The organism is Kistimonas scapharcae (assembly GCF_039540975.1).
Taxonomy (GTDB): Bacteria; Pseudomonadota; Gammaproteobacteria; order Pseudomonadales; family Endozoicomonadaceae; genus Kistimonas; species Kistimonas scapharcae.
Genome location: NZ_BAABFL010000470.1, coordinates 1 through 52,166 on the forward strand (window position 1 = coordinate 1; position 52,166 = coordinate 52,166).

Consider the following 52,166-nt stretch of genomic DNA (forward strand, 5'->3'; position numbering starts at 1 on the left):
CAGAATCAGGGGATTTTATACGAAAAGACTTGGGCTCTGGGGTTTTCAGGCCGATTTCTTAGCTGTGAACTCGCGGATTCAGGGATATGTTTGCCTTCTCGGTCTGTTGGCTTGGGATCCAGGTAGACATTTTCAATCTTTCCTGCCTTCCAAAGTTTGAGCAGGCTGCCTGCTTGCTCTGACAAGCGCTCATCGAAAGCCTTGCGGTTAGCAACGGATTTAGGATCCCAGGTGACCAGATAGTAGTGATTGATTCGCGATGCATTGGTATCTGGTGTCGTGCCTGAATGTTCAGCAGTTGCTGCATGGGAAATCATTGAAGCCAACATCAGCAGCAGTAAAGGGGGCATTATTGCCATGCACAGATGTTGGTGTAGGACGTGTGTCGTTCTTTGGAAGGTACAACGCATAAGCCGGGTTCCTCTATTGAATAATGCGAGAAGCGGGAGCTCGGGGCATTACATAAAACGGCTTAAATTATGGTTGCTCTTCCGTTAGAGTGCAGACGGATGATAACGACAGAGAATGATAATAATGAAAAAAAGCGTTACAGGTTTGGCTGTCCTGTTTTCATTGCTGATCACTGTCATAGTGGTCAGAACCTTTCTATATACCGATTCCGAAACGTCACAAGACGGCATTCCAGGTGTAGATGTCTCACTGGATGAGACATCCGTTGTCAGTCGGTTGTCGCAGGCAATTCAGTTTCCGACGATTTCCCATGGTGGTAAGGCTTTTGATGCCGAGGCGTTTGCTGCATTCAATCACTTCCTGCGCGAGAGCTTTCCCCGGGTTTATAGTCAGCTGAAGGTTCAACAGATCAATGACTACAGCCTGCTTATGGAGTGGCAGGGGAAGGACGAAAAACTTCAACCTATTCTGCTGATGTCGCATATGGATGTGGTGCCAGTGATTCCCGGAACGGAAGACTCATGGACATGGCCGCCCTTTGAAGGAAAAGTGGCGGATGGCTACATCTGGGGGCGCGGTACGGTGGATGACAAATCCGGTGTGCTGGGCATTCTGGAAGCGACGGAAAAGTTGCTGGCAGAAGGTTATCAACCGGAGCGCAGTGTATTCCTCGCCTTTGGCCATGATGAGGAGATTGGTGGGCAGAAAGGCGCTGTGACCATTGCCTCGTTGCTGCAAAAGCGGGGTTTGTTTTTTGAATATGTTCTGGATGAGGGTGGTGTTGTCACCAAAGGCGTTGTGCCCGGTATTGAAGGGCTGGTGGCAGTTATCGGACCAGGTGAAAAAGGCTACCTGTCACTCAAGCTGACAGCAAAAGGCGGCGGTGGTCACTCGTCACAGCCGCCTTCTGAAACGGCGATTGGCCGGTTGGCAAAAGCTCTCTCCCGGCTGGAAGAAGATCCTTTCCCCATTAATTTGCAATATACGGCAGATTTTATTCAACAGCTTGGGCCGGACGTCCCGTTTGTGCAGCGTATGCTGTTTGCCAATCGCTGGCTATTTGAACCGTTTGCTGATGGCCTGGTACCCGATGTCCCGGCGCTGATGGCCGGTATGCGTACGACAACCGCACCGACCATGCTCAGTGGCAGCGTTAAGGATAATGTATTGCCGCTCAATCCCAGTGCCGTGGTGAATTTCCGGATTCTGCCCGGCGAAACCGTGGAGACTGTCACGGAACGGGTCAGGGAGGTCATTGACGACGACAGCATTACGCTGGAGAACTATGGCTTTGGCAGTAATCCATCCCGGGTATCGCCGACGGACAGCTTTGGCTACCAGCAGCTTGAGCGGAGTATCCACGAGGTGATTGCCGATCCGTCACTGCGTATTGCACCCAGGATTGTGATTGCGGCAACCGATGCACGACACTTTGATGCGTTGACGGACAGTAGTTACCGTTTCATGGGTGTCACACTGGGGCCGAAGGAATTGAAAGGTATTCATGGCACGGATGAGCGGGTATCGGTTGAGAGCTACCTGCAGGCCGTGAAGATTTATTACCAGTTAATCCGGAATTCGACAGGGCAATCCTGAGTTAAAACGACGCCGGCAGTGTTTTAAACTGCCGGCGTTCACACCGATCAGAGTCCTTCCCGCAACAGGCGCAGTGGAGAAGTGCGCACAACTCGTAAGGTGCCCAGGTAACCGGCTGCACCTATCAGGATTGCACCCGACAGTGGGAGCAACAGCCAGAGTAATGGCGTTGGCGTCCATGACAGTTCCAGTACCCGGGTAAACACCAGCCAGGTGCAGAGTTCTGCGCCGATGGCTGCCAGTAGTCCGGACAAACTGCCAAGTAACAGGAATTCTCCCATTTGAAGACGCTGCAGCTGTAGGCCCTGGGTGCCCAGGGCGCGAAGCAGGGCACTTTCCTTGATGCGTTCATCCAGTGTCGTTTCTATGCTGGCCCATAGCACCAGTAATCCGGCCAGGAACAGCACAACCAGCATGGCTTCCAGCGCCAGTATGCCCTGCTGGATCATCTGCCTTGCCTGGTTGATCACCGTATCCATATCAATAAGCGTGAGAGCGGGGAATGACCGAATCATGTCGTTCAACTGGCGACGTTGCTCCTGCGGCAGGTGGAAGCTGTTCAGCCAGGTGGCGGGGTAGTCTTCCAGGGTCGCTTTGGGCATGACCATGTAGAAGTTGGGGCGGAAATTTTCCCACTCCACTTTACGCAGGCTGGTGACATCGACGGTTAATGGGCGGCCTGCGAAATTGAAGCTCAGTGTGTCCCCAACGGAAAGATCCAGGTGTTCTGCCAGGTGGGATTCGACGGAGACTTCTCCTTCCTCGCCGGGTGACCACCAATCGCCGCTGATCAGGGTGTTGGTTTCCGGCAACGTATCTGACCAGGTGATATTCAGTTCACGATTGACCGCATTATGGCGTTGCTGTTCTTCGTCCAGTATCTCATTCAGGGGCTGACCGTTAATCGCTGTCAGACGCCCCCGGATAATGGGGTACATCTGGCTGGTGCTGATAGCCCGCTCTTTCATGAAAGCAGCCAAAGGACCAACATCGGTTGTCTGGATATTCAGGCTGAAATAGTTGGGTGCATCAGTCGGCAGCTGATCCTGCCACTGGTTCAGTAGATCCGTCCTCACCTGCATAGCGACAGCCATGACCATCAGGGTAAGGGAAAACGCCAGCAGTTGGGCAAGCGCCAGGGATTGCTGCCGGGTCAGGCGCCGCATGGCCATGCGCCAGACCAGCGTGACCTGACGTTGGTTAAAGCCACGGCTGAACAGGCGGAGAATGAACGACAGAAGCAAACCTGTCAGCGGCAATATTGCGGCGGCGCCTAATGTCAGGGACAGGGTCAGCGAGAGGTTCCCCGTCATGTACCAGGACAGGCTGACCAGGCTGATCAGCGCCAGACTGTAGACAATCCACGCAGAAGCGGGCGCAGGCGCCGGTTCACGCTTCAGCACCCGCAACGGTGTAATGCCACCGAGTCGCAGCAGGGGGGCAAGGGCAAAGCCGAGCAGTACAATCATGCCAGTGGCAGCACCCATCAGTATCGGCGTAATGCCGGCGGCTGGCAGCCAGGCGGGCAGCAGGTCTTGCAATAGCAGTACGGTGCCTTCTGATAGGAACCAGCCCAGCAGCAATGCCGGTGGGATGGCAACCGGGAGGATAAGAAACAGTTGCAGAATCACCATGGTCAGGATGTCGGAACGACGGGCGCCAAGGCAGCGCAGCACGGCAACCGTATCATAACGTCGTCGGGCAAAACGGCGCGCCGCCATGGCGATGGCAATTCCTGCCAGTAATACTGCCAGCTGACTGGCCAGTGCCAGAAAGCCGGTTACCCGGGTCAGGCTTCGGTTAAGTCCACGGCTATTGTCTTCTAAGTCCAGTAGTCGGTAGTCCTTGGGCAGGTTATCAGCCAGCCAGACCCGGAAAGGTTCAAGCGCATTTTCGGGGCCGGCATACAGGTTGCGCCAGGCGACACGGCTGCCGGGTTGTATCAGGTTGGTGTCGTCCAGATCGGCGAGATTGAACAGTAAGCGGGGTGAAAAACTGTAGAAGCCTTTGCCACGGTCACTTTCCAGGGTGATGGCGCGGGTGATGCGGAGTTCTTTTTCGCCAAGGGTGACGGTATCTCCGATAGTGATATTCAGCAGGGGGAATAGCCGTGGTTCCAGCCAGGCTTCACCCGGTACGGGAATCGTATTGGTAGTCTGGTCCGGACCGAAAGGTTGGTCAGCGATACGCACCTGTCCGCGCAGAGGGTAGCCGTTTTCCACACCTTTGGCGGAGATCATCTGCAGTTCATCACCGGCCAGGATGACACTCGGAAACTCAATGGTTCGGCTGTGCCTGAGTCCTGATTCAGAAGCTTTCTGGTCAATCACCGCATCGACAGGGCGGGAGCCCTGCACAAGCAGGTCGGCACCGATAACAGCTGCCACCTGTCGTCCAAGTCCCTTTTGCAGGCGGTCGCCGAATAAACCGATCGCCGTACTGACGGTCACCGCCAGCACCAGAGCAACCAGCAACAGGTTCAGCTCGCCACTGCGCAGATCCCGGTGTGTCTGTCGCCAGGCGGTGCTGAGCAATGAGGAAAGCGTCATGCGACGTCCTCCATCCTGCCGCCACTGAGCGTCAGCATCCGCTGGCAACGTTGCGCCAGGGTTAGGTCGTGGGTCACCAGAACCAGCGTGGTGCCCTGTTCCTCATTCATGCTGAAGAGCAGGTCTGAAATACGTGCGCCCGTCTTTTGGTCCAGGTTACCTGTGGGTTCATCCGCAAACAGGAGTTGCGGGCTGGCGACAAAGGCCCTGGCAATGGCGACGCGCTGCTGTTCTCCGCCGGACAGCTTGGCCGGGTAATGCGTCATCCGGCCTGCCAGACCGACCCGCTCCAGCCAGTGTTCAGCGGCTGCCCGCGCATCGGCATGACCGGTCAGCTCCAACGGCAGCATGACATTCTCAAGTGCTGTCAGTGAAGGTAACAGGTGGAAACTTTGAAACACGAAGCCTGTCGTTTTTGCCCGGAGGACTGCGCGCTGATCTTCATCCAGGTTACTGAGTGATTGCCCCGCCAGTGTGACGCTACCAGTACTGGGTTGATCAAGGCCGGCCAGTAATCCCAGCAATGTTGATTTACCGGAACCGGATGTCCCGACAATGGCAACAGTTTCGCCTGTCTTGATTTCGAGGGTCACGTCGGAGAGGATAGCCAGATGTCCGCCACCCGGATTATCAACCTGCTTGCACAGGGACTGGGCCCCAACCATGATGTCACTGACCTGTTTGTTATCACGCATGCGCCGTTCCGGATTGTTATTGATCTGTTGTCTGGTAATGGCTGTCCAGGCTCACGCATCTTCCCTGCCGGACCAGAAAACGCTGTTGGTCTTTGGCGACAGCCTGAGTGCTGCTTATGGCATTGATTCTCGCAAGGGATGGGTCGCATTGCTACAGGAAAAACTGGCAGGGACGCATCCTGAGTGGCAGGTGGTGAATGCCAGTATCAGTGGCGAAACCACGTCGGGAGGATTAAGCCGGTTACCTGAGGCATTGGAAACGTATACCCCTGACCTGGTACTGCTTCAACTCGGTGCCAATGATGGATTACGTGGCTTGCCGCTTAAGGGTATGAAGAACAATCTTTCCCAAATGATTGTATTGTCGCAGCAACAGAATGCAGACGTTCTCTTGTTCGAGATGCGTATTCCGCCTAATTACGGGCCGGTATACAGTCGACGTTTTCAGGGTGTATTCAGTGAACTCGCTGATCAGCATGATATCGGATTAGTGCCATTTTTCCTTGATGGTGTAGCAGGCGATGCAGCATTGAATCAGCCAGACGGTATTCATCCTGTTGCCTCTGCTCAGCCAAAATTATTAGAGAATATCTGGTCATTCATTGTGACATCCTTGTAATGAGTTTTCGTGATTTAAGTTTTTATTGGTAACTTGTTAGTTAATTTCGCGCTGTTACTGAGAAATACGTCTGTTTGTATTGTCAAATTTTTTCATCAAGGATGAAGTTACTGTGAGGCTTCTTGTTTTTCTTTCTGTTGGATGTATATAGGTAGGCAGTTATGAATGTTGCGGGTGAAGGCAGTAGGGTTATGGGAGGAGGAAATGGTCAAGAAAGGTCTCCTTTGTCTGATAATAAGGAATCGATAGGCAGGGTGCTTGGAAGTGCAAAATGGCATATGAATCGTTTGGGTAAAGTAGTTTCAGGTGAGTCGCATACTTATATAAGGCGGAAGAGAGGTCAGTATATTTTCAAGTTGCTTAATTCGTTACCAATAAAGGCACTGTATGAATTTGGCGTTGAAGAGAAAGTTGTTCATTCTTTTTTTCAACATGACAGTAAGTCAAAGGCATTGAAAGAGGATTATTTGTACGTTGGGAAGGGGGTGAGTGGTGTAGTAAAATTTGCACTTGCATTGAATATTCATACTGGAGAGTCATGCCTTTGTGTCGCGAAAAAAGTAAAAGGAATCGCAAATGTCGCATGGCGGGAGACAGTAACAGGCGTTGAAAGAGAATGTCGATTGCAATCAGAAGCCGCAGAAAAGGACTTGGCAATACCTGTTTATGAGTGGGTTGATACGTACAATAAAAAATACCAAAGACAATGTATTATCTTTATGAGGTTGAGTCATGGCGTTACACTCAGAAATTTTCTTAGGGTTTCAGATATTGCATGCAATCAGCTCGCCCAAGTGACAAGAATTAAGATTGTTTTGCAGATGATAGAAAAGGTGCAAGCATTGCATCAGTGCGGGATATATCATAGGGATCTGAAGCCAAATAATATAGTCGTTGAAGTAAAGCGTCGTGACGGTGTAGATCAGCTTGATATAAAATTCCTGGATTTTGGTATGTCGACCAAGGACAAATATCATAGATGTGGTTATGAACGGGTTTTGATTTGTTGTGCGAGTGAAATGTTACATGAGTACGCTTACAGTGCGCCGCTGGATATCTATTCATTGGGTTGTGCTATCGTGTCGGTGATTAATAATGGCGCTGATTTTGTTGTTAACGATGAAAAGGCGGAAAAAGGTGTTACTAGGTATCATGATTTTTCGAAAGTGGAGGAATTCAGACCTGTAATAATAGACAAAATAAAGAGGTGTCATTTAAAAATAAAAAACATGGAATACTTTCTTTCTAAGGTGCTTCTTTCAGAGCCGAATCAGCGCCCAACAATTGACCAGATGAAGGTTGGGTTCGAACAGTGGAGTAAAGAATCGGCAGAGTGGACATAAGTCCTGGTGCATCAGCATTTTCGCGTTAAAGCGCCTTATTTTTTACAGATTCTATGCTGTTGTTCAGTGAGTTACGTTTTTTAGGTAACCCCGTATTATTCGGCGCAGGTTGCTCTCCGATAACGCCCTTCATAATCAAACAACTTGTCACGGATGCGCCAAAAGGCTTTTTCTTTGGATGCGATAACAAAATCCGGTTTTCGGAACTTTTTCTGTTGATCTATCACGGCCTGAACCGATGATGCACGAAACGCTTCTCCCCGATTGATTAATGCGTGTTTACCAAAGTGGTGGTAGAACGCACCTTGCTGGGCCGGGGTATCCAGTCGAAAGTATTCCTGCAGTTCTGCACCGTCTTCGTCGTAGTAGGTAATGGTAATCCGTTCATTACCCTGACGGTCAACAGAGGGGAGCATCGTCATGCCGGCGCAACGGATGACCATGCAGTGATGCAGATTCAGTGCTTCCCGCAGCTTTTTATCCGGATCAACCAGTGCTTTGCCGCAATCATGGCATTTACGGGCGGCGATATCGTTTTCTGCCTGACACTGGTCGCACTCCTTGAAACGGTAACGGAAGTCACAGCGTACCCGTTTGCCGTCGTATTCTTCAAAACTCTGGCAGCGGCGTCCATAGTGCTCAACCAGGTCACCGTCGTTGTCGACGAGTCCCCAGAACTGATTATCGAAACCGCAGGCCGGGCAGGGAATAGTGACTGGCACTGCACGGGAATCGGGTCTGGCGGAGCCTATTTCCGGGCTGAACAGATCAAAATGATTGCCGGCAAAATCCATGACCAGGCAGTCTTCCTTGCCGGGCGACAGGCGCAACCCTCGGCCGACGATCTGCTGGTAGAGACTGACAGACTCCGTAGGTCGAAGGATGGCAATAAGGTCAACATGGGGGGCATCAAAACCGGTGGTCAGCACGGCGACGTTGACCAGGTATTTCAGCTGTTGGTCTTTGAACGCACTGATCAGCTTTTCCCGTTCTGCACCCGGTGTGTCTCCCAGTATCAGCGCCGCTTCATCCTGTGGCAGGTAACGGATAATTTCCCTGGCATGATCCGTGGTGGCGGCAAAAATCATTACGCCCTGTCGCGTTTCCGCTTCCGTGATGACTTGCCTGATGATTTGGGCGGTAGCACGGCCTTTTCCCTGCAAGAGTTTATTGAGATCGTTTTCTTTGTATCGTCCGAAAGGATCTCTTGGAAGACGGCTAAAGTCATAAAATGCGACGGGGGCATCCAGCAATGTTGCTGGCGTAAGAAAACCCTCCCGAATCATATGGGATAAAGGCAGCTCAAAAATGCAGTCCTGAAACAGCCGCGCTTCTTCTGTTCTGACAGCACCCTTGCAGTGGTACTGATACAGCCATCCCAGTTCCAGGCGATAGGGGGTTGCCGTCAGTCCGAGAATACGGAGATTCGGGTTGTGGGACTGCAGGTGACGGATCACCTTGTGGTAACTGCTGTTTTTTTCCAGTGAAACCCGATGGCACTCATCGATGATCAGCAGGGTGAAGTTGCTGTCGGAAAAGGCTTCCAGATTCCTGACAACAGATTGCACACTGCCAAACACGACCTGTTCAATAGCCTCTTTCTGCCCAAGTCCTGCACTGAATATGGAGGCTTTCAGCCCATAGCTTTCGTACTTGGCGTGGTTCTGTTCAACCAGTTCGCGAACGTGAGCCAGTACCAGGACGCGCCCCTTGGCGATACGTCCCAGTTCACTGATGACAAGGCTTTTACCGGCACCAGTTGGCAGCACGATGACGGCCGGTGCGCAGGACTTGCGGAAATATTGGATGGTATTGGTGACAGCGTCTTGCTGGTAAGGGCGAAGTTGGTAGGCCATGGCCGGATTATACCTGAGCTGAAAAGGCTCACGCAGTGCAATAATGAAATATTCCGTTTTTTAGGCAGAAAAAACAGGAAATTATGCTGTCATCATCCATACTCTCCGCCTTCGAACTGAAATGAAGACGATAAACAGATGATTCCAATGGATAGCGATTGCTGAAGACTACGGGGTACAAGGGAACTGTTATCGCTGGATAGTAATCGGCCAATACAGCTGAAAGAGGCTGCCGTGATGACTCGCCAACTGGGTGCGTTTCAGATTTGCTTCTGGGTTGTTGCAACCATTCAGGGGCTGACGGTGTTTGTGCCAGCGGCCTCCCTGGGCGTATCGGTGTTCTTCTGGTGGCCTGTGATTGCCTTACTGTTTCTGCTGCCATATCTGGCTATTTTGTGTGAACTGGGGACGACCTGGCCCAGTGCCCATGGTATTCATTATTGGGTGACACTGGCCTTTGGTTCTCGTTGGGGTGCCCGGTTTAGCTGGTATTACTGGCTGAATCTCCCAGCGTGGTACCCGTCAACCTTTCTCGTCAGTTCAGGGGTATTGGCAGAACTGTTTTATCCGGAACTGCCGTTGTGGGGGCATGTCATTATTGCCGTTGTATTCAGTTGGGTCTCGGTCTGGCTGGTGATTTGTGGCCGTGACCTGACCCGGGCGCTGAATACCGTTGGCATGGTGACCCGGCTAATGATTGTTGCGACATTGATTGTCGGTGGTATCCAACACGCTGTCACCAAAGGGATGGCGAATCCGGTGAATGTGGAGACACTGTCCCCCCAGTTAGATAACGCCATTATGTATCTGCCCACATTAGTGTTCTCTGTGATTGGTGCAGAGTTGATTGCCAACCTTATTTTCCGTGTGGGCAATCCCAGGCATGACCTCCCGATAGGACTGTTTGGCGGTATGCTGTTTTTACTGTTACTGCATGCGGGCGGCACCTTTGCGGTGTTGTCGACAGTTCCCCGTGATCAACTTGGACTGGTATCCGGCCTGGTTCAGACGTTTCGGATTATCTTTGGATGTAGTTTTGTTGGGCAACTTCTGACCTGCCTGCTCGGTCTGGCGACCGTTGTGACGTTTGTCTGTTATATGAGTCTTTGGGCGTTGGGGGGCTCGGAAGCCGCGGCGGCCGGTGCAGAACATGGTGAAATGCCCAGTTTTTTTGCACGACGTAACCTGCATACCTGGCAGCCAGCCGGTGCGGTATTTCAGACAGGCTTGTGGTCGACGCTGTTGCTGATTATTTATGGTTTCATGGCGGATACCGCCGATGACCTGTTCTGGTCTATCTTTGCATTTTCCATGGTGCTCTACTTCTCAACGTATTATTTTATTTTTGCCGTGTTTCTACGGTTGCGTCGCACGCAGGCTGATACGTTTCGTCCCTTCCGTGTACCCGGTGTATTCGTCGCCTGGCTGTCAGTCCTTTCCGCCAGTACTGTACTTGGCTTGAGTATTGTGCTGTTTATTTTTCCCGATATTTTTACGTTGGAAATTGACTGGTGGCACAGTCTCCCGATTCTTCTGGGTATTGTTCTGGCTGTGGGGCTGCTTGAGTTTTATGTGCGCAGCCAAAAGATCGAGATTCAGGACAGCAGTAATAGGAAATAACACATTTTTGCAGGCGGGCATCACGCGGATGCCCGGGATTTTCGGTACTGACTGGGTGTCATGCCGGTCCAGCGTTTGAAAGCGCGGCTGAAACTGCTCTGGTCCACAAAGCCCAAGGTAAACGTCAGTTCCCCAATACTTATGTTGGAGACTTCCAGGTAGCCCAGTGCCAGCTCGTGGCGAATCGTATCCAGCAGCTCCTTGAAGGAATTGCCTTCATCCGCCAGTTTACGATGCAGGTTTCGTGCGCTCATGTTCAGTGAGGAGGCAATGCATTCCTGGTTCAGGTGCTCCGTGCCGAGCAAACGCATGATTTCCTTGCGTACCCGAAGGCTGGTGTTTTCATTATTCATGCGCTGCAGGTATTCATTCAGGATCTGGTCATTGACCCGAGCCAGCTCCGAGTTGGCGCTGGGCAGGGGGGCTTCAATGACCGCCGCATCCAGAATGATTTCATTGTTTTCTGCGGAGAACAGAATCGGGCAGGCAAAGAACTGATCAAATAGACGTCGATTGTCTGGTTCTGGACGGCACAGGTGAATGCTCCGGATACAGTTGTGATCGCCTGGCTCCAGAATGTCGCGAATGACTTTGACGACAACGGCCATTAAAGCGTCAACCGGTTGAAACGGGCGCCCGGGTTGTTCGCTGGAACGCATGCGTATAGCAACCTGCTGTTCTCCGTATTCAATGGAAATCATGCCGATGGTGGACACCACGCGGGCATAACGCACCATGCGTTCTATGCAGTCATGCAGGGTATTACTGGCCTGAAGGGCAAACATCAGTGCATTGAGATGGGTCGGAAAGATGGTTTCCGCCACCCGGATGCCGATGGCTTCATTACCGGTTGCCGCTACTGCTTGACGCCACAGGCGCCACATGGTGGTGACAGGGATACGGGCTTCCGGTTGACGCAGGCGCTCCTTGTCAATACCAGCAGCTGTAAAGATACCTGCGGAATCCACGCCTTCTGTCTGCAAGGCTCGTTCTATCGCCAGTGCCCAGCTTGCGAGAGTCGTTTGGGTCTCTGCGTTGTTATTCATGTACGACCGGGTTGTGTCTGAAAAGATCAAAAACTTGGCCTGTGCGGGCCAGCAGGACAAATCGGGAACCGTTATCGTCGTTATTCTAAGGGAAGCGTGTCGTTTGGCCACAACGTTTTGTAACACCTTCCCGCCATAACAATAAAGAAAACAGCGAGAGCCTTTCCATGAAGTACCCTTGCCGTCCGCGAACGGGGCAGACGACGCTGCTTGCCCTTGCGATCAGTCTGAGCGCCGCGCAATCCTCCCCGGTTAACGCACTGACTTTTGAACTGGCCGATGGTGATATCCAGGGCCGTCTGAACACCACGCTTTCCATTGGCACCAGCTACAGTACGGCAGCACCGGACAAGGACCTGCTGCCAACGGCCTATGGCGGTCGGGCTGGTGGTATTAATAGTAATGATGGTCGCCAGAACTTTGATCGTGGTGATGCGATCTCCCGTATATTCAAGGGTTCCACTGAACTGTCACTGAATTACGAAAATTATGGTGCCTTCGTCAGTGCCAAGTACTGGTACGACGATGTACTGGAAAACGGTAAAGGGCGTTTTAAAGATTTTGACGACAGCGGTTTTGATTCGCTGGCGAAGTTCTCCGGTGTAGCGCTGATGGATGCCTACGTCTGGGGAGAATTCGAGGTGGCAGACCGGCCGCTGGATATCCGTTTCGGACGTCAGGTACTGAGCTGGGGAGAGAGTACCTTCATCCAGGGCGGCATTAATGTCATTAACCCGATTGATGCCAATGCTATTACGCGCCCAGGAGTGGAACTCAAGGAAGCACTGTTACCCGTCAATATGATCAGTGCGTCGTTTGGTTTGACGGAAAATCTGTCCGCAGAAGCCTTCTATCAGCTGGAATGGCAAAGCACGGTGTTGCCTGGTTGTGGCACGTTTTTCTCTCAGTCTGATGCGATCCCGCCGGGGTGTGGGCCTCTCTATGCAGTATCAGGTCTGACGGAAGAACAGCAGGAAGACATGTCGCTCGTTAATCCAGCTCTGCCAGATACTGCCAACATGGTGTTGCAGCGCCGAGCGGATGATACGCCTAGTGACAGCGGTCAATGGGGAATTGCGCTGCGTTACTTTGCCGAATGGTTGAATGACACCGAGTTTGGACTCTACGTCATTAACTATCACAGTCGTTTGCCCTATGTTGGAGCCATCACCGCAGATTATGATGACCGCCCAGGTAATGGATTTTTCCTGAATGGCGTTACCAATAATCCTGCCTATTGCCCTCCACCCGGTGCTCCCTGTAGTCCTTTTGCACAGGGACCGGAATACCTGGTAGCTTTCCCCGAAGATATTCGTTTGTATGGTCTGAGTTTCAATACCAGCGGACCTTTCGGAATGTCACTCTCCGGTGAAATCAGTCACCGCCCGGATATGCCCATCGCTATTAACGGTCAAGACTTCCTCTATGCCACTGGTTTCCTGGATACCGAATCGCCCATCGTGGATGAGATTTTCGATATTACATTGCCATCCGCCGGTTCAGGACCAAACGTTGCCCGTAACGAAGGACTTTATGGTATGCGGGTAGACAGCTACCGCAAAAAGCCGGTCACCCAGATGCAGGTCACCATGATCCAGACATTCAGCGATATTCTGGGCAGTGATCGTCTGAGTGTGGTCGCGGAAGTCGGCGCTATCCATGTGGGGGACCTGGAAGATGAAAGTGAGATCAAATACGGTCGTTCCGCCCTGTATGGTTCCGGTGAGGAAGGGGTAGCGATCGCCTGTCAGAACGACGACATGAATGCCGAATACTGCACGCTGGATGGTTTTACCACCGACTGGTCCTGGGGTTACCGGGTTAAGTCGCAGCTGATGTACAGCAATGTTTTTAAAGGCATCAATATCACGCCGGGTGTCGCCTTTAAACACGATCTTAACGGTTACTCCTATGCGCCAGGCAGTCAGTTTGTTGAAGGGCGCAAGGCCGTCACTTTATCGGTCAACCTGGATTACCTCGGTACTTACAATGCGGGTCTGAGTTACACGGATTTCTTTGGTGGCGAGTTCAATACCCAAACTGACCGCGATTTTCTTTCCATGACCGTTGGCATGAAGTTTTAACAGGTGGCTTGCATGATGTTAGATAAAACCCGAAAGACCGTGTTTAAACTCAGCGCCCTCAGCCTGATGCTCTTGGCGGTTAACGGCCATGCCAAGGTATCAGAACAGGAAGCACAGAAACTGGGGACTGAATTGACCTGGATGGGCGCTGAAAAAAGCGCCAATGCGGATGGCTCAATACCGGCGTGGAATGGCGGTTTTGTGCCAGCCGATAAAGCGGATTCGCTGGATAATCCTTTTGCAGAGGATGTGATTCTATTCACCATTGACCAGAGCAATGTTGAGCAATACAGGGATAAATTATCACCGGGACAGCAGGCACTGATTGCGAAATACCCAAGTTTCAAAATCAATGTATACCCGACCCGCCGTAGCGCCGCTTATCCGCAGTCGATTTATGAGGCTACTCGCGAGAATGCCACGCAGATTGAATTAAACGACAAAAACAGTGGGTTGAGGGGAGGCTATGTTGAAGGTGTGCCATTCCCGGTGCCGCAAAGTGCTGAGGAAATTCTCTGGAATCACATCACTCGTTATCGCGGCGGGATGATTGATCGTGTTGTGCACCGGATGGCGCCCCAGGCAAATGGCGAATATATCGCTTCCAAGATCTGGCAGACCATGGTCTTTAACAGCCATATCAAGAATTCGTCGGCTGACGATAACATGCTGTTTTATTTCCTGGGTGAAACGCTTTCTCCAGCGCGTAATGCCGGTACCATGACGCTGGTGCATGAAACACTGGACCAGTTGGTCGAACCCCGTAAGTCATGGATTTATAACGTCGGTCAGCGTCGTGTACGCCGTGCACCACAGGTTGCCTATGATTCGCCCCAGAACAATGCCGACGGTCAGGCGACGTCTGACAACATGGATATGTATAACGGTTCACCGGACCGTTATGAATGGAAAATCGTGGGTAAGAAAGAGCTTTATATCCCCTATAACAACTACCAGTTACACGATAAAAGCCTTGGATACGATGAGATTGTTCAGCCCGGTCATCTGAACAGCGATCTGGTGCGTTATGAACTGCATCGCGTCTGGGAAGTGGAAGGCGTTCTCAAAGACGGTGTTCGCCATAGTTATAAAAAACGAACGTTCTTTATTGATGAGGATACCTGGCAAATCGCTGTCGCCGATCATTACGACAACCGGGACGAGCTGTGGCGTGTTGCTCAGGCCTACCACATTAATTTCCACAATGACTCCGTGCCCTGGTATACAGCAGAAGCTGTGTATGACCTGGTATCCAATCGCTATCTGGTCAGTGGTTTGAGCAATGAAGTGAACAGTGAATTTACATTCGGTGGTGAAATGAACAAGCGTGAATTCAAGCCGTCTTCACTCCGCCGTAAGGCAGGTAAAAACTAATGTGCCCGTATTAGATGGGTGTTTAGGCAAAAGATAAAAAGCGGTTGTCCTTGTTGCCCTGCTGAATAGTCATTGGCGTCTATGCAATGGTTCAGGCAGGGCAAAAGTCATCATGGCATACACACCAGCACTTCTGTTTAGCACAAGGGAACATCACATTTATAAGTAATCTCAACGGCATAGCTGAAAATAGCCAGGCAGGTTCATACCTGTCGGGCAGTTTTCAATAATATGAAATCAAGAGGTTAGATTGATTAGCGATATATAAGTGCCGATGCTCTGGTCAACGATAAACTGATGGCTGCGATCACTTTCCAATCTGGTTTGTTGGAGAATTATAATGCCGTCGTTCATATCGCAATATCGTGTAATTTTCTCGATTACCCTCGTTTTTTCTGCAATATGTTCCAATGTATTTGCGGCTGACAATAGTCATGCGTTGGTGAAGGGGAAAGAGTTAACCCCTGAAGCAAGGGTTGAGGCGATTAATCAAATAAAACTTGTTAAACCTCAGGTGATGGAAACTGACGCATTGTTTTCAGCAGAGGAACCTGATTACAGTAAAAAACTGTTTGTGGATAGCGGCAGTTTTGTTGTGTTGTCTCAGAACGTTGAGCAACAGGCGACAAAGGATGTCATTAACTCAACGCTGTTTGCTCAGTTAGCGGCTAGTCATGACTATGATAAAAACACCCAGTTGGTCCAATGGTATAAACGATACACTGAAGTGATGAGCATTCAGGGCTGGGATATCAGTGATTTCGATGATAGTGCTCTTGTCTCGGTTTCAACAGATTTGAGTGTCAGCGAAGCCATTTTTGATGTTCTGAAAACAGCGCTTACCGACCCCTCTGATAAGGCAATGGTGAATGCAGCGATATCGGCCTTAAAGAAGCTGGAAAAAGAAGGGCCTTTTATTTCTCTGTTTAACCATTCTGCCATTGGCGCAAATCAGGCAAACTTTCAGTCATCTTTTGTGACCACTGATCCACACGGTTTGGTGAGTATGAACCTGGGGTATCTCGTTGTTGGATTTACTGATCTGAGCACAACTATTCTGTTTTTGCGTGTTAAAGAAGGTGAGTCGTGGATCAAAAGTCACAGCGAAACGATTAAGTTGGATTATGACGTCTTTAACCAAGTACGTGATCAGATCATCGAGAAGTTGGGAGATAACGCCCGGTCTCAAGTGGCTGGGATTGATCTGTAAGTCGTCACTCTAACTTTCACACTGTGAGTCAGGAAGAGGTTTCTGGATTGTTTAATGATTGTTAGTAATGCCGTCAGTGGCTTTTGGCTCGATACTGTACATTTGCCTTCTTTGTAAGCTGTTCGACTGGCTATGAATGTCGGGCTTAGTAACAAACATTGATCTTAGCGTTTCTTTCCATGATGTCTTCGGACTGCAGTGTTAGAGAAAAAGAGCGGCTTATAGCCGCTCTTTTTTCAGGTCTTATCAACCTTGCTGAACTTTCTGGATACCCGGCAGGAACTTGTGCAGGGTTTGCGGATTGCGGGTTTCTTCACCCGGCAGGTAGATGCGGTAGTTGATCCGGAACAGGCCTTCATCAGGAGAGGGCAGCCAGTTGCTTTCAAGACCTTCCGGCTTTTCATGTTGGATGTAAATGGTCAGAGAGCCATCGTCGTTATATTGAAGGTCAGTGTTGCGATCACCAATGGAGTAGCGGTCGATTTCATTGTCGATCAGCTGGAAGTTGGTGCCGTACATGGTCAGAGACCAGAAGCCCTTGTCCTGCAACTGGGGAATCTCATCCTTTTCAAAATGCAGTACATATTTCTGGGAGCCATCCAGCAGGTTGGCCTCGACATCTTCATAGGTACTGAAATAAACACCTTCTTCACGGCTGTGAACCAGCAGTCCTTCCAGTGCGCCTTCTGCCCGGTTGATGAAGTGGTAGCCGTACTCACCTTCATGCAGGTTATTCCAGCGGGTCGCGTAAGGTGTGCCGCGGTACTTCACTTTCCAGACCATGATGTTGTCGACATCATCCAAAGCCCGCTTCAAGCCACGTTGGATGGCGGAGTCTAATGCATCACCGGCAAAGGGTTTGCCCAGTTCGATGCCGATGCTCTGGAACATACCGACAGCATCACGCTGATGTTCACGGGGTGGGTTCTCATTCAGCAAGTCAGCCATTTGTTCGAATAATGCCAGGTCTCCGTCGTATTCTTTGCGTTCCATCTGTACGGGATTCACCTTGCCGAAGCCGTCTTCTTTACCCCAGTTGCTCAGGCTGGTGGTGAAGACCTGTTTCTGGATCTCCATGACCTTGGCGATTTCTTCCGGGCTGTCTTTGGCAATGCCATAACGCAGGGCGATGACGGCGCTATTCGTGGGCATACGACGCAGGCTTAGACCCTCCGGTACTTCTCCTTGCCAGTCCGGGCCAACAAACAGGAAGTTACCGCCTTTACCACCGGTTGAACGGATACCAATGTATGGCAGGTTTTCCAGGTAAGCATCGGCAATCTGGGCGCTCCAGTATCGGTCGAGCACATCCGGAATGGTGACAACCACGGGTTCGTCTTTCAGCTCCAGTAGAACACCGCTATAGATGGTGTCGTTGTTGGGAGTATAGGGGAGGGTGTCGTCTGCTGTAGCGAGCTTGGTCATGTGGCCGAATTCATTGATGGGCGCGCAGGGGCAGATTTTGCGGGACATGACGAAGTCCAGCTTGCGCTCGTTTAGTCGCAGGCGACGCTCCCGCTCAAAGATTTTCAGCGGCAGACCGTAGACGTATGCCTGCACCCCGAGGGAATAGGCCCAGTTCTCCTTGCTCTGGTCATCACGCGCCTTGATTTCCTGCATGGTCATACCGGCATCCGGATTTTTCTTCTGCAGGTTGGGGCCCTTGAGGATTGCGTAACCGGCGGTCCCGAGAATGGCGGCGACAGCCACCACGAGGAGTTTGCGCTTCATAGGAATCTTGTGTCCTTTTATTCGAATTATTCATGACGTTCAGCGCACTCAGGGTATCGTCGGGAAAAATTTATGGCCTGCCAGTGGCGGCCGAGTTTTGGCCTTTGGCGGACAGGTTTGTGAACGAGGCGTTGAGGGGGGGCGCGGGGTTGTCAAGCAGTGGGAGTATCAGGAATAGAACGAAAAAAGCCCCGATGCTGATTAGCAACGGGGCTTTCCTGATATGGTGCCTAGGGGCGGAATCGAACCACCGACACGCGGATTTTCAATCCGCTGCTCTACCAACTGAGCTACCCAGGCACGACATTCGTGCACGTGATGGTGTGCTTACCGCCAGCGTATTTCATGAGAAGTGAAACATGGTGCCTAGGGGCGGAATCGAACCACCGACACGCGGATTTTCAATCCGCTGCTCTACCAACTGAGCTACCCAGGCATTGGCGTGAATGCGGCGGTATTAAACTGTTTTACGTTCTGGGAGTCAACACCCCCGGCGGGATTTTTTAGTAGGGATAAAATGCACTGCTGTGCACTTTATCCGTCCGAAGCGTTCAGTCGTTCTTTTCCGGCACGTAGCCTTCGGCCATGTCGTAGTCGCTGCCGGCGAAGAACTTGTCCATCTGTTCGCCCAGATACTTACGGGTCTGTGGGTCGAGCAGATTCAGGTGCTTCTCGTTGATCAGGCGGGTCTGATGCTGGGTCCACTGCGTCCAGGCTTCACGGGAGACATTCTCATAGATCCATTTACCTTTTTCACCGGGGTAAGGGGGGATATCCAGTCCGGGGGCGTCTTTCTTGAGTTTCACGCAGTGTACGGTACGGCTCATGGTTGGGCTCCTGAGTTAACGCTGAGCGCAATCATAACGGTATTTTGTACGGAGTAGGAGTTTTAAAGGGATAGGAATGACTTAATTGAGCCAATATGTATGTTGTTTTTTATTGAAACGAAGAAGTTTTTAGCTCTTATCAGTAACTATCAATATTAACTGCTTTCATTAGTTGGAATTCAATGCTGCTTGGGGACTCTTAAGACTTGATAGAAATTTAAAATAGAGTGGCTGATACATTACGATCAGCCACTTTTTTTAAATTTTTTATTACACTATAAGCTCACGTTGAGCTCTACGATTTTCAAAGTTTTCATTCGTTCTTTCTAACCACTGATCAAACATTTTCATGAGTGAAGGGCATTCCTTAAAATTGATTGATGTTCCCATAGCTTTTGCTACGAGTTTGCAACCACCAGTACTAATGCCATAAGCCAGACAACAGACTATTTCAATTGGAAGTATCAATAGTGCGGGTACCGCTATGATCAATGTACAAAGAATACAGAGGGGACATTTGAAAGAGGTTGCGATAACCCCCGCCAGGTTTTTAAATGCAGTAAGAATACCCAGAACCGCGCCGCCAGCTGTACCAATAATAAAGAACGGTATCACTAATGGACAGCAACATATTCTGCGGCAAGTGAGGGATCTCCCCTCGTGGTGTTCAGGTATGTGTTCAGGTATCGGTTCTCTCCCGTAATTGGGATTGCTTAGATAGAATTGACGCTCAGCGGGGGATTTTTTCCACTCTGGTACTCTGGAAGTTCTTTTAGCATCCTCCATTTCACCTTCCATTAAATGATATTGGTTAAGTCCTGTGTCTGAAGCAGAAAGTGCTCGATACCTTTCCATAAATAGACCTCCGATCTGGAAATAAGCAAGGGAATAGCGACAAGATAACATTTGCGAGGTGTCAACCTGCCTCGTGCATACGTTAAGACAATTTTTTTCATGAATAATTTAGTTTTTTTCGATTTTAATTAGAATTGTTTATCTAGATGTTTGATTTACTGTTTCTTTTTAATCTATTCGTTGTGTTTTTAGTGATGGCTAAGAATCAATTAACAAGATGGGCTGGTGAGGAAATGGATTTTTATCCATTGAATACGCTGCCAGGTTACCCTGCAGCGTATTGATTTTATTGCTTAAAAGAAGATTGAGGCTGTTGTAAAGCGAGAAATTATTTCCTTTTTTGTTTGTCACCTAAAGACTTTTTGCAAGTAGCCCTAACAATTTCATGACGGGGGCAGGCATACCTAAGTGGGCAGTGGAGGTGACAGATATCCAGCACCATTGGGTATTGCCGTGGAAGGCATAGCTTTCATCGGCGGTGAATGCTTTGATCGGTGTAATGTCCAGATGGTAATGGCTGAATGTATGTCTGAACGGTGTCCAGGTTTCCATGCCATATAATCCGGTACCAACCATTGCTTCCGCTTTTTCATCCAATGATTCATCGATGCTCACCTCCGGGAAGTTCCAGAGTCCACCCCAGATGCCTTGTGATGGCCTTTTCTGCATCAGGACTTCACCTACATGATTCACCACCATGAGCATGCGAACCTGGCGTTCAGGCAGGGTTTTCTTGGTTTTTTTGCCCGGATAGGCGGCGGTGTCGCCCATGGCATGGGCCATACAGCTTTCCTGCAGGGGGCAGAGGTGGCAGGTGGGGCGCGTGCGGGTACAGATCATCGCACCCAGATCCATCATGGCCTGGGTGTACTGGGGAAGCCGTTCACTGGGGGTATGGTTTTCGGCGATATCCCAGAGTTTATTGGCAACAGTGCTTTGCCCCGGCCAACCGTCTATCGCGTGGTGCCGGGCCAGCACCCGTTTGACATTGCCGTCCAGAATCGGGGCGCGAATACCCATGCTGATACTGGCGATAGCACCAGCCGTAGAGCGGCCAATCCCCGGCAATTCTGTCAGTTGGTCGACAGACTGGGGAAATTCACCGTGAAATCGCTCTACCACCTGGCAGGCCGCTTTGTGCAGGTTCCTGGCGCGGCTGTAGTAACCCAGTCCACTCCAGAGGTGCAGGACATCATCCACAGGTGCCGAAGCGAGAGCGTGGACATCCGGAAACCGTTCCATAAAGGTTTCAAAATAGGGAATGACCGTTTTAACCTGGGTCTGTTGCAGCATGATTTCGCTGATCCAGACCCGGTACGGGGTGATGTTCTGCTGCCAGGGCAGGTGTTTGCGGCCGTGCTGGTCGTACCAGTCAAGGACGCGTTGGCTGAAGTTTCCGGCGGTTTGGCTCATTCAATTGGCATTCAAGTAAAGGTTGATTATCTCGTTTTTGTTATCAGTGGGCACTATGCGCTTATGGCTGTCATGTGAACAGTCGGGGTATTACCTGTGCTGACAGTATCCATCCACGGCAAAATCTGTGGATGGGTGTGGATAACTTTTTTTGTGGTTAACTCTTTCTATTGAAAGAAATTTTTTAATTTATCCCCAAGTTCTTCACCCAGTTGGTCACCGAATTTCTTGCGGAGCTTGTCATCCAGTTTCTGCTGTAATTTCCCTTTCAACTCCCGCTCGGCCACCGTGGCAGCCAGCTCTCCAAGACGTTGTTCATCAATGCCACACAGGTCGCTGTCGCCGATTTTGCCGCTGCAGCGAATCGGCCAGGAGAGGTCGGCATACTTTTCATTGATGCGGCAGGCGGGTTCATCTTCTTCTGCAGTGCTGCCGGTTACTGTGACGCCCATGGAGTAATCCAGACTTTGATTCACCAGGTTGATTTTGCCACCACCACAGAGGTTGAGTTGGTCCATTGCTGCGCAGAGATTGTTGTTGGTCGCTACCCCATCGCTGATATTGAAGGTGCCTTTTAGGGACGTGAACTCGGTTTCGTCGGGCCAGTCATCCTTGCTGATGGTTTTTTTCCGTATTTTGGCGATACCGCTGCAGACTGTTTTGTTGAGGTTCATGCCGTGTAGGGCGCCGTCATCCACATGGAACTCAATCACGCCATTGAGGTGTTCGATCAGTTCCGGTTTGGTGAGACCGCTGGTCAGCAGTCGAATACTGGCATTGGCCTTGCCTGTGACTGCCTGCAGGTCTGGAATGGCCTTGGAAAGGGCGTGAAGGTTGATGCCCTGAACCGTGCTTCTTGTGGATAGTTGTGGTGTTCCATTGGCATCAATGCTGGCCTTGCTATCAATGACACCATCATAAAAACCGGCATTCAGTTTACTGATCGACAGTACACCATTGCTGGCTTTTATCGTCAGCGTGGGGTGGTCAAAAAGGAAGCCTTTCGCGGTCAGGGCTGATAGTGACAGCTTGCCCTCAAGGTTGAGTGGTTTTATCAGATCAACCGGAATAATGGTGGGATGAACTACGGAGTTATTCGCCGGTTGCTGACTGGGTGCCGTTTCGGAGACATCAGTTGCCGGTGCAGTAGACGCTACGGGGAGATAATCATCCAGCAGAAGGTCTGACCCCTTCAGGGTGAAGCGCAGGGCGTTGCTGCTGATATCTGTTACTGCCAGCTTTCCACCCAGATCGAAACCGTCCAGTACAAGCCTAAGGTCTTGCAGGCTGGCGTGGTTATTGGTGGCGTTTACGGTGGTTGTCAGGCTGACCCTGGTCAGTGCCTTCGGGTTGCCCATTTCGGGCAGAGGCATGCCAAGTTGTTTCAGAAATTGTTGGATATTGACCGGTTCCAGAGCGACGTTGCCATCCAGTTGACCCTCAGCCCCTGCCAGTGTGGCAGTAATGGTCAGTGCTACCGGGTTCTTTTGTTGTTCTGGGGTGACGGTCAGACTCAGTTGATCGGCTTTGAATGTGTTGCTTTTCAGGTTCAGCATTAATGCTGTTTCCAGGGAAAACGTAGCATTCAGTGGTGGTTCACTGCTTTTCAGTGAAAATCCTGCCTTCAGGTTAAACGGCTGGCCTGCCTGAATGGCATCCGTCTGCAGGTGGGCGTTGTGGATCGCCAGTGATTGACCGGTCTGTTGATCCTGGTAATTCAGGTTGATCTGGCTGATATTGACGCTGGCTATGTTCAGGGTCAGCGTCTCTTTTGATGTTGAGGATTGAGTCTGAGCCGGTTCGCTGGCAGTTTCTGCGTTGGGACTTTCTTTGGGTTCAGTCCAGTTAGGTCTTCCCTGGGCGTCGCGCGAAAGGTTCAGGGTCAGCCCGTCAAGAACCAGCGCCTGCATATCAACACGCTGGTCAAGGATGAGCGGCAATACCGCGACATGAATATCCGCCTGTTTCAGGGTGGCCAGAGGCTGTTTATGGATATCATCAACCTGGATATCCGCCACACTCAACCCCAGTCGTGGGAAAATAGACCAGCTGATCGGGCCGTTGAGATGTAAATCGTAACCGGTGTTTTCAGAGACGATAGATCGAATCTGCTCCCGGTAATCATTCGGGTTAATGACGACAGGCAGTAGTACCGCCGCCAGAATGACCAGTACGATCAGGCTGACAACAATGCCGGCCAGCCACTTGAAGAGAGTCTTCATTGCAAGTGTTCCCTGGGATCCTGTCCCTCTAACAGTGATTCAACATACCCGGCCAGTGCCAGGGAGGCGGTGAGTCCTGGAGACTCAATGCCGAAAAGATGGATCAGCCCCGGCAGCCCGTGAGTTTCATGGCCCTGGATCACAAAATCCTGGGACGCTTCGCCTGCCTGTTGCAGTTTGGGGCGTATGCCGCTGTAGTCCGGTTGCAGTGCGCCGTCCGGCAGCGCAGGCCAGTAGCGGCGTATGGCAGCATACCAGCTTTCAGGGGCCTCGGCAGACATACGGTAATCGACCGTATCGATATACGCTGTGTCGGGTCCGAAACGGGTATTGCCGGCCAGATCCAGCGTGGCATGAATGCCAAGCCCCGTGGTGTTCTGTTCTGGCACCGGGTAAACGAGGTGGCGAAAGGGCTGGCAGCTGCCTTGCAGGGAATAGTAGTGTCCCTTGCAGTAATAGAGCGGAGGAATTGGAGTTTTGCCGGGCAAATCGGTTGCAATTTGTTGGGCGCCGAGCCCGGCAGCATTGATCAGAGTGCGACTGTGGAACTGGTAAGTTTCACCATTAGTAACGGCGGTCACAAGAAACCCATCCTGCACATTGTTGCATGACATTGAAAGAACGCGAGTGCCCGTAACCAGCTCGGCATCATTCTGTGTGGCTTCCATTAGCAGGGTTTGCATATAGGTATGGCTGTCGATGATTCCTGTTGAGGGGGAGAACAGCGCGGCTATACCAGTGACTGCCGGTTCCTTTTCTTTCAGTTTTTCCTGAGATAACCACTGGAGATCCCTGACACCATTGGCTGCTGCATGAGAATAAATGTGTTTCAGCTGGCCGGTCTCTGCTGCAGTGGTGGCGACAATCAGTTTACCGGTACGGCGACAGGGAATGCGGTGTTGTTCACAATAGTTGTAGAGCAATGCTTTGCCACGGACACAGAGGAAAGCCTTGAGCGATCCTGAAGGATAGTAGATACCGGCGTGGATCACCTCACTGTTACGGCTGCTGGTTTCCTCACCGAACCGGTCATGCTGTTCCAGCACAAACACGGACTTGCCCGGGCGAGCCAATTGCCTGGCAATGGCAAGACCGATTACGCCCGCGCCGATAATGACGGTGTCAACTTTCTCCATGATGTTGTTTTAGCTGGTTATTCCTGTTTTTCCGGTTGTGATCCTAACACCTGATTCCCTTTGTTGCAGGGTATTTACCGGCTGTTTTGACGGTTCCTGTCTACACTCAGGGACGCTCCTGAAGTGTTTATTACTGCTGTCTTTATCTCTACATCCTCTCGCCCTGTTTCTTGCCGGAGAAGTCCCGTGTGTAAAGTTGATGGTTTGCGAGCTTTCCGCCGACTGGCTGGATTCTGTTTGTTAATTGGAATGGCCTGTTCGGTTCAGGCAGAAGATTATTCAGAAGATACCCGGAAATATGATCACCTGTGGATGAACTGGCACCTGTACCGGGGCATTGATCAGCGTGGTGGTCCCTACAAGTTTGATGATACTTACTTTGAGATTGAGTTTGGCGGCCGTTCCGGGATTGTCGCGATTTACGGGTATGTGGATATCCTCGATATCCTGGGCAGCTCCCACAGCGACAAGAATAAACAGGACAACTTCTTTGCCAAGGTATCGCCGCGGATCTCGCTGGATGGTCTGTTCGGCAAAGACCTGGCCATTGGGCCAATTGTTGAGTGGTACCTTTCATTCACGCTCAATGCCATGGATGGGGATAAGTATGAGCTGGATGAAAACGACAAGGTTATCGACAAGAACGGTGGTGGGCAGAACCTCTGGGTAGGTTTTGGCGCTGACGTGATGGTGCCATGGCTGGGTAAGACCGGTGTGGATTTCTACAAACGCTATGTATACGACAACTATGGCGCTTCCAATGAACGGTCATGGGATGGCTACGTTTTGCATGCCAACTGGTTCAAGCCGCTCAAGATGCTGGATGGTGACCGGATGATCGCGTTTCAGGGGTATTTTGACTGGGAGTTCGACAGCAAAATTCCGAAGAATGAGAATGCCTTCGAGAAAGCTTACCGGACGGATGATTCCTTTCAGGCTTACCTGGGCCTCTGGTATCACGATAAACATTGGGGAGCGGGTTATGGCGCAAAGCTCTACCACCATATGACCCAGTGGAAAAATGGCGAAGTGCTCAATGGCAAGAAAACCGACTCCAACGGTGTGGGGCACTATTTCAATGTTTTCTATCGGTTCTAGGAACCGATAGCGTTGCGAAGGCTTGCGACGGATCGGGTCCAGGGATTCAGCTTGTTAGCCAGTTCCCGCACACCGGGTTTTTGCAGTGCCTGTTGAGCGGCCCGGCTATTGGGATACTGTCCTTGCACCAGCACATACCAGTCACGGTCATTACGGCGGAAGCGGACGGTGACAGCATCAGTCAATTCCGGATAGCGGTATTGCAGGTCTGCCAGGACATCCGGCTTGTTGGCTGCCAGCCATTGAATAGTGTACGTGCCATCAGGTGCCTGCATAAGGCGTTGGATTGAGTCATCCATGGGAATGCTCATGTGTGAGAACACAGCCTGCGGCAGAGGACGACTGTTTCGGATGCTGGCCATGGGACGTGTGACCGGACGTAAATCGTTGGCCAGCATTGCCATACGCGGTTGGCGCAGGGCATCCATGGCAGTCAGGTTATCCCGGTAACGGCCCTGCACCAGTGCATAACTGCTGCCACCATGACGGGGAATCTCGATGGCTTCCGCGCCGGAAAGCTGTGGATAACGCGCCTGAATCTCACGGATTTCACCCGCTGTCTGTGCGATTGCCCATTGAATGGTGTAGTCCCCTTGGGGTAAGGCGGCCGGAGCCTGTCCTACGTCTGGTGCAGAATGCGTCGTATTGGGCATGACCAGATCCAGCTTGTGGATACCGGCCAGGGAGCGTGTCCATGGGTTCAGCGCACGGGCGATATGATTCCAGGGTTCCTGGTTCAGTAACTGGCTGGCGCTGTGTTTATTCGGGTATATGCCTGTCAGGAGTATGTGCCATGTCTGGCCCTGCCTGCGGAAACGGACAACACTCGCATCCTGCAATGCGGGGAAGCGTTGCTGCAGACGCATGATTTTGGCCGGTTGCGTGGTGGCAAGCCACTGGATGGTCAGATGGTTTCTGGGTGCCTTGAGGAATTGATCCAGCGTTGCAGGCCTGGTTTCTACTGGCTGCCGGTTGAAACTGACCGGTTGCACTGCGCCGCCACTATAGGGATTGGAAGCATAGGCGTTGTGCGTCGATGCCGGTGTAGTCGCCCGACTATTACCCGTGAAACGGTTGTAGGCTTCATCTGTTGGTTGCCTGTAGTCATCATTAGCCGGTTGCTGCGGTGCGCTGGACTGATAGGGTGACCGTATCGGGTCTGGCTCAGCCGTTTTCTGTCGGAAACGCTCAATCGAGTTAACAGGCGTTGAGGGTTGTTCCGGTTTTCTTTTGGCTTCCGGTGCCGATTGTTTTGGCTCAGATGTACTGGAGGCCAGCTTGAAAATGTCGTTGGGCGATATGGGCGGTGGCCGGTTGAATTGCTGCATTCTTGCATAGGCGTTATCCGGCTTTTGCCTGGGAATATCCTCTGCCGCCGCCTGAGGCCATGAGGGTTCGGTGTTGTATTTAGGCAGCGACGGCGCTAATCGTTCATCAGCCCGGTAACGATAAGGTTGCTGCGCAACGTGTTGCTGAACGGTTTGCTGGGGAGCAGATGCTTGGCGTGGCGCAGGCGCATAAGTGGCTACCGGTTGTCCCGTCAGAGACCAGCTGGTCTGCCCATTGGTGTTTGGCTGCGCCTGCATGAATGGCTGGTAGTTTCCTGCAGATTGTGGCGGTGCCAGCGTTGAGTTTTCACCACTGTTATAACTGTAATGAGGCTGTTGCGGCTGTTCAGCAATCCCCGGAACATTGACGTTTCTTGGATCACTGCGACGCTGTGGCGCAGATGCCAATGGATGTTCTGCCTTCGGGGGAAGGGTGTTATGGGGCGCATAACGCCAACGGTCAGGCGGCATGTCCATGCCATAGGGCATACGGCGCTGGGGTTGGCTCGCCACGCTGGGCCGCACAGCACGTGCTTCCCGTTCTGCGGGCGTTACTTCAACGTCAGGAAGTGGAGGTAATGGTTGGGATATTGTCTGAGCAGTCGCATAAGCAGGTGCTGATGCTGGCTCAGGCATGGGTTCCGGTGTCGGTACATAGCCTTGGGGAACCGGTGGTTGTCCGGTAGCCTGCCTGACCAGCAGTTGCCCGCCAACGCCTATGGGCCGGGGAGGCGACACCGGTTGAGGTTGTGCAACTTGCGTGGGTTGTTGTGGTGCAGGTTGTGCGGGTTGGGCCTGCTGTCGTGTCAGTTGCTTCGCTACCGTGTAAGGATTCCTGGCAATGGGGGCGGCTTGCACCATGCCCGGTGGCAGCAGGGAATCCGGAGACGTGATTGTCTTTTGCGGAAACACCGGGCCGGGTTGCAGACCGGAAAGAATGCCTGATGTTTTGACTTCTTCATCCCGTGCGGCCAAGGCCAGCTCATGGTCATGATCATTCGATTCGGTCAGGGAAGAGCGGGCTGTTGCCTTGTCCAGCCACTGATCGGCCGATAAATCCTGTTCGCCGGATTTAGCGGCCTTCTTCTGTTCTTCGTAGGTTTCCCGTGAGTTATCGACAAGGTTGTGCAGCAACCGGGTATCGTCCAGGTGACTGACGGTTTCTGGTTCTTCAGCTTCCTTCCAGGATGAACGTTTCTTGGCGCGTTTCAGCCACTGAGATAGCAGGATGGAATTCTGGACTTCATCTTCTGAGATTTCGCCAGCTGAAGGTGCGGGCAGGTCGGGCTCCGGGATCAGGTTCTGATCTTCCGGCCAGGATGATGCGGTCGTTAACCGATCTACCCAGTCCTGCTCAGCCAGGCTGCGCATGGGATGTTCTTCGTATTTTTTCAGCGCCAGAATTTTTTCCGTCGGGTCGACTGCTGGATGCCGTGGATTGGTTTCTTTCAGTGTCAGGTTGGCGAGTGAATTGTCAATCTCTGACCGAAGTTCCTTCAATTCCGCCAGTGTCAGGGTATAGGGCTGCCCGGGGCCTGGGCTGCAGCGCCAGTCCTCATTGATAGTAGACATACACTGCCAGGCGGCGGTGTAGCCAACGGGGGATGACAGGGCTAAAACAGGCGATACGTATCCACTGCCGCCTACGGCAGCCACCACACTGATGCTCAGCAGTGTTGGTAACGGGAACGTGCGTCCTTTCATTGTGTTATTCCGGTGTCGACTCTTTTAAGTTATCTGATTGGTGGGTGATTGCAAGCCTGCGCCAGCCCAGCTGTCATGCCACTTCGGGCGTGTTATGCACAGGAAATAACAAAAACCACTTTATATGCAGTGTTTTTCTCAGCGCACACTATGCTTGCCAGGTTTGTAAAAAAATTAAGGCTGGATAAATGGCTTATGGTGAATTGCAGTTGGAAGGACGTGCACTGACGTCCGAACTGGTAAGGCTGATGGCGACCCTGTCATCAGAACTGGAAGCGGCACCGGCTTCCCGTGAGTTATTTCATATTACTGAGGAGCTCCATTACCAGACGTTGAAACTGGAACGGTTGGCGCGGGAGTTGTTGACGCTCAGTGATGTCACTGGGCGATCCTGTCGTCAGGCCCATGACGAGAATCTGGATGAAATCATGGGCTGCTGGTAAGTGACTATTAGACTTGTGCCTTTAACCAGGCAGGCAGTGCGGGTAGTTCCAGATCTTTGGGTATTGCACAGTGCAGCGCGCGACTTTTTTCGTCGGCTATCTGGTGCAGCACATCCATGATCCGTTTTCCCACGCCCCGGTTACGGGTTACTTTCCTAACGCACAAATAACTGGCGGTCAGGGCATGCGTAGCTTCTTTTACGGTGACGGCACCCAGCAATCGGTCATTAAAGCGGGCTCCATACAGTTGTGTACTGGCATCCGGACGCAGGGTTGTCAGTAAGTCTGCAGCGTCATTGATATTGCAGGATTCTGGTAACAGTCCGTCAGGTGCATCCTGGTAAATCTTCTGCAGGTCGTTCAGGTCGCTGGGGGTGGGATGTGCCGGGAGGATTTCGAGCAGAATGGGCATGAGGACAATACCTGAAAACACGGTGTATGAAATAAGAAAGGGATAATACGGCCAGCGCGGCTGATCGCAAGTCTGCATTGGCGACAAGGAATTCGTGTCACGCCCTGCGCAAGACTATATAATGCCCCCACCAGAATAACTCAAACGCCCCAGAGGCCTGTTGCTGATGGCTGTTTTACCGTAACAGCCGGCGACAGTTATCCCAAACGGAGCAGATTATGGCTGACCGCAAGGCCACCGTTGAGCGCAATACGCTTGAAACCCGCATCCGGGCAGAAATCAACCTGGATGGAGACGGGCAGGCTGCTTTCGATACCGGTATTCCTTTCCTTGAACATATGCTCGACCAGATTGCCCGGCATGGTCTGATTGACCTTAATGTCCGGTGCGAGGGCGATACGCATATTGATGACCACCATTCCGTCGAAGACATCGGCATCACCCTTGGGCAGGCCTTTGCCAAGGCTGTGGGTGACAAAAAAGGCATTAACCGTTATGGCCATGCCTATGTGCCGTTGGATGAAGCGTTGTCCCGCGTAGTAATCGATTTCTCCGGTCGTCCCGGTCTGGAATTTAACGTGGATTATACCCGTGCCATGGTGGGCGGTTTCGATGTGGACCTGTTCCGTGAATTCTTCCAGGGCTTTGTTAACCATGCACAAGTCTCGTTGCATGTGGACAACCTGCGCGGCATGAACACGCATCACCAGATAGAAACGGTTTTCAAGGCGTTCGGTCGTGCCCTGCGTATGGCACTGACAGCAGACCCTCGTATGGCGAACCAGATGCCGTCGACCAAAGGTTGTCTGTAATCCCTGCAGGGCAAACGGTTATCAATGGAGAACGCATGAAGACAGTAGCGGTCATTGATTATGGTATGGGTAACCTGCACTCGGCGGCCAAGGCACTGGAGCATGTAGCACCGGACGGCATGCGAGTGGAAGTTACCGCTTCACCGGATGTGATTCTGGAAGCCGACCGGGTGGTGCTGCCCGGCGTCGGCGCTATTCGCGATTGTATGGCGGAAATTCGCAGACAGGGTGTCGACAAACTTGTGCAGCAAGTGGTGCAGAACCGGCCACTGCTGGGTATCTGCGTCGGCATGCAGGTATTACTCGAGCACAGTGAAGAGAATGGCGGCGTAGAGGGCATTGGTCTGGTGCCGGGCAATGTAAAGTTCTTCGGTCGTGACCTTCAGGAAGACGGCGAAAAGCTCAAAGTACCTCACATGGGTTGGAGTCAGGTGCGTCAGACGTTGGATCATCCGCTCTGGTCCGGCATTGAAGATGACAGTCGCTTCTACTTTGTCCACAGCTATTATGTCACGGCGGATAACGCGGGCGATGTGGCTGGCCATTGCGATTACGGTCTGACCTTTGATGCAGTGCTGGCACGGGATAACCTGTTTGCTGTCCAGTTCCACCCGGAAAAGAGTGCAGACGACGGGCTTACCCTGCTGGGTAATTTCCTGCGCTGGAATCCGTAAGCCTGAATGCAAATGCGTTATGCAACGCTGCGTTGTTGAGATACCAAAAGAAGTATCAGGGAGTTAATCACGTTCCATGCTTATCATACCTGCGATAGACCTCAAGGACGGCGCCTGTGTGCGCCTGCGTCAGGGACTGATGGACGATTCCACCGTATTCTCCGATGATCCCGTTGCCATGGCGCAGCGCTGGGTTGAGGCGGGTTGCCGAAGGCTGCACCTGGTGGACCTTAATGGCGCCTTTGCCGGTGAGCCGGTCAATGGTGACGTGGTGCGTGCGATAGCAGCCCGTTATCCGGAACTGCCCATCCAGATTGGCGGCGGCATCCGTACACTGGATACCATCGAGGCTTACCTGAAAGCTGGCGTCAGCTACGTGATTGTTGGTACGAAAGCCGTTCGTGAGCCCGCGTTCGTGGCGGAAGCCTGCAAGGCGTTCCCCGGTCATATCATTGTTGGTCTGGACGCCAAAGATGGCTGGGTGGCAACCGATGGTTGGGCGGAAGTGTCGGATATCAATGTCATCGACCTGGCTCGTCAGTTTGAAGGCGACGGTGTCTCTAGCATTGTTTATACCGATATCGCCCGTGACGGCATGATGCAGGGTGTCAATGTGGAAGCGACGCTGCGTTTGGCGCAAAGTGTGAATATTCCGATTGTGGCCTCCGGAGGCATCACCAATATGGATGATATCCGTGCCCTTAAAGCGGTTGCTGATCAGGGCATTCTGGGCGCTATTACCGGTCGCGCGATTTATGAAGGCACGCTGGATGTAGCTGAAGCGCAGGCATTCTGCGACCAGCCTGATCAGGCCTGTGTTCAGACAGCGGGAGAGTAAACCATGGGGTTGGCCAAGCGAATCATTCCCTGTCTGGATGTGGATAACGGCCGCGTCGTCAAAGGTGTCCAGTTTGTGGATATCCGTGATGCTGGTGATCCGGTAGAAGTTGCCAGACGCTACAACGAGCAGGGTGCTGATGAGATTACGTTTCTGGATATCACTGCCAGTCATGAAGGCCGGGATACTACCGTGCATACGGTGGAGCGGATGGCCAGCGAGGTCTTTATTCCGTTGACGGTTGGCGGGGGTATTCGTGAATTGGAAGATATTCGTACTATGCTCAACGCGGGAGCGGATAAAGTCAGCATCAACACGGCTGCAGTGTTTAATCCGGAGTTTGTTCGGGCAGCGTCCGAAAAATTTGGCGCCCAATGTATAGTGGTAGCGATTGATGCAAAGAAGGTTAGTCAGCCTGGTGAGCCTGACCGCTGGGAAATCTTTACCCATGGTGGCCGCAAGTCCACCGGTCTGGATGCGGTGGAATGGGCCAGAAAGATGGAAACTTATGGCGCAGGAGAAATCCTGCTGACCAGCATGGATCAGGATGGCGTCAAAAACGGTTATGACCTTGGTGTCACCCGGGCAATCAGTGATGCGCTTACTATTCCTGTGATTGCATCAGGTGGGGCTGGCACATTGGACCATCTGGTGGACGGAATTAAGGAAGGACGTGCCGATGCAGTACTGGCTGCCAGCATCTTCCACTTCGGGCAGCACACAATTCCCGAAGCTAAGCAGTATATGGCGGAACAAGGGATTGAGATGCGGCTGTGATTTAACAGCAATATGTTCATTCTATGGATACTTGAAGAAGCTGAAGCAGCAATCGGTGTATTTGCTGCTTCAGCTCTTTCGTTGTGTAGGCACTATCCGGGTTATCGGGGAATCATGTAGATACTGCCCGTAGTTTGGAAACTGCCTTGAACCTGAAGGCCTAGAACAGGCTGGCTGGGTTCGAAGTCAGGGGGGCCGAGTGTTAACACGACATACTCGTCTTGTCCGTTTCCTGAGCCCGTCTGCCAGTTATACCCCTGTCCTCCGTCGGACAGGTTCTCGGAAATACCAACACTACCGGCAGAGCTGTTTTTGTAACATCCCCCCTGGTTGCCAGCACAAGCTAAGATATTTCCGTCATCATCAGTAATCCACAGAAATGCGTCGGTACCCGTTCCACCCCAGTCCCAGGATTTCATTTCTATGCGTACCTGCTCCGGTGAGTCGACCTGTAATTTGATATAGGGGGAGTTGTTGCCAGGTGCATTGTCACAAGCACGTCCACCGCCTATGCCATCGGCATAACATGTTCCTGAACCGACGTTCTTTTGCCATGAACTGTTCCATTCTTGCCAACCATTATTCGTGACAACGTTACCAAAATATCCACTACCACTGGGGTGGTGGCGAGAATCCTCAAGAAGCTCGCCACCGTTGACGCGTATCTGGAAGGATAGATCCCCTCCAATAAAGTGATATCCGGCTCCTGATGTATTGTGGTTGGCAGCATATAGGCGATAAATACGAGGTTCCTGCTGTTCAAAACTGCTGGCATCCACTGGCGTAATGAGCAGGTTATCAAACCCCAAATCATTAATGTTTACAGTGGTATCCATACCGAAGCGAATGGCATTGGCAGCGGTATGTCCACTGCCATCCAGATTGGGAATCTGCGTCACAAGATCGGTTGTTAATCCGCTTACTTGGAAATCAGCCGTGACATTGTCCATTACCAGGGGATAAATGGCGGATTCGGGATTTTCAGTATTGGTGTACCGAATTTCATCAATGCTGGCTGAAATATCGAGGTCAACAGTGATGCCTGCTTGCCCACTGATATCAGTCATATCTTCATCAGCGATGGCAACCAGATCAGCCTGGCTGACTATGGAAGGAAATATGAGCATGAAACATTTGACACGCAGTAGCCTGTTCATCATCGTGCCAGATCCCTTGGTGTGAATTTCATGTACTGTATTTCCATGCCCTCGATTTCCATGACATTTTCTGTCGGATCAATCGGTGTGAAGGCATACTGTGCAACGCCATTCACATCACCGGTATACAGTGATGGATGGGGGGTATCGCCAAATGTGATGGATTTTGCGCTGATGTTGCCTATTTTGGCCGAGTAACTGACACTGGTTTCTCCCGCATAGCGTGCTTGGGCAGCTTCCTTGGTCAATGGGGCCAACTCTATGGTAATGCCCATGTAATCGGCACCGGGTTGGCTGAAACCCGGCCGATTGCCATCCAGTTGATAATCACCTTCGAAACCACTGGTATAGACATAAAGAGGCTGGTCTTTTTCTCCCAGCTTCATGTTCTTGATTTCCAGTCCATTGATTGATGTTGCACTGCTGCTACTGTCAGCATCACCATCAATGACCAGAGAATCCGCGACCAGGTTGATCGTGCTGGCCATAGCGGGACCTTTGCCTGGAACAGTCCAGAGTTCTGCGTAACTGTCGATCAGCTTCATGGCATTAACGGAGATTCTGTAATCATTAATGTTGCTGGTGGTGATTGTGTCGCTGAAACCATCATACGCGTTGTAGCTGAGACGGTAGCTGGCATCTATGGCATCTGCACTGTTGGGTATCCTGAAAGCGAGATAATCACCTCTTGCGTCTTCCTCAATGTCACCTAACACCAGTGGGTCATCAACGGTACCAATGTTAAAACCCTGGTTTGTACCGGCTTTTTTCCATTTGAGTTCAGAAAGTGTCAGGAGATTACTTTGGTCTCCGGCTTTATTGTTACCCAGATTTATCGTGACTCGCCCACCGTTAGGGTCGTTATTATTGCCACTATCCAGGCTGATATCCCGTAATACAAATCCAAAGCCTGCCCCAGCACCAGAGACATCGCTGAGTTCAGACTCTTCCAAAGCTGCAAGATCGGCTTGCAGGTTCAGCGAAAACAACCCTGTGCAAAAAAGTGCCAGTGAAAACGCATAATGTTTGCTTTCAGGCATGGTCTAGTCCCTTTCTGCATGAGAGACATGCAGTCTGTTTTTGTTATTTGATCCAGGTCAGGCCGTCTGCCGTAATGATATTCTTTAGGGCTTCGTAGATGGGGTGGCCTTCATAGTAGTTGTCTGGATGCTGGTAGTCGTCAGTCGCGGCACTAAGCCCTGAGTCCATATTCATCCAGAACCCTGATTGAGCTTCAGGCGCTGTGACACCGGGTGAGATTTCAGGATAGAGAACATCACTGGCTGAGAATGAGATAAAGAAATCGGTCACATTATTCAGGATATTGGTTTCAACAGGGCGGAGCTGCGCTTCCGGAGAGAGGTCGTTGAGATCCCTGCCAAGAGGATCTGTTACACCGTCCTTGATATAGCCCGGTGTACGAATACCGCCAAGGTCAAGTTCACGTTCAAACTTGGCCAGATCACCAAGACCCATACCTTTAGCATTGATGGCAACCGTTGGCCGGATATTACCACTCATGCCGTGAATCGTATTACCCATGACGCCTGTAGCGGTCTTGTAGCCAATACGGAAACTGGGCAAACCGTTTTCGTCATAACCGATTTCAAAATAAGGATCTTTCATGACGGCAGGAATCAGAATTTCATTGCCCTCTGCATCAACACCTTTATAGCCAAGGGTCAGGTTTTCCAGCAGGATATCGGCAAATGCAGCCTTGGTGAAACCGGCAGGAAGGTCTTCAAAATTGATATTTTTGCCTAAGCCGTTGACGAGTTCCGACCAGTAAAAGGTACCATCCTCACCACCGCATTCATCGGAACAGCTCCAGTCCCCCCCGGGATCATCACTTTGATTCGGGCGGTAGTAGTTACCCAGCATCAATTTCTTGATGAGCGCATTCATTTCGAGTGTGCCGCCAACGGTGACACGCGTGAAATCCCGCGTCGAACCATCAGTTTGCACAATATTGTTGAACTGGTTCATTTCGATCATGGCCTGCCCGGTAGACAGGGCCAGCTCATCATCATCAAGCGGCATTAACTGAGCGACAGCGGCTTGGGCAAGACAGCCGCAGAATCCTGCCAGCAGCCTGGCGAGCGGCGTTCCGAAAAGACGGCGCATGGGGAAATCCTGATTTATTATTTTTATTGTTGTACCAACGTTCCGATTATGCCGTCTTCTCAGGTCGTGTAAAGAGGGTGTCCGAAATTAACCGGTACCGTTGTTTCATTATTTGACAGATTAAGGAAGCTTATCGCAATGATCAGGCTTCCTGTACTTCCTTTTTATCCAACAGGTTGCCGCATTGCTGCTTGATCAGGTTTTCCACGGTTTCATCGAAACTTGTGACCTGCCAGATGCCCTTGCCATGGGAACTCTCTTCAGTGGTGACACCGGCTATCTGAACCATCGTTTGATCAACGAGCAGTTGCTCATCGTCGTCAAGACTGGCGAGCAACAGCGCTTTACTGGCTGCGGAGTCTGCCAGAGCGGGGTGAGTATCGCCAGGCGTCAGGGGGGTAGCGATGGTGATGCCCGTACCACTCTCAAGACGCGCCACAGCATGTTCAGGCTGGTGAGACAGCAATGCGCGGATTAGCAGGGCGCAACAAACGGCGTTAAACGCATAATCGCTGTTTTCTGCTTCATGGAAGCTGATGAACGCATTACCTTCCGCGGAGTAAGTAAGCTGGCCGCCGTAGAGTTGCGCAGCACGTGCAACCAGCGGAATCTGTTGGCGAATCAGCCGATGCAGCTCCATGGCTGGCAGGCACTGGCGCAGCTTGCCAAAGTTTCGGAACCGGACGACCAGCAGAGCCGTTTCACCCAACGCTTCCGGCGGCAATGGTTCCAGTGCTGGTATCGGGCTACTTACCGGTTCATTCACTTTTTCTGGTTGCGGAGCGGATACGGCACCACGGGTAATCAGTAACTCCAGCTGCTTGACCAGACGTCGTGGCTCGTCTTTAACACTGTCATCACAGGCCTGTTTACCATCGCACAGCCCTTCCAGCTGGTGGATGGCCCGTTGCATGAGCCGGGTTCGGTTACGACTGTAATTCACAATCAGCACGGCGCCTGATATCAGAAGCAGAACGGTAAGCGCCAGGATAATAATGGTGGCATCGGTTGCGGGTTCGGTCAGGCGCTCTTCATCCAGTTGAATGCGCACATAACCGGCAATAACCTCCTGGTAATTGATCGGTTCGGAATAGGTGATATAGCGGTCATTCAGATCAACATCATCTTTTTCTGCAATTGCCAGACGGTTGTTGTCGATGCTGTAGATGGCCGCACGTGCCACATAGGGTTTCTTGACCAGGTCGTTGAGCAGCACGGTCAGGCTGAGCCGGTCACCGGTAACCAGCATGTCTGTGGCGAAACGGGCAGTTTGTTGTGCCAGTGCCGTGCCGAGCAGGTCCGCATGGTGGTGGCTGGCGCTGTTGATTTCCCGAGTGGCTACGGTAGTGAACAGGGCCAGGCTGGTCAGCACCAGTACCATGAACAGAGTAATCAGTTGTTGGCTCAGGGATAGTCCGGACAGGCTGACAACCTGACGGAAACGGCGGCTGAGGCGGGAGAATAATGAAGAATCGCTGGTTTGACTCACGGAGGTCTGCGCTTGTTACGGGTTATCTGTTAATACTGTCTGTGTCCGCAGGTGTTGTGCAAACACTATTTTCTTTTGGGAGCGTTTCTTTCCACTCATGCTATCGATTTTGCCTGATGCCTAATGGATTTGCATGCGCAAGCGACCGCAGGGACTGGTAGAATGCCGCCATAACAATTTCCGATAGTACTTCTGAGGGGCAGGGTGTGAGCAGAATTATCCTCTTCAATGTCACCGGGCAGGACAAACCGGGGCTGACCTCCGGCATCACGTCGATTATGGCCGAACACGGCCTGGAAATCCTCGATATTGGCCAGTCCGTAATTCACGACACCTTGACCTGGGGCATCCTGGTACGGCTGCCTGATGAAGACGCCAGTGACCCTGTCCTCAAGGAACTGCTGTTTCATTTCCATAAAATGGAACTGCAGGTACGCTATCAACCGGTCACCGAAGCCCAGTATGAGGATTGGGTGCAGGCGCAGGGCAAGGATCGTTACATCGTTACCCTGTTGTCGCGTTGCGTGACAGCGGAGCAGGTGGCGCGGGTCTCAGGCATCACTGCTGCGCATGGCCTCAATATTGACCGCATTACCCGCCTTTCAGGTCGTGTCCCGTTGGATCAAAACAGTGAAGATGCTCGCGCCTGCGTAGAGTTTTCCGTACGGGGGACGCCTGAAGATCTGCAGCAGGTACGGGCGGATTTCCTGCAGCTGTCGTCTGAGATGGATGTGGATATCGGTTTCCAGGAAGACACTATCTACCGTCGCACCCGACGACTGGTGGTGTTTGATATGGACTCCACGCTTATTGAAGCTGAAGTGATTGATGAGCTTGCGGTTGAGGCCGGTGTTGGAGAGGCAGTGGCCGCCATCACGGAAGCCGCCATGCGGGGAGAGCTGGACTTTGCCGGCAGTTTCCGCAAGCGCCTGGCCCTGCTGAAAGGGTTGGATGAAGCGGTACTGGAAAAAGTTGCGGCAAGGCTTAAGTTGACGGAAGGGGCGGAGCGCCTGATCGGTTCTCTGAAACTGCTGGGGTATAAGACTGCTATCGTCTCGGGTGGTTTTACCTACTTTGCCGAATATCTGCAGCAGCGCCTGGGCATTGATTATATCCACGCCAATACCCTGGAAATTGTCGATGGCAAAGTAACGGGTGAAGCGAAAGGGCGAATTGTGGATGCCTGTCGCAAGGCTGAATTACTCAGGGAGCTGGCTGAAAAAGAACAATGCCGTCTGGAACAGGTCATTGCGGTTGGTGATGGCGCCAATGACCTTGAGATGCTGGCTGTAGCCGGGCTTGGCGTTGCATTCCGTGCCAAGCCGTTGGTGAAACAGTCGGCCAGGCAATCCATTTCCACGTTGGGTCTGGACGGTATTCTCTATCTGCTCGGTTGGCGTGATACGGACTTGGATGCGTTGCATCACTGATGCCTTGTCTACGGAACCGGGCTTTTCAGTCCGGTTCCGTAGATCGGTGATTATTTTTCTTTTTCCACCAAATGGACTGTTTCAATAATCCCGCCGTCAAAGCGGATAAATTGATCCGGCGTACCAAACCGGAAAATGCCGGATGAATACATGACATTGTTATTGAAATTAAAAATCAACGTCGTGTAATCAGGGTGGGATGGCTCCAGCCAGCTGATGACATAAAACCGGTCACCGATTTTTCGGGAGCGGTAGGGCAAATCCTTGTTCCCGTTACCCTTTCTGGGGCCGGCAATCCATTCATATCGCAGCATACCGTCGTAGAGTTCAAGCTGTATTCCGCTGCCGTTCTGGTAGTAATACTCGACAGAGGTTCCATCCAGCAGGTGCATGGGCTTGATGGCCTCTGCTTCTTGCCGGGCCTTTTCCAGTGAGGTAGGCATACCATTCTCTTTTGCAGCTGAGTGGTTCAGTGGCAAACAACCCAGCATGAATAACGCGAACAATGTCTTGCAGGTTTTCATGCTGTTCTCACAGAAGGTGGTGATGGCTTTCAGACGAGTTGCTCAAAGGTCATGAGAAGCGCAATCAGAATGAAGGCACTGCCGCAGCACTGGTTAAAGATCTTACCCCGAGTACTGAGCCAGGGACGCAGCCAGTGAGCAATTCTCGTCAATGTATATTCGACCATGAATTCGCAGGCTGCAAATGTCAGGATCATGACCGGCAGCTGTGACAGCAATGAGCGGGTCGGATCAATAAACTGCGGAATAAACGCAGCAAACACCAGGGTGACTTTCGGGTTTGCCAGTGCCGTCAATGACCCCTGTCGAAAGAGTATTCGTCGGCTGACTTGATCACTGGCTTGGTTTTCCTGCCATTCCGGCGCTGATGTTTTCCACAGCTTGAGACCCAGCCAGGTCAGGTAGAGAGCACCTGCCGTTTTCATAATCATCAGCAGGCTGCCGTGGGTTTGCATAATCGCCCCGACGCCAAGAACAGAGACTGCCATTAACAGAATAAAACCGGAGACACCACCCAGCACCGTAAACAGTGCCTGACGGTGGCCATATAGCAAGCCGTGGGATAAGGCCAGCAAGCCATTGGGACCTGGCGCCAGGGCCAGACCAGTCATCGCAAGGGCAAACAAAAACCAGGTTTCAAGCGCCACGAAAGGATCTCACATCATTGAATCAAAGAATCGCGAGTATACTGAGTCCCGATGCCGACTAGACGGTCTGTTCTGGTCGTATTCCGGTAATTTCAGGACAACCCAGGATGTTGGATGACGACGTCAAAACCACCACTGAAAGCGGGTTTTCTGCTCTTGCCGCTGCCGGGATTCTCATTACTGGCACTGGGCGGCTTTGTGGACAAGTTGCGCTTTTCTGCGGATGAAGAAGACCATAGCCAGCAACGTTATTGTCGTTGGCAACTGGTCGGGCTGGAGGCTGGGGCTGTTAACGGCAGCAGCGGTGTACCGGTTGAGGTGGAAGCGCTGACGGCACCTGAGGGTTTCGCGGGCTATGACTATCTCGTGATATTTGGTTCACGAACGACACAATCTGCTCTGGCCATGGCACCGGCTTACCAAGCACTGCTAAGGCAGGGTGCTCGGCGTGGATTGACACTGGTAGCAGTGGATAACGCGAGTTTCCTGCTGGCACAGTGTGGCTTGCTTAAGGGCTATCAGGTGGTGGTGCATTGGCGGCACTTGGCGGAATACAAAAATGCTTTCCCTGGTAGCCGGATACGGGAGCGAGATCTCTACTGTATTGATGGCAAACGGGCCACCTGTGCGGGTGGTTGCGCCACGATCGATCTGGCCGTTGAGCTGCTGGCTCGTCACAGTGGTCGTGAGCTGGCGCTAAAGGGACTGGCGGATATGTTGGTGGATGAAAGCAGGGGTTCGCACCATGCGCTGCGCTCGCTGAATGAGGCGCCTGGCCAGAGCCGTCTGGTTGGCCGGGCTATTGCATTGATGCGACAGAACCTGGCAAAGACGCTTTCCATTGAACAACTTTCTCTCCAGTTAGGAGTGAGTCGACGACAGCTCGACCGTTTATTTGTGGATAACCTGGGCCATAGTGCACGGCAGCACTGGTATAAGATGCGCATGCAGCATTGCCATTGGCGTCTGCTAAACAGTACCTACCCTATTGGTCTGCTCGGATTGGAGATCGGTATTCACGATAGCAGCTACCTGAGTAAACAATTTAAACGGTATTTTGGTATTACGCCGCAGCTGCTGAGGTCACAGGCCAGACAACAAGATTATAGAAATGAAGTGATAGGAGAAGCTCTCCTGACACCCGACATGTCAGGAGAATAGGTAAGAGGAAAAGGTTGGGTTTCTCGGATTACTGCTCGAAATCGTAATGCATGTCCGGTTCCGGCGCCTGAATATAGTACCCTTGGACATAACCCACATCCATCTGCCACAGGCAGGCCAATTCGCTGGCCGACTCAACGCGGGGCATGACTACGGCAATATCATTATCGGACAGCATGTTGACCAGATCCTGCAGCTGATTTTTGCTCTTTTCATCCGTCGTGATGTCAGCGATGTGGCTGGCTTCGATTTTTACGCGATCGACAGCGATATGTGAAAGCGTGGCAAGCGGTTTATCCGCCAGTCCGAAGTGGGAAATGCAGAGTCCGAAGCCATTCTCTTTTAAAGCACTGAACACCGGTTCCGCTTTTTTCAGGTATTTGACCAGCTCACTTTCTGATATCTGGATGGTAAGGCTATTAGCCGGCAAATTGGCTGCCTTAAGGGCAATGTTCAGCCAGGATGGCAGCGTTTGATCGCGTACCGATTCTCCGCTGATATTTACAAACAGTCGTGTTTCCGGATGCGTCTTGCGTTTTTCTGCCAGCTGTTTAATGGCCTGCAGAATCACCCAGCGATCCACCTTACGAGCCAGACCGGCTTTCTGACAGGCTTCCAGGAATTCTTCCGTGGTGATGCTGTCTTCTTCATCGTTGCTGTTCAGCCGGACATAGACTTCATACTGTTCTTCCGGATGCTCCAGATTGACGACGGGTTGGTACAACAGGGTAAAGCCGTTATTCTCCATGGCGTTCTGGGCCATGGCGACAATGTTGCCTTCCCGCGCTTTGCGTTCCAGTTCTTCCTTCGGATCGTATAATGCTGTCTGGTTACCGCCTGCCTTACGGGCTTTGAGGCAGGCGTATTCTGCCTGGTTCAGCAGGTACTCGACATCCTGATGCTGGCCGTTGACCGGCATGATGCCAATCGACAGGGTAGATTGCAGTGTTTGTCCGGACACTTCTGAAAGATGTCGTTCAACGGATTCCAGCAGGGTGGTGGTCAGATTATCCAGCGTGTCTTCGTCATCCCCGTAAATCAGTGCGAGGAATATATCATCCCCGTAACGGGCCAGCAGCTGTGGTTCCCGAATATGTCCCTGCATGACCTTGGCGACATCCGCCAGTAGCAGGTCCGCATCGGCAATACCGCGGGAGCGCTTGACGTCATTGAAGGTATCCAGACGAATATCCAGCAATGTACTGTTGCTCTTACCTTGCACTGCCAGTTCAACCGCGCCAGCCAGTTGTTCGGCGAAATACTGCCGGTTAAACAGCCCGGTGGTCAGGTCTTTGTGACTGAGTTCCTGCAGGCGTGCTTCCAGTTCCGGGTCTACCCGGTCCATACGGATGACGATCTGAGTGCAGGGTTCACCTTCATAGCTGGCGGCGGAGAGTGTCATCCGGGCCTTGAAGGTGCTGTCATCACTGCGCACACCCTGGAACGTCAGTTCACCCACGTCACTGCCCTGATGGAAATCTTTCAGGAACTGCCGGAATGCGGTCTGGTCTTCGCCATGAATCAGGTCAATGGCCGGGATGCAGATCATCTCATCGGGATCATCACAGGCAAATAGCGTGAGGTAAGCGGGGTTAGCATAGATATGCATCCCATCATGGACGTAGGCGATGGCATCCTTCGAGCTTTCCAGCAGCAGCTCACAGCGCTTTTCGGTTTCCGCGAGTACGGACTCCGCTTGTTGCCGACGACGGCGGTCATTCAGGTGTCCCACTTCCCGCAGTGCCGCCAGAAGCAAATGCACATCACGCCCGGCAGGAATGGCATCCATTGCACCGGTTTTCAACCACTCTTCTGTGGTTTCCGGCTCGCTGTTCCCCATGCGAATAATCGCGGGTATATCCCGCTTGAGCTGATGGATACGGTTCAGCACCTGTTGGGCAGTCAGGGTATCGGTTTCTTCCGCGGCTATCAGCAGATCCCAGGTCTGGCTGCTGAGTGAATCGTCTAGGTCTTCCGACGAAGTGATGCGATGTGCGCGGATCGCGTGACCGGCATTCCGGAAGAGGTTGACCTGTTGTTCGGCATCATTCTGGGATTGCTCGAGCAGGAGCAGGCGAATGGTCTGATTATTGTCTGCCATGGGTACCGCTATGCTTTGTTATTGCCGCTATCTTAAAGGATTAGTGCAGTGGTACAAGGGCATTACCGTGTTTCAGGTTAGGTTTCAGAGGGATGTCCAGATACTGCTGAAGTCATCATCTGGGCCTGAGGCTTTATTTGCCTGTGATTGCTTTGCCAGTTGCTCAAATGTCCGGTAGGTGAAATGGCTGTAACTTCCGGTGGTTTGCAGGCAGTCGATCAGCCTTGCGCGCAGAAGCTGGTGGCCATTATTCAGCATGATCTTATTGCCGGGCTTGAACGCGACGCGGGGCAGGATCAGGCTCTCGGTATTCTGGGTAGTACGGAAGGCCGGCAGCAGGAAACAGCGCATGAAGGCGCTCTGTTCACGCGTCTTGCTGAGCAACGAAACCGCACCGGGGCGAGCGCCAGGTGTCAGTAGTTGGATACCCAGTAGTACCGCATTGTCATTAATCCGCTCCAGCCAGCGGATGCTGGCCAGTGTCCATTGCTGGCTGGTTTTGTCATGCACTGCAATCAGTTCGCCGCTCTGAACCTGGGAGGGAATCACACCGGTCAACCGCAGGCAGTAGCCTTCCGGACTCATATTCTCCAATGATGCCTGGTGGATCGTATGTTCTCGGGTAGTGGTTTTCTGTGATTTCGATGTGGCACCTGAAAACAGGATGGTATCGCTTTTGGTGATGGGGGCTTCACCACAGATACCGGTGCCGTTATCCACATGGGACCACACATCCCTGTCTACCTTGGCCATGGCGGTCTGGTTTTTCAGGATGGCGGTATAGCCCATGGTGCGGGTTAGAAAGCGGTCGAACGGCATCTGGCTGCTGAGATAAAAGTGGCAGGCTGTAAACCCGGTCACAAACGACAGTTGCCCCTCGGTAGGCTGTCGGTTGTACTTGCGGCTGGTCTTGTGGCTCCAGGCGGATAGCAGGTGACGGGTCAGGTGTTCCGGCAGTGGCGGTGTCAACGTGCTGTCGGCAGGGTTGGGTTGTGCCAGTGAATCCGTCAGCAGGTTAATCAGATTCCCGGTGTCGAGTCCGCGCAGGTTGTCGTCAATGGCAGTTTCATTATCCTTTGGGTAGTCCGGCCCGCGATTGGCTGCGATATCTACCACGAACGGTGTTTCTATTACGCAATCATCAATAATGCTTGCCGCGCCTGACCAGCGCTTCAGCGTATCAGACAGTTGCTGCAGCTCCATCTGGCGAAGCATATTTGGCCGTGAGCGGGCCATCAGCAGGGCGCGTTTGTAAACATCTTCAATCGACATCTCGGGAGACTTGGGCGCTTCCGGCTCATGGATTTTGATGGATAGCAACTGGTACTGATTCGCCAGCCGGTACAGTGTGTGTAACTCCAGCCAGAAGTGATTCGGCAGTTGTGAATAAAGCTGGTAAGCAGTCAGCATATGGTCGCAGCTTTCCGACAACGCACGGTGCAGTGCCAGTGGCAGGCGGCGTTGTCGACGCGGATCGATCCGTCTTGTGGATAACCTGTTGGTTTTTTGTTGTTTCTCTGTGTGTGTGGCGAGAATAACCTGTTTGTAACCGCAGAGAAGGTGATTCCTGAGCGCCTGGGATAAATTGGCAATTTTCTGTTCGCGAGGATCCAGCGCCACGGTTTTGCGGAGAAAGTGTTTGCCCAGCGCCTGGCAGGTGTAATGCACACTGGGGCGCATCTGTTCAAGGATATCGAGATGCAGGGGGGAGGCGAGACGGGTTTGATTCAGGTCCTGCAACGCCAGGTAAAGCTGGCGGGCGGTCTCACCCAGGTTGGCCTTGGGCAGCTGACTCAGCCAGTGACGGATGGCAGGCATTTCCGCTGCGCAAAATTGCAGCGTATCTTGCGTGTGCGCGGGAACATTGAGCGCCAGATTCTGCACTGACGTATCCATGAGCCCCTCTCCATGCTGGGTGCCGGATGGCGTGAATTCGTATTCTTATTCACCCATGGTAATGAAAGTGTGACACAGTTGTCATCCGGAAACCGGCGTTAGTCTTTGGACCGGTGTCCGGTACGGTCTTTGCTAATCAGTCGTCGTAAAGTGGAGAAAGGGTAATCTTGCAGGGCGCGCCTGCCTTTTCCCGAGCCAGGCGAGGCACCAGATAACCGGAGCAATGACGGCTCATCTCTCCAAGCAGGCGGCGAGCGCGGGTTTCGTCCAGGTCAAAATGGGCGGCGCCCTGCACTTTGTCGAACAGGTGCAGGTAATAAGGCAATACGCCGTTGTCGAACAATGTTTCGTTCAAATCGACCATCGCCTCCACATTATCGTTGATACCACGCAATACTACGGTCTGGCTGAGCAGGGTAACACCAGCGTTGCGCAGGCTAGTCAGGCTGTGACAGACATCCGCATCAATCTCACGGGCGTGGTTGCAGTGCACGACCAGGATCGGTTTCAGGCGGGTGCCGGTGAACCAGCTGAGCATCTCCTCGGTAATCCGCTGAGGCACCACGATTGGCAACCGTGTGTGGATGCGCAGTCGCTTGACGTGGGGAATTTCGGCTATCGCTTCCGTGAGCCAGCGCAGGCGGGCATCGTTCACGGCCAGTGGGTCGCCGCCGCTGAAAATCACTTCTGTGAGCGAGGTGTCCGCAGCGATGTAATCGAGCGCTTCCTGCCATTCGGCCCGGTTCATTTTATTGTCGTCGTAGGGAAAGTGACGACGGAAACAGAACCGGCAGTTAACGGCGCAGGCGCTGCCCAGCATCAGCAACAGGCGGTTGCGGTACTTGTGAAGGATGCCTTTTTTGGCATTCTTCGGTGCTTCTCCCAGCGGGTCAGCGGAATAGCCAGGGGTTTCGATCAGTTCGTCCGCAACCGGTAGAACCTGTTTCAGCAGCGGGTCGTCCGGATTGCCTTTCTGCATGCGGGCGATATAGGGCAGCGGTACACGCAGGCGGAAGGATTCGCTGGCTTTTTTGGCAGCAGGCAGCAGGGCGGGATCCAGTTCCAACAGGCGCAGCAGTGCGGCGGGATCGGTAATCGCGTCGCTGAGAATGTGCTGCCAGGCTGGCCGGTGGGCCGGTGCGACAGGTTCGGTCGTCAGGTTGTGGGCGGATCGCGTGATCATAGGCGACGTTCAGGTTCCCGCAGTTTGGCAGTGTTAAGAACAATAGCGTGTTGCAGCCGGTGACTGAAATTTCCTGTCGGAAAGTCTGTCAGCGGCAAGGCCGGTTCCCTTGGTAGACCGCCCTTTATACAGGGCTCGGCCCGGTTGGACAATCCGCAGCAGGACGGAGTTAGTGAGGTGATGGCGCAGAAACTTAACTGTATACGATTATTCCCATTTCATGCGTCATTTATTTGTGCACCATAGACTATGGTCATGATAAGGCCGATAACAATTGCTACAAAAAAAATCAGTATGTGTTTAATTTGTTCGATATCTCCGTTTCTTACCCTTCCTATGATGACCTGAGCGTCTGCGAGTGCATTATTGATTGGCCATCTCTCAACGTCAGCAACTCTGTTTATTTCAGCATTATTGTTTGGGTTTAATCGTTGTATCATCGGTGCTAGAGCTAAATTATTAAATGTTCTACCAGCTGTTCGTATTACTGTTCTAGCGTAATCAGCCACTCCCACGATGTTAGCTTGGAATTGGTTTATTTCAGCTTGGTAATTAATCCTTAGTTCATGGCCTACATCAAAAATTGCCAGTCTATACATGTTTAGGACTGCTAACGCTGGTAGTAACTGTACTAAATATGGTAAATGTTCTATAGGAAATAACGGTAATGGCAGTAATGCCGGTGCGAACAGAATAATTGGGCGATTCCACATCAAGCGCAATGGAAGCCATCTGTCTTCACGTATTCTATCGAAAAATTCTCTTATTTCGACAAGAAATTCAACATTGGCAGCAGCGAAAACGAGTTGAGGCGCTTGAATAATTTCTCGCATAGCTTGAATTTGTGCCGGAACTAGCTGCATGTGAATATTATCTAGTTGCTGTGCCCGGGCAAAAAGAGCTGCAAAGATTTCAGCTTGTAAATTTCTTTCATTTAAGCGTTCAAGTTGTTGATGTAGTTGAATTAATCGTTCAGGTTGATGTATTTCATTTTGGTAGAGTATTGCCCATTCTTCATGGTTTATTTCTTTTGTACATAAAAGGCATTCTGTTTTGGCTCCTGAGGTTTTGAACCAACTTTTCAGGCAGTTTATATCGTATGAGTGATGGCAGCTCAAAACGATTGCCGTTGAAAAGTTTTCTAGGGATTCACGGCAGATAGGGCATTCCTCATTTCTTGAGCGATTGATGAAAGCATAAAAAAGATCGTTCTCAAGATAGTATTCAAATACGGACCAGCTGATTATTAGCCTGTTGGGGTTTGCTCTTATCGATGCCTGAATAAGAGCGTTTCTGATATGTATTTTCCTGTCGTGTAAAGTTTTTTTCTGCTGGATGGGTAAATTTTCAAGACGGTTGTCTAGTTCAAGGTTTACATAGCATTGAGGGCATCGACATGTGAATGCCAGTAATGGTACATCTTGATGACTTTCTAATTTGTGTCCGCAAGGTAATTCCCAAGGGCTTTTTGGGGTTGGAAAAATGCTGGCTGCTGTTGATGTGGATGAACGAAGGTATGGGGCTGACATGTTTGATTTCCTTTTCTAAGTACTTTACATAAAAATAAGTTGCTCACGATCTAATTGATGGAATATGCAACTGCAAAATTTTCAGAGTGTATTGGCGATATATAACTCTGACAGCTCACTAATCACATAATTCGTGGGGGGAATAACATATGTGTCAGCTCCACTGTCGCTATCTGCGTAATGAGCTTTCCGGAGCAGTTGGCACGCTTTCCATATAGCTGTTTCTTGAAAAACATCATGACGTGTCACGATCCAGCGTTAGATTCTGCCGTCCAGATAGCATTTTTACACTATCGTTCCATCTCTGAGTTTGCGGGAGTAAACTGGATAAGGCTGTATTCAAAAACAGGGATTATAGAAATGAAATTTTTCCCGATAATGAGTTTCAGACAGGTACTTGTCTCCGCAGCCTGTCTTTTTGTCTCCGGCTGTGTAAGTTTAACCCCGGTAACCTACCGTTCATCCATTGCCACCATCAACCATGAAACGGTACAGGTCACGGCATCCTTCAATGAGATGATTGCCAACCATTTAAGCGTCAAACTTAACGGAACACCGGTGATCGATCAGTCGATTGGTAACCCCATATTTCCAGAATATGAGGGTAATAATGAGAAATACATGCGTCAGCCTATAGTCTTTAAACAGGTTTCCGGAGAGTGGCAGACAAAAACAGTCATTGCAGAATGTGGACTGGGCACACCGAGCGGTACATTACTAAGACCAGTTTGTCTGATCAAAGTTGATGGCAAGGACGTTGCTGACTTCTCGTTCTAGAGGTCAATTAACATTGGTATGAATCCAAAACAGGGGAGGCTGTACATTTCTTCTTTTGCTGAAGTTTCCTTCTCCGGTTACTGATAGTTAAGAGCCGGAGAGGCACATGCCATGTCCTGCAAAGACAATATGTGAAAGCGCATAGTTAACGATATTTGCCTATGAATAAGTCATTAGCTATTGCTATCCAATCTCCCTTCTACATTCAATTGTCAGCCATAACGATTGCTATGGCTGCCTATGCACAACACGCTTTGGCTTGACCTGTCTACAACTTCATAGTTTAAGGTGCCTCATATTCACCGGGCACACTGTCGCAGATCGGAGCCAACGAATGTACCTCATTGCTGAACTTGCGGAACATGTCAGCCTTTCCCGCAGTACCTTACTCTACTACGAAAAACAGGGGCTGATAGCAGGGAAAAGGCAGGCTAACGGTTACCGCATCTACAGTGAAAAAGATGCACAGCGGTTGCGGCTGATTCAGAAGCTGCAGGCTGGCGGGCTGACGTTGAAAGAATGCAAGGCTTGCCTCAATAGCAGGGTGGATCGCTCTTTATTATTAAAACGCTTGCAACAGTTAGACGACGATATTGCTCAGAAGCAGCAGTCCCGACAGCTACTGGCTGCGATGCTCGGTGAGGGAGAACTCAAGGCATGGCATCAATCCCTGGACAAAGTCGCACCGGATGCGCACCTGGAATGGTTAATGAATCAGGGCTTTACGCAAAAGGAGGCGCTCAGGCTCAAATGGTTATCAAAAGACATGAATACACACGAACAGTATATGAACGACTTTATGCGGGTATTCGAAGCACTGGACCGATGGGGACCGGGCTCGGAGAAGGATACATTGGAAGCTCTCGCCAAGGTACCGTTTGAACCTGCACGCATTATGGACATTGGCTGCGGCAAGGGGATCGCAACGACGTTACTTGCTGCACATACGTCAGCACATATTACCGCTGTCGACAATGATGAGCCTGCTCTGGCACGTCTTGTTGAAAGAGCCAGGGGTGACGGTGTGCTCGACAGCATTGAAACGATTTGCGTCAGTATGACTGATTTGTCGTTTGATGAGGCCCGCTTTGATCTGATCTGGGCAGAAGGTAGTGCATATATCATGGGGGTTGCCAACGCGTTTACACAGTGGCAAAAGTTCCTTGAACCCAAGGGTGTGCTGGTGCTAAGCGATCTTGTGTGGCTTAACGATGCGCCGAGTCAGGAGGCTTTGACGTTCTGGCAACAGGAATATCCGGATATGACGACAGTCGCACGGCGTGTTGAGCAGGCTAACGAGGCAGGTTATACGGTAATCGATACTTTTAGTCTTAGTGAAGAATCCTGGCAGAGCTACATCAAACCGCTTGAGGCACGTGTTAATGCGCTTAGATCAAACATGCCAGAGTCAGCCGCATTGAGAGATATCGAGACGGAATTGAACATCTATCGGCAGTATCTGGGTGAATTTGGATACCAGATGTTCGTGCTGCAAAAGACTAAACCCTGACGTAATCGGGATCATTAATATCTGATCTGATACGCCCGACACATTATCCGGTTGCAGTGTCAGACCAGGTTCAGACAATTTCTTCATTCCTTCATACTCTGTTGATTGTAAGTTGTGCGTTTTTAAAAAAGTATTACGTAACCTACAGTGAATTTTTAAGAGCGTGATCAGTGCGTGGAGAAACGGCAAGTATGTAATAACCTTGTCCTGCTCTGTCTGGGTTAGCTATCATTTTTACAACATGAAAGACTCATGCGGCGCATATAACGACATGTGACGTGCGTAGGAAACAGGGAGTGTTATCTATGAATGTGATCATTCTGTACTCAGCAGGCCATCTGGGTAGCGCAGTGATCATGAACAAGTTGCTAGCCATGCCGGGGGTTAATATCGTCGGTGTCGTTAAAGCACAACCACTGACCCTGTCTCTTCGTGGCCGTGCACGTGTCATCAATCACCTGAAAAAGGTTGGTTGGAAATTCGCCTGGTTACTCCTTTGGCAACGGTGTATCCAGATACTGGGTTACCTCATTACCATGGTGTTTCCTTTCTTGCGTAAACGATTAAAGCCTGCCTGGAAAATCGCGGTGGATCATAATATTCCTGTATTCCATTGCGGCAATATTAATGACGAAGCTTGCCAGGCATTTATCCGGCAACTGCAGCCTGATCTGCTGATTTCTGCTTATTTCTCACAAATTCTTAAAAAAGAGATACTCGCTCTGCCAAAACGCGGTGTTTTGAATGTCCACCCAGGTTGGCTTCCCGTTTACAAAGGGGCGATGGCTTATTTCTGGGTATTGAATAACGGGAGTGACAGGGGCGGTGTAACCGTCCACTGGATTGACGAAGGGGTCGATACCGGTGAAATCCTGGCCCGCAAATCGTTCATGTTAAAGGCCCATGCTACTCAGGAAAGTGTTTTGATGTACACCGCTGTTATTGGTGCAAGGCTGCTGGGACGTGTGCTGAAACGATTGATGGAGGGAAAAGATCCCCGGTTGCACATCGTTCATACCCATGATGAGGATGATATCTACTACCCGATGCCAGGTGAAAGCGCCTTTGAGTCGTATTTCAGGCAGCGTCGGTTTTTTAGAATACGGGATGTCTTGTCTGTGCTGGTGATGAAGAGATATCGATAAGCATTTAATGAACATGTGATGCTAAAAATACTTGGCTAGAAAAACAGAATCCCTTGTTAACGAATAGCGAGATAATCTGATTAAACAACACTTGATGTTTAATAATTGAATGGGCTATAACAACTCACTTTTATGTTTTTTTCTTCTTGTTTTTATGCATATTTATTGTTTCAGGTCAAAGCTGTCGTGATATTGCCCGCGACGAGATTGTGTTTTTTGAGAAGGGTGTAATAACTACAGAAAATAGAAGCATGACAACGGATTTTTTAAACGTCGGCATGTGGAAAACGCAGAGTGTTGCAGTGTTTTATAGCCATTAGAAGTGAGTTTATCTATGCGTAATATTTGAAGGTTTATGACATGGCTAAAGCTAAAATAGGATTGTATGTTTTATTATTTTCCTGTTTCTTCCAGCCTGTGGTTGGTGGTGTGCAGGCGAGTGAATACACGCCCTTGATGCAATGGACCGAGGAACAATATGGCACAACGGTTTCCAAGTTTGATGAAGAGCACAAGAACCTGTTCAGGTTCGTTAATCAGTTGCATCGTAGCATTGTAGAAAGTCGGGAAAGAAGTATTGTTAAACACAATCTTGATGCGCTAGTCAGCTATGTTGTGGAGCACTTCAGATCTGAAGAGGAAATGATGCAGTCAAAAGGGTTTGAGGGGTATGAAGCCCATAAGCGCTCCCACGACAAATTTGTTGAAACCTGTGTTAATTTGCAGGAGCAGTTTGCCGGTAAGTACTCAAAAACCGGTACATAAGGCGATTTCACGTTCTGCCGCCTAAGCTCATCCCCATGTTCCCATTACCGCCTGA

Annotated in this window: 42 protein-coding genes and 2 tRNA genes; 19 read left to right on the forward strand and 25 right to left on the reverse strand. The window is 51.2% G+C overall.

Going from position 1 to position 52,166, the window contains the following annotated elements; translation table 11 throughout:
• Positions 1-5: 5 nt before the first annotated feature.
• Positions 6-359, reverse strand: a complete 354-nt coding sequence (locus tag ABD892_RS23325; RefSeq protein WP_345198646.1) for a hypothetical protein — start codon at positions 357-359, stop codon at positions 6-8.
• A gap of 175 nt (positions 360-534) precedes the next feature.
• Here ABD892_RS23325 and ABD892_RS23330 point away from each other — a divergent pair, with 175 nt between their 5' ends.
• Positions 535-2,007, forward strand: a complete 1,473-nt coding sequence (locus ABD892_RS23330; RefSeq protein WP_345198647.1) for a M20 family peptidase — start codon at positions 535-537, stop codon at positions 2,005-2,007.
• Between the two features lie 47 nt (positions 2,008-2,054).
• Here the strand turns inward: ABD892_RS23330 and ABD892_RS23335 are convergent, their stop codons facing one another.
• Both ABD892_RS23335 and ABD892_RS23340 read right to left on the reverse strand, forming a co-directional pair.
• Positions 2,055-4,556 carry an ABC transporter permease gene (locus ABD892_RS23335; RefSeq protein WP_345198648.1) on the reverse strand — a complete coding sequence of 834 codons (2,502 nt, stop codon included), beginning with the start codon at positions 4,554-4,556 and terminating at the stop codon, positions 2,055-2,057.
• Positions 4,553-5,251 carry an ABC transporter ATP-binding protein gene (locus tag ABD892_RS23340; protein ID WP_345198649.1) on the reverse strand — a complete coding sequence of 233 codons (699 nt, stop codon included), beginning with the start codon at positions 5,249-5,251 and terminating at the stop codon, positions 4,553-4,555. The genes ABD892_RS23335 and ABD892_RS23340 overlap by 4 nt, the downstream gene beginning before the upstream one ends.
• On the opposite strand from ABD892_RS23340, the gene ABD892_RS23345 reads away from it, so the two are divergent.
• Both ABD892_RS23345 and ABD892_RS23350 read left to right on the forward strand, forming a co-directional pair.
• Positions 5,220-5,870, forward strand: a complete 651-nt coding sequence (locus ABD892_RS23345) for an arylesterase (protein ID WP_345198650.1) — start codon at positions 5,220-5,222, stop codon at positions 5,868-5,870. The genes ABD892_RS23340 and ABD892_RS23345 overlap by 32 nt on opposite strands.
• A 161-nt stretch (positions 5,871-6,031) precedes the next feature.
• Complete coding sequence (locus ABD892_RS23350) at positions 6,032-7,213, forward strand: protein kinase domain-containing protein (RefSeq protein ID WP_345198651.1); 1,182 nt, start codon at positions 6,032-6,034, stop codon at positions 7,211-7,213.
• Between the two features lie 95 nt (positions 7,214-7,308).
• On the opposite strand, the gene radD is transcribed toward ABD892_RS23350, so the two are convergent.
• Positions 7,309-9,069, reverse strand: a complete 1,761-nt coding sequence (gene radD, locus ABD892_RS23355; protein ID WP_345198652.1) for a DNA repair helicase RadD — start codon at positions 9,067-9,069, stop codon at positions 7,309-7,311.
• 237 nt (positions 9,070-9,306) lie between these two features.
• On the opposite strand from radD, the gene ABD892_RS23360 reads away from it, so the two are divergent.
• On the forward strand, positions 9,307-10,689 hold the full coding sequence (locus ABD892_RS23360) for an APC family permease (protein ID WP_345198653.1): 1,383 nt from the start codon (positions 9,307-9,309) through the stop codon (positions 10,687-10,689).
• Between the two features lie 20 nt (positions 10,690-10,709).
• Here ABD892_RS23360 and ABD892_RS23365 read toward each other — a convergent pair whose 3' ends face one another.
• Positions 10,710-11,735: an AraC family transcriptional regulator gene (locus ABD892_RS23365; protein WP_345198654.1), complete on the reverse strand. Its 1,026-nt coding sequence runs from the start codon at positions 11,733-11,735 to the stop codon at positions 10,710-10,712.
• A gap of 167 nt (positions 11,736-11,902) precedes the next feature.
• Here ABD892_RS23365 and ABD892_RS23370 point away from each other — a divergent pair, with 167 nt between their 5' ends.
• From ABD892_RS23370 to ABD892_RS23380, 3 genes are all read left to right on the forward strand, one after another.
• Positions 11,903-13,819 (forward strand): DUF1302 domain-containing protein, encoded by a 1,917-nt coding sequence (locus ABD892_RS23370; RefSeq protein WP_345198655.1) that lies wholly within the window; start codon positions 11,903-11,905, stop codon positions 13,817-13,819.
• 12 nt (positions 13,820-13,831) lie between these two features.
• Positions 13,832-15,193: a DUF1329 domain-containing protein gene (locus ABD892_RS23375; protein ID WP_345198656.1), complete on the forward strand. Its 1,362-nt coding sequence runs from the start codon at positions 13,832-13,834 to the stop codon at positions 15,191-15,193.
• A 340-nt stretch (positions 15,194-15,533) separates the two neighbouring features.
• Positions 15,534-16,403, forward strand: a complete 870-nt coding sequence (locus ABD892_RS23380) for a hypothetical protein (protein WP_345198658.1) — start codon at positions 15,534-15,536, stop codon at positions 16,401-16,403.
• A gap of 246 nt (positions 16,404-16,649) precedes the next feature.
• Here ABD892_RS23380 and ABD892_RS23385 read toward each other — a convergent pair whose 3' ends face one another.
• From ABD892_RS23385 to ABD892_RS23420, 8 genes are all read right to left on the reverse strand, one after another.
• On the reverse strand, positions 16,650-18,134 hold the full coding sequence (locus ABD892_RS23385) for a DUF1254 domain-containing protein (protein WP_345198660.1): 1,485 nt from the start codon (positions 18,132-18,134) through the stop codon (positions 16,650-16,652).
• A 224-nt stretch (positions 18,135-18,358) separates the two neighbouring features.
• Positions 18,359-18,434 (reverse strand) — tRNA-Phe (locus ABD892_RS23390).
• A gap of 60 nt (positions 18,435-18,494) precedes the next feature.
• A tRNA-Phe gene (locus ABD892_RS23395) sits at positions 18,495-18,570 on the reverse strand.
• Positions 18,571-18,685: 115 nt separating this feature from the next.
• Positions 18,686-18,961 (reverse strand): oxidative damage protection protein, encoded by a 276-nt coding sequence (locus ABD892_RS23400; protein WP_345198661.1) that lies wholly within the window; start codon positions 18,959-18,961, stop codon positions 18,686-18,688.
• Positions 18,962-19,231: 270 nt separating this feature from the next.
• On the reverse strand, positions 19,232-19,816 hold the full coding sequence (locus ABD892_RS23405) for a hypothetical protein (protein ID WP_345198662.1): 585 nt from the start codon (positions 19,814-19,816) through the stop codon (positions 19,232-19,234).
• A 351-nt stretch (positions 19,817-20,167) separates the two neighbouring features.
• Complete coding sequence (gene mutY, locus ABD892_RS23410; protein ID WP_345198664.1) at positions 20,168-21,229, reverse strand: A/G-specific adenine glycosylase; 1,062 nt, start codon at positions 21,227-21,229, stop codon at positions 20,168-20,170.
• Between the two features lie 167 nt (positions 21,230-21,396).
• Complete coding sequence (locus ABD892_RS23415; RefSeq protein WP_345198665.1) at positions 21,397-23,451, reverse strand: AsmA family protein; 2,055 nt, start codon at positions 23,449-23,451, stop codon at positions 21,397-21,399.
• Entirely contained in the window at positions 23,448-24,587 is a 1,140-nt protein-coding gene (locus tag ABD892_RS23420; protein ID WP_345198666.1) for an NAD(P)/FAD-dependent oxidoreductase, read from the reverse strand. The genes ABD892_RS23415 and ABD892_RS23420 overlap by 4 nt, the downstream gene beginning before the upstream one ends.
• Positions 24,588-24,773: 186 nt before the next feature.
• Here ABD892_RS23420 and ABD892_RS23425 point away from each other — a divergent pair, with 186 nt between their 5' ends.
• Positions 24,774-25,685: a nucleoside-specific channel-forming Tsx family protein gene (locus ABD892_RS23425; protein WP_345198667.1), complete on the forward strand. Its 912-nt coding sequence runs from the start codon at positions 24,774-24,776 to the stop codon at positions 25,683-25,685.
• Here ABD892_RS23425 and ABD892_RS23430 read toward each other — a convergent pair.
• Positions 25,682-28,717, reverse strand: a complete 3,036-nt coding sequence (locus ABD892_RS23430) for a hypothetical protein (RefSeq protein WP_345198668.1) — start codon at positions 28,715-28,717, stop codon at positions 25,682-25,684. The genes ABD892_RS23425 and ABD892_RS23430 overlap by 4 nt on opposite strands.
• A gap of 188 nt (positions 28,718-28,905) precedes the next feature.
• Here ABD892_RS23430 and ABD892_RS23435 point away from each other — a divergent pair, with 188 nt between their 5' ends.
• Positions 28,906-29,160, forward strand: a complete 255-nt coding sequence (locus ABD892_RS23435; protein WP_345198669.1) for a hypothetical protein — start codon at positions 28,906-28,908, stop codon at positions 29,158-29,160.
• Positions 29,161-29,167: 7 nt separating this feature from the next.
• Here ABD892_RS23435 and ABD892_RS23440 read toward each other — a convergent pair whose 3' ends face one another.
• A complete protein-coding gene (locus ABD892_RS23440) occupies positions 29,168-29,572 on the reverse strand; it encodes an acetyl-CoA sensor PanZ family protein (RefSeq protein ID WP_345198670.1) in 405 nt (134 codons plus the stop codon).
• 218 nt (positions 29,573-29,790) lie between these two features.
• On the opposite strand from ABD892_RS23440, the gene hisB reads away from it, so the two are divergent.
• The 4 genes from hisB to hisF all read left to right on the forward strand — a co-directional run bounded on the left by hisB (position 29,791) and on the right by hisF (position 32,673).
• Complete coding sequence (gene hisB, locus ABD892_RS23445) at positions 29,791-30,384, forward strand: imidazoleglycerol-phosphate dehydratase HisB (RefSeq protein WP_345198671.1); 594 nt, start codon at positions 29,791-29,793, stop codon at positions 30,382-30,384.
• A 35-nt stretch (positions 30,385-30,419) separates the two neighbouring features.
• Complete coding sequence (hisH, locus tag ABD892_RS23450) at positions 30,420-31,058, forward strand: imidazole glycerol phosphate synthase subunit HisH (RefSeq protein WP_345198673.1); 639 nt, start codon at positions 30,420-30,422, stop codon at positions 31,056-31,058.
• A gap of 76 nt (positions 31,059-31,134) precedes the next feature.
• On the forward strand, positions 31,135-31,896 hold the full coding sequence (hisA, locus tag ABD892_RS23455) for a 1-(5-phosphoribosyl)-5-[(5-phosphoribosylamino)methylideneamino]imidazole-4-carboxamide isomerase (protein ID WP_345198674.1): 762 nt from the start codon (positions 31,135-31,137) through the stop codon (positions 31,894-31,896).
• Positions 31,897-31,899: 3 nt separating this feature from the next.
• Positions 31,900-32,673, forward strand: a complete 774-nt coding sequence (gene hisF / locus ABD892_RS23460) for an imidazole glycerol phosphate synthase subunit HisF (RefSeq protein WP_345198675.1) — start codon at positions 31,900-31,902, stop codon at positions 32,671-32,673.
• A gap of 101 nt (positions 32,674-32,774) precedes the next feature.
• Here the strand turns inward: hisF and ABD892_RS23465 are convergent, their stop codons facing one another.
• The 4 genes from ABD892_RS23465 to ABD892_RS23480 form a co-directional block, all read right to left on the reverse strand.
• Positions 32,775-33,833, reverse strand: a complete 1,059-nt coding sequence (locus ABD892_RS23465) for a DUF6160 family protein (RefSeq protein WP_345198676.1) — start codon at positions 33,831-33,833, stop codon at positions 32,775-32,777.
• Positions 33,830-34,870: a hypothetical protein gene (locus ABD892_RS23470; protein ID WP_345198677.1), complete on the reverse strand. Its 1,041-nt coding sequence runs from the start codon at positions 34,868-34,870 to the stop codon at positions 33,830-33,832. Before ABD892_RS23470 ends, ABD892_RS23465 begins: the two co-directional genes overlap by 4 nt.
• A 43-nt stretch (positions 34,871-34,913) precedes the next feature.
• On the reverse strand, positions 34,914-35,954 hold the full coding sequence (locus ABD892_RS23475) for a hypothetical protein (protein WP_345198678.1): 1,041 nt from the start codon (positions 35,952-35,954) through the stop codon (positions 34,914-34,916).
• A gap of 142 nt (positions 35,955-36,096) precedes the next feature.
• Positions 36,097-37,443: a hypothetical protein gene (locus tag ABD892_RS23480; RefSeq protein ID WP_345198680.1), complete on the reverse strand. Its 1,347-nt coding sequence runs from the start codon at positions 37,441-37,443 to the stop codon at positions 36,097-36,099.
• A 206-nt stretch (positions 37,444-37,649) separates the two neighbouring features.
• On the opposite strand from ABD892_RS23480, the gene serB reads away from it, so the two are divergent.
• Positions 37,650-38,873: a phosphoserine phosphatase SerB gene (gene serB, locus ABD892_RS23485; RefSeq protein WP_345198681.1), complete on the forward strand. Its 1,224-nt coding sequence runs from the start codon at positions 37,650-37,652 to the stop codon at positions 38,871-38,873.
• A gap of 50 nt (positions 38,874-38,923) precedes the next feature.
• Here the strand turns inward: serB and ABD892_RS23490 are convergent, their stop codons facing one another.
• Both ABD892_RS23490 and ABD892_RS23495 read right to left on the reverse strand, forming a co-directional pair.
• On the reverse strand, positions 38,924-39,397 hold the full coding sequence (locus tag ABD892_RS23490; RefSeq protein WP_345198683.1) for a MoaF-related domain-containing protein: 474 nt from the start codon (positions 39,395-39,397) through the stop codon (positions 38,924-38,926).
• Positions 39,398-39,426: 29 nt separating this feature from the next.
• Complete coding sequence (locus ABD892_RS23495; protein WP_345198684.1) at positions 39,427-40,044, reverse strand: LysE family translocator; 618 nt, start codon at positions 40,042-40,044, stop codon at positions 39,427-39,429.
• A 114-nt stretch (positions 40,045-40,158) separates the two neighbouring features.
• On the opposite strand from ABD892_RS23495, the gene ABD892_RS23500 reads away from it, so the two are divergent.
• Positions 40,159-41,205, forward strand: a complete 1,047-nt coding sequence (locus ABD892_RS23500) for a GlxA family transcriptional regulator (RefSeq protein WP_345198685.1) — start codon at positions 40,159-40,161, stop codon at positions 41,203-41,205.
• A 28-nt stretch (positions 41,206-41,233) separates the two neighbouring features.
• Here ABD892_RS23500 and ABD892_RS23505 read toward each other — a convergent pair whose 3' ends face one another.
• From ABD892_RS23505 to ABD892_RS23520, 4 genes are all read right to left on the reverse strand, one after another.
• Positions 41,234-43,306 (reverse strand): EAL domain-containing protein, encoded by a 2,073-nt coding sequence (locus tag ABD892_RS23505; RefSeq protein ID WP_345198686.1) that lies wholly within the window; start codon positions 43,304-43,306, stop codon positions 41,234-41,236.
• Positions 43,307-43,390: 84 nt separating this feature from the next.
• Complete coding sequence (locus ABD892_RS23510) at positions 43,391-45,202, reverse strand: hypothetical protein (protein ID WP_345198687.1); 1,812 nt, start codon at positions 45,200-45,202, stop codon at positions 43,391-43,393.
• A 136-nt stretch (positions 45,203-45,338) separates the two neighbouring features.
• Positions 45,339-46,385 carry an EF-P beta-lysylation protein EpmB gene (gene epmB, locus ABD892_RS23515; RefSeq protein ID WP_345198688.1) on the reverse strand — a complete coding sequence of 349 codons (1,047 nt, stop codon included), beginning with the start codon at positions 46,383-46,385 and terminating at the stop codon, positions 45,339-45,341.
• A gap of 218 nt (positions 46,386-46,603) precedes the next feature.
• Positions 46,604-47,914: an RING finger domain-containing protein gene (locus ABD892_RS23520; RefSeq protein ID WP_345198689.1), complete on the reverse strand. Its 1,311-nt coding sequence runs from the start codon at positions 47,912-47,914 to the stop codon at positions 46,604-46,606.
• Between the two features lie 180 nt (positions 47,915-48,094).
• On the opposite strand from ABD892_RS23520, the gene ABD892_RS23525 reads away from it, so the two are divergent.
• From ABD892_RS23525 to ABD892_RS23540, 4 genes are all read left to right on the forward strand, one after another.
• Entirely contained in the window at positions 48,095-48,691 is a 597-nt protein-coding gene (locus ABD892_RS23525; protein ID WP_345198690.1) for a hypothetical protein, read from the forward strand.
• A gap of 334 nt (positions 48,692-49,025) precedes the next feature.
• Positions 49,026-50,201 carry a MerR family transcriptional regulator gene (locus ABD892_RS23530; RefSeq protein ID WP_345198691.1) on the forward strand — a complete coding sequence of 392 codons (1,176 nt, stop codon included), beginning with the start codon at positions 49,026-49,028 and terminating at the stop codon, positions 50,199-50,201.
• Between the two features lie 305 nt (positions 50,202-50,506).
• Positions 50,507-51,346 (forward strand): methionyl-tRNA formyltransferase, encoded by an 840-nt coding sequence (locus tag ABD892_RS23535; RefSeq protein WP_345198692.1) that lies wholly within the window; start codon positions 50,507-50,509, stop codon positions 51,344-51,346.
• Positions 51,347-51,706: 360 nt separating this feature from the next.
• A complete protein-coding gene (locus ABD892_RS23540) occupies positions 51,707-52,111 on the forward strand; it encodes a bacteriohemerythrin (RefSeq protein ID WP_345198693.1) in 405 nt (134 codons plus the stop codon).
• Positions 52,112-52,166: the final 55 nt, after the last annotated feature.

Coding starts and splice junctions, on each gene's coding strand:
- ABD892_RS23430 (WP_345198668.1), bottom strand. CDS start 28,717: ATGAAAGGACGCACGTTCCCGTTACCAACACTGCTGAGCATCAGTGTG.
- hisF (WP_345198675.1), top strand. CDS start 31,900: ATGGGGTTGGCCAAGCGAATCATTCCCTGTCTGGATGTGGATAACGGC.
- ABD892_RS23465 (WP_345198676.1), bottom strand. CDS start 33,833: ATGATGAACAGGCTACTGCGTGTCAAATGTTTCATGCTCATATTTCCT.
- epmB (WP_345198688.1), bottom strand. CDS start 46,385: ATGATCACGCGATCCGCCCACAACCTGACGACCGAACCTGTCGCACCG.
- ABD892_RS23540 (WP_345198693.1), top strand. CDS start 51,707: ATGGCTAAAGCTAAAATAGGATTGTATGTTTTATTATTTTCCTGTTTC.
- ABD892_RS23490 (WP_345198683.1), bottom strand. CDS start 39,397: ATGAAAACCTGCAAGACATTGTTCGCGTTATTCATGCTGGGTTGTTTG.
- ABD892_RS23375 (WP_345198656.1), top strand. CDS start 13,832: ATGATGTTAGATAAAACCCGAAAGACCGTGTTTAAACTCAGCGCCCTC.
- ABD892_RS23380 (WP_345198658.1), top strand. CDS start 15,534: ATGCCGTCGTTCATATCGCAATATCGTGTAATTTTCTCGATTACCCTC.
- ABD892_RS23415 (WP_345198665.1), bottom strand. CDS start 23,451: ATGAAGACTCTCTTCAAGTGGCTGGCCGGCATTGTTGTCAGCCTGATC.
- ABD892_RS23435 (WP_345198669.1), top strand. CDS start 28,906: ATGGCTTATGGTGAATTGCAGTTGGAAGGACGTGCACTGACGTCCGAA.
- radD (WP_345198652.1), bottom strand. CDS start 9,069: ATGGCCTACCAACTTCGCCCTTACCAGCAAGACGCTGTCACCAATACC.
- ABD892_RS23505 (WP_345198686.1), bottom strand. CDS start 43,306: ATGGCAGACAATAATCAGACCATTCGCCTGCTCCTGCTCGAGCAATCC.
- ABD892_RS23405 (WP_345198662.1), bottom strand. CDS start 19,816: ATGGAAAGGTATCGAGCACTTTCTGCTTCAGACACAGGACTTAACCAA.
- ABD892_RS23340 (WP_345198649.1), bottom strand. CDS start 5,251: ATGCGTGATAACAAACAGGTCAGTGACATCATGGTTGGGGCCCAGTCC.
- ABD892_RS23520 (WP_345198689.1), bottom strand. CDS start 47,914: ATGTCAGCCCCATACCTTCGTTCATCCACATCAACAGCAGCCAGCATT.
- ABD892_RS23365 (WP_345198654.1), bottom strand. CDS start 11,735: ATGAATAACAACGCAGAGACCCAAACGACTCTCGCAAGCTGGGCACTG.
- ABD892_RS23345 (WP_345198650.1), top strand. CDS start 5,220: ATGATGTCACTGACCTGTTTGTTATCACGCATGCGCCGTTCCGGATTG.
- hisA (WP_345198674.1), top strand. CDS start 31,135: ATGCTTATCATACCTGCGATAGACCTCAAGGACGGCGCCTGTGTGCGC.
- ABD892_RS23470 (WP_345198677.1), bottom strand. CDS start 34,870: ATGCCTGAAAGCAAACATTATGCGTTTTCACTGGCACTTTTTTGCACA.
- ABD892_RS23500 (WP_345198685.1), top strand. CDS start 40,159: ATGACGACGTCAAAACCACCACTGAAAGCGGGTTTTCTGCTCTTGCCG.
- ABD892_RS23325 (WP_345198646.1), bottom strand. CDS start 359: ATGGCAATAATGCCCCCTTTACTGCTGCTGATGTTGGCTTCAATGATT.
- ABD892_RS23330 (WP_345198647.1), top strand. CDS start 535: ATGAAAAAAAGCGTTACAGGTTTGGCTGTCCTGTTTTCATTGCTGATC.
- ABD892_RS23400 (WP_345198661.1), bottom strand. CDS start 18,961: ATGAGCCGTACCGTACACTGCGTGAAACTCAAGAAAGACGCCCCCGGA.
- mutY (WP_345198664.1), bottom strand. CDS start 21,229: ATGAGCCAAACCGCCGGAAACTTCAGCCAACGCGTCCTTGACTGGTAC.
- ABD892_RS23525 (WP_345198690.1), top strand. CDS start 48,095: ATGAGCTTTCCGGAGCAGTTGGCACGCTTTCCATATAGCTGTTTCTTG.
- ABD892_RS23420 (WP_345198666.1), bottom strand. CDS start 24,587: ATGGAGAAAGTTGACACCGTCATTATCGGCGCGGGCGTAATCGGTCTT.
- ABD892_RS23535 (WP_345198692.1), top strand. CDS start 50,507: ATGAATGTGATCATTCTGTACTCAGCAGGCCATCTGGGTAGCGCAGTG.
- ABD892_RS23360 (WP_345198653.1), top strand. CDS start 9,307: ATGACTCGCCAACTGGGTGCGTTTCAGATTTGCTTCTGGGTTGTTGCA.
- ABD892_RS23440 (WP_345198670.1), bottom strand. CDS start 29,572: ATGCCCATTCTGCTCGAAATCCTCCCGGCACATCCCACCCCCAGCGAC.
- ABD892_RS23510 (WP_345198687.1), bottom strand. CDS start 45,202: ATGGATACGTCAGTGCAGAATCTGGCGCTCAATGTTCCCGCGCACACG.
- ABD892_RS23475 (WP_345198678.1), bottom strand. CDS start 35,954: ATGCGCCGTCTTTTCGGAACGCCGCTCGCCAGGCTGCTGGCAGGATTC.
- hisB (WP_345198671.1), top strand. CDS start 29,791: ATGGCTGACCGCAAGGCCACCGTTGAGCGCAATACGCTTGAAACCCGC.
- ABD892_RS23350 (WP_345198651.1), top strand. CDS start 6,032: ATGAATGTTGCGGGTGAAGGCAGTAGGGTTATGGGAGGAGGAAATGGT.
- ABD892_RS23335 (WP_345198648.1), bottom strand. CDS start 4,556: ATGACGCTTTCCTCATTGCTCAGCACCGCCTGGCGACAGACACACCGG.
- ABD892_RS23370 (WP_345198655.1), top strand. CDS start 11,903: ATGAAGTACCCTTGCCGTCCGCGAACGGGGCAGACGACGCTGCTTGCC.
- ABD892_RS23530 (WP_345198691.1), top strand. CDS start 49,026: ATGTACCTCATTGCTGAACTTGCGGAACATGTCAGCCTTTCCCGCAGT.
- ABD892_RS23385 (WP_345198660.1), bottom strand. CDS start 18,134: ATGAAGCGCAAACTCCTCGTGGTGGCTGTCGCCGCCATTCTCGGGACC.
- hisH (WP_345198673.1), top strand. CDS start 30,420: ATGAAGACAGTAGCGGTCATTGATTATGGTATGGGTAACCTGCACTCG.